This is a genomic window from Enterobacter cloacae complex sp. IR5450 (genome assembly GCF_049238665.1).
Lineage (GTDB): Bacteria > Pseudomonadota > Gammaproteobacteria > Enterobacterales > Enterobacteriaceae > Enterobacter > Enterobacter hormaechei_C.
The window spans coordinates 1-57671 of sequence record NZ_JBMKIC010000018.1; the positions used below are offsets into that span (position 1 = coordinate 1).

A 57671-nucleotide genomic window follows, 5' to 3' on the forward strand; every position below is an offset into this window, starting at 1 on the left:
GCGCAACCAGTAGATCACACTTCATCGTGCTTTTCATTTTTCTGGGGAACCCTCAGCCCTGTGGGAGAGGGTCGGGGTGAGGGCATCAGCCCGCACGGAGTCTTAAATCTCGACCTGCGTGCCCAGCTCAATCACGCGATTAGGCGGGATCTCAAATTGGTCAGGCGCACGCAGGGCGTTACGTTGCAGAATGAGATACAGCTTGCCGCGCAGGCGCAGATACCATGGGCGCTTGCCGATGATCAGCGACTCGTGGGACATAAAGAACGACGTCTCCATCATGCGGCAACTCAGGCCTTCCAGACCGCAGCGGTGGAACACCTCTTCCACGTTCGGCGTTTCGCGCCAGCCGTAGCTTGCCACCACGCGCCAGAAGGTTGGCGACAGCTGTTCAATCTGTACGCGACGCACGTTGTGAACGTACGGCGCATCTTCAGTACGCAGCGTCAGCAGGATCACGCGCTCGTGCAGCACTTTGTTGTGCTTGAGGTTATGCATCAGCGCAAACGGGATTACGTTCAGCGCGCGAGACATATACACCGCCGTGCCCGGCACGCGCACCGGTGGGGATTTCTCCAGCGAGGCGATCATGGCCTCCAGAGAGTTACCGTGCTCATGCATACGACGCAGCAGGCGGAAACGTTCGCTCTTCCACGTCGTCATCACAATAAACATCACCAGACCCAGCGTCAGCGGCAGCCAGCCACCGGAGACAATCTTGTCGAGATTCGCAGAGAACAGCGGCACGTCGATACAGAGGAAGCCAACCAGGATTAGCCCCACGAGGAACTTATTCCAGTGCCAGTTACGGTACGCCACGGTGGTGGAGAGAATAGAGGTCAACACCATCGTTCCGGTTACCGCGATACCGTACGCCGCCGCCAGATTACTGGAGTGCTCAAAGCTGACGATGACAATCACCACCGCGAAGTAGAGCAGCCAGTTGACGAACGGAATGTAGATCTGGCCAGACTCCATCTCTGAGGTATGGATAATGCGCATTGGGGAGAGATAACCCAACCGCACGGCCTGACGCGTCAGGGAGAATACGCCGGAAATGACAGCCTGAGAGGCAATGACCGTCGCCAGCGTCGCCAGGATCAGCATCGGAACCAGCGCCCAGTCCGGCGCCAGCAGGAAGAACGGGTTTTTAATCGCTTCAGGGTGTGCAAGCAGCAGCGCGCCCTGACCGAAGTAATTCAGCACCAGTGAAGGCAAGACCACGCTAAACCATGCGACGCGAATAGGGAGTTTCCCGAAGTGGCCCATATCCGCATACAGCGCTTCAACACCGGTAATGGAAAGTACCACCGCACCCAGCGCCACAAACGACACCACTTTATATTCCAGGAAGAAATGCACCGCCCACAATGGGTTCAGCGCGTGCAGGACATCCGGGTTGGCGATAATACTGCGTAAGCCCAGCGCCGCCAGGATCAGGAACCAGGCCAGCATAATAGGCGCGAACAGCTTACCCACCAGCCCGGTACCGTGTTTTTGTATAGCAAACAGTAACGTCAGCACGATAATAGCGAGTGGCACCACCCACGTATCAAGCTGTGGCGCGACAATCTCCAGCCCCTCTATGGCCGACATTACCGATATCGCCGGCGTAATCACGACTTCTCCATAGAAGAAGCTGCCGCCAATCAGGCCAATGATGACCAGCACGGAGGTCATTCTTGCAGACGTATTGCGCCCGGCAAGGGACATCAGGGTCAGAATACCGCCCTCGCCCGCGTTATCAGCCCGCATAACGAAAGAGAGATACTTAAGGGAGACCACCAGGATCAGCAGCCAGAAGATGAGCGAGAGGAAACCAAATACGGCGTCACGCTCTACACCAAAACCAAACTGACCGGACAGACATTCACGAAGCGTATAAAGCGGGCTGGTGCCGATATCACCGTAGACAACCCCGATCGCCGCAAGCGTTACTGCGGGTAATGATTGCTTATTATCAGTGCTCATAGACTAGTCTTTTCGTTTGAATAACAAATGTGTGCTTAGTCCCTTGGCCCACAAAAAGCGCACAGTATGCACGATTCAATGCAAAATCGTACCCCTAAATGCAGCCACATTAATGTAGCGCAAAGAAAATAGCGCCGCACTTCAGCCTATTACCAGGCCAGACCGAAACGTCTATACTCGCTTCAATTAGCCGCCACGACGGCGAAAGGATGCAAAACAATTATGGCTCACTCACATTTATTAGCAGAAAGAATTTCCCGCCTCAGCAGTGCGCTGGAAAAAGGCCTTTACGAGCGTAGCCACGCCATTCGTCTCTGTTTACTGGCGGCGCTGAGCGGGGAAAGCGTGTTTCTGCTGGGGCCGCCGGGCATTGCCAAAAGTCTGATCGCACGCCGCCTCAAATTCGCTTTCCAGAACGCGCGCGCATTCGAGTATTTGATGACGCGCTTCTCCACGCCGGAAGAAGTTTTCGGCCCACTCTCCATTCAGGCGCTAAAAGATGAGGGACGCTATGAACGTCTGACGGCGGGCTATCTCCCGGAAGCGGAAATCGTCTTTCTTGATGAGATCTGGAAAGCCGGCCCGGCCATTCTGAATACCCTGCTGACGGCAATTAACGAACGCCGATTCCGCAACGGCGCCAGCGAAGAGAAGATCCCCATGCGCCTGCTGGTGGCCGCGTCAAACGAATTGCCCGAAGCCGACAGCAGCCTGGAAGCGCTGTATGACCGTATGCTGATCCGCCTGTGGCTGGATAAAGTCCAGGATAAATCAAACTTCCGTTCTATGCTGGTAAGCCAGCAGGATGAAAACGAAAACCCGGTGGCAGCGTCATTGCAGGTCACGGACGAGGAATACCACCAGTGGCAGGAGGAGATCGGCAAGATAAAACTGCCCGATTCCGTTTTTGAGCTGATCTTCATGCTGCGCCAGCAGCTTGATTTACTGCCCTCCGCGCCGTACGTCTCCGATCGTCGCTGGAAAAAAGCCATTCGTCTGCTCCAGGCAAGCGCGCTGTTTAGCGGCCGCGATGCTGTCGCTCCCATCGATCTGATCCTGCTGAAAGACTGCCTGTGGCATGACGCAGAAGGGATGAATCTGATGCAGCAGCAGCTGGACGTTTTGATGACCGGACACGCGTGGGGTCAGCAATCCATGCTTAATCAACTGGGGGCGATTGCTCAACGTCGCCTTCAGCTCCAGCAGCAGCAAAGTGACAAAACCGCGCTGAAGGTGAACCGTCTTGGCGGGATGTTTGCCCGTAAACTGCACTACGAACTGCCAGCCGGGCTGACTGACGCCTCGCTAACGCTTCTTCTTCAGCAGCCGCTGAAGCTTCATGATATGCAGGTTGTGCATGTGACTATCGAACGCGTTGCGCTGGTTCAGTGGCTGGATAAGGGCGGTGAGATCCGCGGTAAACTCAACGGTATCGGCTTTGCACAGCCGTTGTCGATGGAAGTCGACAGCAGCCAGCACCTTGTGATCCGCGACGTCAGCCTTCAGGGATCGCGCCTGGCGCTGCCGGGCACGGCCTCCGACACTGTGCCGGAGGAGATCAAACAGCAGCTCGACGCGCTGGATAACGAATGGCATCAGCAGCACACCCGCTTCAGCGAGCAGCAGAAATGCCTCTTTATCCATAGCGACTGGTTAGGTCGCATTGAAGCCAGCTTGCAGGATGTCAGCGCGCAGATTAAACAGGCGCGTCAATGCTAACGCTGGACACGCTTAACGTCATGCTGGCGGTTAGCGAGGAAGGGTTGATCGAAGAGGTCGTCATTACCCTGCTCGCTTCACCGCAGCTGGCGGCCTTCTTTGAAAAATTCCCGAAGCTCCGAAAAGCAATGACGGACGATCTTCCCCGCTGGCGCGATAACCTGCGCCAGCGGTTTAAGGAGACGGAAGTCCCGCCGGAACTGACAGAGGAAGTGGCTGGTTACCAGCAGTGCCAGCGGCTTTCAACGCCGCAGTTTTTTGCCCAGCTACAGCAAACTCTGACGCTGCTTGATAACGTTCACTCCCCGTTTGCCAGCCAGGCCAGAGCGCTGGTCACGGACAACCCCAGCTTCACTTCCGCCCTGCATACGCTGTTTTTACAGCGCTGGCGACTGAGCCTTGTGGTCCAGGCCACGGCCCTCAATCAGCAGTTGCTGGACGAAGAGCGCGAACAGTTGCTCAGTGAGGTCCAGGAGCGAATGACCCTGAGCGGCCAGTTAGAACAGGTGCTGGTGGAGAATGAAAACGCCGCTGGTCGACTCTGGGATATGAGTGCCGGCCAGTTAAAGCGGGGCGATTATCAGCTGATCGTGAAGTACGGCGACTTTCTGGCGCAACAGCCGGAGCTGATGAAGCTCGCAGAACAGCTCGGCCGCTCCCGGGAGGCCCGGTCGGTCCCAAAGAAAGATGCGCCGATGGAGACCTTCCGAACGCTGGTACGCGAACCCTCCACCGTACCGGAGCAGGTGGACGGGCTACAGCAAAGCGATGACATCCTGCGCCTGCTGCCAACGGAACTCAGCACGCTGGGAATGACCGAACTGGAGTATGAGTTTTATCGTCGGCTGGTGGAAAAACAGCTCATTACCTATCGACTGCATGGCGAAGCCTGGCGCGAGAAGATCAGCCAGCGTCCGGTGGTGCACCAGGATTTTGATGAGCAACCGCGAGGCCCATTCATTGTTTGCGTCGATACGTCCGGATCGATGGGGGGCTTTAATGAACAGTGCGCAAAAGCGTTCTGCCTGGCCCTGATGCGCGTGGCGCTCGCCGATCGTCGTCGCTGCTACATCATGCTCTTTTCCAGCGAAGTGGTGGGGTATGAACTGACCAGCCCGCAGGGGCTGGAGCAGGCGATCCGCTTTTTAAGCCAGCGCTTTCGCGGCGGCACCGATCTGGCCAGCTGTTTTCGCAGTATCATTGAGCGCATGCAGGGCGGTGACTGGTACGACGCGGATGCGGTGGTGATTTCCGATTTTATTGCCCAGCGGCTGCCGGACGACGTCGTGAATAAAGTGAAGGAGATGCAGCGCGTGCACCAGCACCGTTTCCATGCCGTGGCGATGTCTGCACATGGAAAACCCGGCATCATGCGCATCTTCGATCATATCTGGCGCTTTGATACCGGGTTGCGTAGCCGCCTGCTCAGACGCTGGCGACGTTAATTAAAGAAGAGAACCGACGCTCTCACGTACCTGCTGCGGCCAGACCCCACACTGCACCTGACCGATATGGGACAGTTGCAACAGCAGCATGGTCAGACGAGACTGGCCAATACCACCGCCGATGGTCTGCGGCATTTCACCGCGCAGCAGCGCCTGGTGCCATTCCAGTTGCAGACGATCCTCATCACCGGTCACGGCCAGCTGACGCTTCAGTGCTTCAGCATCCACGCGGATCCCCATTGAAGAGAGTTCAAACGCATCTTCCAGAACCGGGTTCCAGACCAGAATATCGCCGTTCAGACCAGCATATTCGCTTTCGCCCACTGTGCTCCAGTCATCGTAATCCGGCGCACGGACGTCGTGACGTTTACCATCAGACAATTTTCCGCCAATGCCGATCAGGAATACCGCGCCAAGCTCTTTGGCAATCGCGCGTTCACGACCTTTGGCATCCAGATCCGGGAAACGGCTCAGCAATTCCTGACTGTGAACAAAGTGGATCGTTTCCGGCAGGAACGGTGCCAGACCAAATTCTTTGCTTACGGCCGCTTCGGTCGCTTTGATCCCGGCGTAGATCGCCTCAACGGTAGACTTCAGCGTGCCAACGTGGCGCTCGCCGTCACCCATTACGCGCTCCCAGTCCCACTGGTCAACGTAGACAGAGTGAATTGGGGAGAGACGGTCTTCATCGGGGCGAAGGGCTTTCATGTGCGTGTAAAGCCCTTCGCCCGCGCTGAAGTCGTGTTGTCCCAGGGTTTGACGCTTCCACTTCGCCAGGGAATGAACCACTTCGAACTGGGCGTCTGGCAGTGTTTTCACTTTTACCTGTACCGCTTTTTCGCAACCAGACAAGTTATCCTGCGTCCCGTCACCCACGCGGCTCAGAATCGGCGCCTGAACTTCAATAAGGCCAAGCTTCTCTTCCAGCTGGCGGGAAAAATGGGATTTAACGAAACTGATCTGGCGTTGTTTTGCGATGTAAGCGGTTTTCATTATTTATACTCCTGCGTCCTGTTGATACTGATTAAGCAACAGAACAGGCGCTTAATTCAATAACTCATCAACAAAAAGCCTCCTTCACTTTTGATTCGTTAAAATAAGACGCTAGAATAGAAGGAATCATTAATCTTCATAAGAAAAACCTATGGAAAATTATCAGATCGACAATCTGGACCGCGGCATTCTGGAAGCGCTCATGGCCAACGCACGCACCGCGTATGCCGAACTGGCGAAACAATTTGGCGTCAGCCCGGGGACCATTCACGTTCGCGTAGAGAAAATGAAGCAGGCCGGGATCATCACCGGCGCACGCATTGATGTCAGCCCGAAGCAACTCGGCTACGACGTCTGCTGCTTCATTGGCATTATTCTGAAAAGCGCCAAAGATTACCCCTCCGCGCTGGAGAAACTGAACGCGCTGGATGAAGTCACTGAGGCGTACTACACCACCGGGCACTACAGCATCTTTATAAAGGTCATGTGCCGATCCATTGACGCCCTCCAGCAGGTACTTATCAACAAGATCCAAACAATCGATGAAATTCAGTCCACTGAAACCCTGATCTCCCTGCAAAACCCGATCATGCGTACTATCCGCCCGTGATCGGGCAATTTCATTCCCACATTTTCCACAGGTAGATCCCAGCTCGTTCACAGCGTACAATGGCCGCCTCTTTATCTGAGCGAGCGATCAATGGCGGACATTACTCTTATCAGCGGCAGCACCCTGGGCGGTGCGGAATATGTAGCGGAACATCTGGCTGAGAAGCTGGAAGACGCGGGCTTTTCTACACAAACGCTGCACGGACCGCTGCTGGAAGATCTCCCGACTGACGGGGTCTGGCTGCTGATCACCTCCACGCACGGCGCGGGCGATCTGCCAGATAACCTGCAACCTTTATATGACGAACTGCTGGAACAACAGCCCGATCTGTCAAACGTCCGGTTTGGCGCTGTGGGGATAGGTAGCCGTGAATATGACACTTTCTGTGGCGCCATAGAGAAAGTAGAAGCTGCGGTGACCGCCTGCGGAGCAAAACAGCTGGGTGAAACGCTGAAGATCAACATCCTCGATCATGATATTCCCGAAGATCCAGCCGAGATCTGGCTCGCGGAATGGAAAAATTTACTCAAAAACGATTAAAGATCGTGCGAACAGATGTGGATAACTCTGGTTAAAAGCTCGTATTAAGCCGTAGTTATCCAAATAACAACGTTGGTTTAGTTTTTGACCTGTGTATAAAGTGGCGATCTGATCCCAGCTTATACGGTCCTGGATCACCGATCATTCACAGCAAACGATCCTTCCTAACTGCATGATCTTATTTATGGGATCGGACTTATCCACAGAGGTCTGCGATCCTAATAAGAGATCACAATAGAACAGATCTCTAAATAAAAAGATCTTCTTTTTAATAGCCCAGGATCCCAATGCTTTCTCGAAAGACTAAAGTTGAGTAGAATCCACGGCCCGGGCTTCAATCCATTTTCATACCGCTTTACGCGAGGCAGACCACCATGTTTTATCAGGATCCTTTTGACGTCATCATCATTGGCGGGGGTCACGCAGGCACTGAGGCCGCAATGGCCGCAGCGCGAATGGGTCAGCAGACCCTGCTTTTGACACACAATATCGACACGCTGGGACAAATGTCCTGTAATCCGGCGATTGGCGGCATTGGGAAAGGACACCTGGTAAAAGAAGTGGATGCACTTGGCGGCCTGATGGCGAAAGCGATCGATCATGCGGGTATTCAGTTTAGGATACTAAACGCGAGTAAAGGTCCGGCTGTTCGCGCCACCCGTGCACAGGCAGACCGTGTGCTTTACCGTCAGGCTGTGCGCACCGCGCTGGAAAACCAACCGAACCTGATGATCTTCCAGCAGGCGGTAGAAGATCTTATCGTGGAGAACGATCGTGTTGTTGGCGCCGTGACCCAAATGGGTCTCAAATTCCGCGCAAAAGCGGTGGTGCTGACGGTCGGGACATTCCTGGACGGTAAAATCCATATTGGTCTGGACAATTACAGCGGTGGTCGTGCTGGCGATCCGCCGTCAATTCCGTTATCTCGTCGTCTGCGTGAGCTGCCGCTGCGCGTAAGCCGCCTGAAAACCGGCACGCCGCCGCGTATTGATGCGCGCACCATTGATTTCAGCGTGCTGGCACAGCAGCACGGCGATAACCCGATGCCGGTGTTCTCGTTCATGGGCAATGCGGCGCAACATCCGCAGCAGGTGCCGTGCTACATCACGCACACCAATGAAAAAACCCATGACGTGATCCGCAATAATCTCGATCGCAGCCCAATGTATGCTGGTGTGATCGAAGGGATCGGCCCGCGTTATTGCCCGTCGATCGAAGACAAAGTGATGCGCTTTGCCGATCGTAATCAGCACCAGATCTTCCTCGAACCGGAAGGGCTGACCTCTAACGAAATTTACCCGAACGGCATCTCCACCAGCCTGCCGTTCGACGTGCAGATGCAGATTGTGCGTTCAATGCAGGGCATGGAAAACGCGAAGATCGTTCGTCCTGGCTACGCTATTGAGTACGATTTCTTCGATCCGCGTGACCTGAAGCCGACGCTGGAAAGCAAATTCATCCAGGGTCTGTTCTTCGCAGGCCAGATTAACGGCACCACCGGGTACGAAGAAGCTGCCGCGCAAGGGCTGCTGGCCGGTCTGAACGCCGCTCGCTTCTCTGCCGAGAAAGAGGGCTGGGCACCGGCGCGTTCTCAGGCTTACCTGGGCGTTCTGGTCGACGATCTCTGCACGCTGGGGACCAAAGAACCGTACCGCATGTTTACTTCTCGTGCGGAATATCGCCTGATGCTGCGCGAAGACAATGCCGATCTGCGTCTGACCGAGGTGGGCCGCGAGCTGGGTCTGGTGGATGACGAGCGCTGGGCGCGCTTCAACGAGAAGCTGGAACGCATTGAACAGGAACGTCAGCGCCTGAAAACCACCTGGGTGAATCCGCAGGCGGAAACTGCTGCTGAAGTGAATGCTCACTTAACAGCACCGCTGTCGCGCGAAGCCAGTGGGGAAGATCTGCTGCGCCGTCCTGAAGTCACCTACGAGAATCTGGTCAAACTGACGGCGTTCGCACCGGGCCTTGAAGACGCTGAAGCGGCCGAGCAGGTCGAAATTCAGGTGAAGTACGAAGGCTACATCGCGCGTCAGCAGGATGAGATCGAAAAACAGCAGCGCAACGAAAACACGCTGCTGCCGGAAATGCTGGACTACCGTCAGGTGACGGGCCTTTCCAACGAAGTGATCGCTAAGCTGAACGATCACAAACCTGTATCGATTGGCCAGGCCTCACGTATCTCTGGCGTCACACCTGCCGCGATTTCGATTCTGCTGGTGTGGCTGAAAAAGCAGGGCATGCTGCGCCGTAGCGCGTAATGTTCTGTAAATAGCCCGGTGGCGCTGCGCTTACCGGGCCTACTGAACCCGTAGGGCGGGTTAGCGAAGCGCCACCCGCCACTTAAGTTTCTCAACAGGTATCCACCGTGCTCAATAAACTCTCTCGTCTGCTGGAACAGGCAGGTATTTCGCTCACCGATCACCAGAAAAATCAGCTGGTGGCCTATGTCGATATGCTGAACAAATGGAATAAAGCGTACAACCTCACCTCCGTACGCGATCCCAACGAGATGCTGATTCGCCATATTCTCGATAGCATCGTCGTGGCGCCGTATCTGAACGGTGAACGTTTTATCGATGTGGGCACCGGTCCGGGCTTGCCGGGCGTTCCGTTGTCTATTGTTCGACCGGAGAGTCATTTCACGCTGCTGGACAGCCTGGGCAAGCGCGTACGCTTTTTACGCCAGGTTCAGCATGAGCTGAAGCTGGAAAACATTACGCCCGTACAGAGCAGGGTAGAGGAGTTCCCGGCAGAGCCACCGTTTGACGGTGTTATCAGCCGCGCGTTTGCCTCACTCAATGACATGGTGAGCTGGTGCAAACACCTGCCAGCGGAGAAGGGGCGTTTTTATGCGCTGAAAGGGCAACTTCCGGGGGACGAAATCGAGCAGCTTCCGGACGGTTTTGTTGTCGAATCCATTGAGAAACTCCAGATCCCTCAGCTCGAAGGTGAGCGTCATCTGGTGATAATTAAGCCAAACACTTTTTAAAAAATTAATAAAAAATGTGGAATTTGTGCTGTTCTGATCGTGTTAAAAAGCAGCACATTCAGTCTGATTTGGTCGTCGTTAATTTAACCTTGTTGTTACCATGGATTTTCTTATGGTTAACCTGACGTGATTCGTTCACTCAGAGGATAGTCAACCATGAAATTATCAGTCTGCTAAAAGTGGGTAAAAGCAACAAGAATGGAATGTTAAATATTTATTAAGAATGTCAATAAAAGGTTTTTGTTGTATACGGCTCTGTTTTAAAAATAGTTGCGGTTTTTTTGCTTTAATTTCATGCAGATGAAATTAATCGTTTTACGTCTTTGATAAATACCACTTTATCGCAAATGTGTATTTTGTGATCTCGTGCACGCTTTATCACCAACGTTTCCGCGCTGTTTGCAGTTTTGCCTGAAGGTCAACGCTTAGGTCAAAAGTTGAAAAATAGGACTGGGGAAAAATATTTAAACATTTATTCACCTTTTCGCTACTTAATGTTTGAAATCACGGGTACGCACCGTATAATTTGACCGCTTTTTGATGCTTGACTCTGAGCCTTAAAGGACGTTTTATACGACACGCGGCATACCTCGAAGGGAGCAGGAGTAAAAACGTGATGTCTGTGTCGCTCTTGAGTAGAAACGTTGCTCGTAAGCTTCTGTTCATTCAGTTTCTGGCTGTGATAGCAAGTGGACTGCTGTTTAGCCTCAAAGACCCCTTCTGGGGCATCTCCGCCGCGTGCGGAGGTTTGGCGGTGGTTCTGCCAAACGTGTTGTTTATGATTTTTGCCTGGCGTCATCAGGCGCATACACCTGCCAAAGGCCGCGTGGCCTGGTCCTTCGCTCTCGGCGAAGTGTGTAAGGTGTTGCTGACCTTTGCTCTACTGGTGATGGCGCTGGCGGTTTTGAAAGTGGTATTCATGCCGCTGATAGCAACGTGGGTTTTGGTGCTGGTGGTACAAGTTCTGGCTCCAGCTGTAATCAATAACAAAGGGTAAAAGGCATCATGGCTTCAGAAAATATGACGCCGCAGGATTACATAGGTCACCATCTGAATAACCTTCAGCTGGACCTGCGTACATTCTCGCTGGTGGATCCACATAACCCCCCGGCCACCTTCTGGACGATCAACATCGACTCCATGTTCTTCTCGGTGGTTTTGGGTCTTCTGTTCCTGGCCATGTTCCGTAGCGTTGCTAAAAAGGCGACCAGCGGTGTTCCAGGGAAATTCCAGACGTTCATCGAGATGATCATCGGCTTCGTCCATGGCAGCGTGAAAGACATGTACCATGGTAAGAGCAAACTGATTGCTCCGCTGGCCCTGACCGTGTTCGTTTGGGTCTTCCTGATGAACCTGATGGACCTCCTGCCTATCGATTTCTTACCTTGGATCGGTGAGCACGTACTCGGCCTGCCTGCACTGCGCGTGGTTCCGTCTGCCGACGTGAACATCACCCTGTCGATGGCGCTGGGCGTATTTATCCTCATTCTGTTCTACAGCATCAAAATGAAAGGCGTAAGCGGCTTTGTGAAAGAGCTTACCTTGCAGCCGTTCAACCACTGGGCGTTTATTCCGGTCAACCTGATTCTGGAAGGCGTTAGCCTGCTGTCCAAACCTGTTTCACTGGGTCTGCGACTGTTCGGCAACATGTATGCGGGTGAGCTGATTTTCATTCTGATCGCGGGTCTTCTGCCGTGGTGGTCACAGTGGATTCTGAATGTGCCATGGGCCATTTTCCACATCCTGATCATTACGCTGCAAGCCTTTATCTTCATGGTTCTGACGATCGTCTATCTGTCGATGGCGTCTGAAGAGCACTGATTTTTTACCAACACTACTACGTTTTAATTGAAACAAACTGGAGACTGTCATGGAAAACCTGAATATGGATCTGCTGTACATGGCTGCCGCTGTGATGATGGGTCTGGCGGCTATCGGTGCTGCGATCGGTATCGGCATCCTCGGGGGCAAATTCCTGGAAGGCGCAGCGCGTCAACCTGATCTGATTCCTCTGCTGCGTACTCAGTTCTTTATCGTTATGGGTCTGGTGGATGCAATCCCAATGATCGCTGTAGGTCTGGGTCTGTACGTGATGTTTGCTGTCGCGTAGTAGTTGTTTTAAAACCCCAAGCCACAGAAATTTAAGAGGTATTGTGCTGTGAACATGAACGCAACAATCCTCGGCCAGGCCATCGCGTTTATTCTCTTTGTCTGGTTCTGCATGAAGTATGTATGGCCGCCTTTAATGGCTGCCATCGAAAAACGTCAGAAAGAAATTGCTGACGGTCTGGCTTCCGCAGAACGCGCTAAGAAAGATTTGGACCTTGCACAGGCCAACGCGACAGACCAGCTGAAAAAAGCGAAAGCTGAAGCTCAGGTAATCATTGAACAGGCTAACAAACGCCGTTCTCAGATCCTGGACGAAGCCAAAGCTGAAGCAGAACAGGAACGTACTAAGATCGTGACACAGGCTCAGGCTGAAATTGAAGCTGAGCGTAAACGTGCTCGTGAAGAACTGCGTAAGCAGGTTGCGATTCTGGCTGTTGCTGGCGCCGAGAAGATCATCGAACGTTCCGTGGATGAAGCTGCTAACAGCGACATCGTGGACAAACTTGTCGCTGAACTGTAAGGAGGGAGGGGCTGATGTCTGAATTTGTTACGGTAGCTCGCCCCTACGCCAAAGCAGCTTTTGACTTTGCTGTCGAACACCAAAATGTCGATCGCTGGCAGAATATGCTGGCGTTTGCCGCTGAGGTGACGAAAAACGAACAAATGGCCGAGTTGCTTTCTGGTGCGTTAGCGCCTGAAACCCTCGCCGCGTCGTTTATCGCCGTGTGCGGAGAGCAACTGGATGCCAACGGCCAGAACCTGATTAAGGTGATGGCGGAAAATGGTCGTCTCCGTGTGCTCCCGGATGTTCTCGAGCAGTTTGAGCACTTACGTGCCCTTAGTGAAGCTACCGCTGAAGTTGAAGTAACTTCCGCGACTGAACTGGGTGACGAACAGCTTGCGAAAATCACCGCCGCGATGGAAAAACGTCTGTCACGCAAAGTTAAGCTGAATTGCAAAATCGATAAGTCTGTAATGGCAGGCGTAATCATCCGCTCGGGTGATATGGTCATTGATGGCAGCGTACGCGGCCGTCTTGAGCGCCTTGCAGACGTCTTGCAGTCTTAAGGGGACTGGAGCATGCAACTGAATTCCACCGAAATCAGCGAACTGATCAAGCAGCGCATTGCTCAGTTCAATGTTGTGAGTGAAGCTCACAACGAAGGTACTATTGTTTCTGTAAGTGACGGTGTTATCCGCATCCACGGCCTGGCCGATTGTATGCAGGGTGAGATGATTTCCCTGCCGGGTAACCGTTACGCTATCGCACTGAACCTGGAGCGCGACTCCGTAGGTGCCGTTGTGATGGGTCCATACGCTGACCTCGCCGAAGGCATGAAGGTTAAGTGTACTGGCCGTATTCTGGAAGTGCCGGTTGGCCGTGGCCTGCTGGGTCGCGTTGTTAACACCCTGGGTGCGCCAATCGACGGTAAAGGTCCGGTTGAGCACGATGGCTTCTCACCAATCGAAGTTATCGCACCAGGCGTTATTGACCGTCAGTCTGTTGATCAGCCAGTACAGACGGGTTATAAGTCCGTTGATGCCATGATCCCAATCGGTCGTGGTCAGCGTGAACTGATCATCGGTGACCGTCAGACCGGTAAAACCGCGATGGCAATCGACGCCATCATCAACCAGCGTGATTCCGGCATCAAATGTGTGTACGTGGCTATCGGCCAGAAAGCGTCCACCATTTCCAACGTGGTTCGTAAACTGGAAGAGCACGGCGCACTGTCTAACACCATCGTTGTGGTAGCAACCGCGTCTGAATCTGCTGCACTGCAATACCTGGCACCATACGCCGGTTGCGCAATGGGCGAATACTTCCGTGACCGCGGTGAAGATGCGCTGATCGTATACGATGACCTGTCTAAACAGGCTGTTGCTTATCGTCAGGTTTCCCTGCTGCTCCGTCGTCCACCAGGACGTGAAGCATTCCCGGGCGACGTATTCTACCTCCACTCTCGTCTGCTGGAGCGTGCTTCCCGCGTTAACGCGGAATACGTCGAGAACTTCACCAAAGGTGAAGTGAAGGGTAAAACAGGTTCTCTGACCGCCCTGCCGATCATTGAAACCCAAGCGGGTGACGTTTCTGCGTTCGTTCCGACCAACGTAATCTCCATTACCGATGGTCAGATCTTCCTGGAAACCAACCTGTTTAACTCCGGTATTCGTCCGGCGGTTAACCCGGGTATCTCCGTATCCCGTGTGGGTGGTGCCGCTCAGACCAAGATCATCAAGAAACTGTCCGGTGGTATCCGTACCGCGCTGGCACAGTATCGTGAACTGGCTGCGTTCTCTCAGTTCGCATCCGATCTGGACGAAGCAACCCGTAAACAGCTGAGCCACGGTCAGAAAGTGACCGAGCTGCTGAAGCAGAAACAGTACGCGCCAATGTCTGTTGCTCAGCAGGGCCTGGTACTGTTCGCGGCTGAACGCGGTTACCTCGAAGATGTGGAACTGGCGAAAATCGGTAGCTTCGAAGCCGCTCTGCTGGCTTACGTCGACCGTGATCACGCTCCGCTGATGCAAGAGATCAACCAGACCGGTGGCTATAACGACGAAATCGAAGGCAAGCTGAAAGCTATCCTCGATTCCTTCAAAGCAACCCAATCCTGGTAATCGTCCGGCGGCTTGTCTCAGGACAAGCCGTCTGGCATTGAGGAGAAGCTCATGGCCGGCGCAAAAGAGATACGTAGTAAGATCGCAAGCGTCCAGAACACGCAAAAGATCACTAAAGCGATGGAGATGGTCGCCGCTTCCAAAATGCGTAAATCGCAGGATCGCATGGCGGCCAGCCGTCCTTATGCAGAGACCATGCGCAAAGTGATTGGTCACCTTGCAAACGGTAATCTGGAATATAAGCACCCTTACCTGGAAGAACGCGACGTTAAGCGCGTGGGCTACCTGGTGGTGTCGACTGACCGTGGTCTGTGTGGCGGCTTGAACATTAACCTGTTCAAAAAACTGCTGGCGGATATGAAAGGCTGGTCCGATAAAGGCGTTCAGTGCGATCTGGCACTGATTGGCTCTAAAGGCGTCTCTTTCTTTAACTCCGTTGGTGGCAACATTGTCGCTCAGGTGACCGGTATGGGTGATAACCCGTCCCTGTCCGAACTGATCGGCCCGGTTAAAGTGATGTTGCAGGCCTACGATGAAGGCCGTCTGGACAGACTGTACGTTGTCAGCAACAAATTTATTAACACCATGTCTCAGGTGCCTACGCTCACTCAGATGCTGCCGTTACCGGCATCAGAAGATGACGAGCTGAAACAGAAAGCCTGGGATTACCTGTATGAACCCGATCCGAAACCGCTGCTGGATACCCTGCTGCGTCGTTACGTTGAATCTCAGGTTTATCAGGGCGTTGTAGAAAACCTGGCCAGCGAGCAGGCCGCACGAATGGTGGCGATGAAAGCCGCGACCGATAATGGCGGCAGCCTGATTAAAGAGCTGCAGTTGGTTTACAACAAAGCTCGTCAGGCCAGCATTACTCAGGAACTCACCGAGATCGTCTCGGGGGCCGCCGCGGTTTAACCAGGTTTACGAATTACGTAGAGGATTCAAGATGGCTACTGGAAAGATTGTCCAGGTAATCGGCGCCGTGGTGGACGTCGAGTTCCCTCAGGACGCCGTACCACGCGTGTACGACGCGCTTGAGGTACAGAATGGTAACGAGAGCCTGGTGCTGGAAGTTCAGCAGCAGCTCGGCGGCGGTATCGTGCGTACCATCGCCATGGGTTCTTCCGACGGTCTGCGTCGTGGTCTGGAAGTAAAAGACCTTGAGCACCCGATCGAAGTCCCGGTAGGTAAAGCAACACTGGGTCGTATCATGAACGTATTGGGTCAACCAATCGACATGAAAGGCGACATCGGTGAAGAAGAGCGTTGGGCTATCCACCGCGCGGCACCTTCCTACGAAGAGCTGTCCAGCTCTCAGGAACTGCTGGAAACCGGCATCAAAGTTATCGACCTGATGTGTCCGTTTGCGAAGGGCGGTAAAGTCGGTCTGTTCGGTGGTGCGGGTGTAGGTAAAACCGTAAACATGATGGAGCTGATCCGTAACATCGCGATCGAGCACTCCGGTTACTCCGTGTTTGCGGGCGTAGGTGAACGTACTCGTGAGGGTAACGACTTCTACCACGAAATGACCGACTCCAACGTTCTGGATAAAGTATCCCTGGTTTACGGCCAGATGAACGAGCCACCAGGAAACCGTCTGCGCGTTGCGCTGACTGGCCTGACGATGGCTGAGAAGTTCCGTGACGAAGGCCGTGACGTTCTGCTGTTCGTTGATAACATCTACCGTTACACCCTGGCCGGTACTGAAGTATCTGCACTGCTGGGTCGTATGCCTTCAGCGGTAGGTTATCAGCCTACGCTTGCGGAAGAGATGGGTGTTCTTCAGGAACGTATCACCTCTACCAAAACTGGTTCTATCACCTCCGTTCAGGCGGTATACGTACCTGCGGATGACTTGACTGACCCATCTCCAGCCACCACCTTTGCTCACTTAGATGCAACCGTGGTACTGAGCCGTCAGATCGCGTCTCTGGGTATCTACCCGGCCGTTGACCCGCTGGACTCCACCAGCCGTCAGCTGGATCCACTGGTTGTTGGCCAGGAGCACTACGACACCGCGCGTGGCGTACAGTCCCTGCTGCAACGTTATCAGGAACTGAAAGACATCATCGCCATCCTGGGTATGGATGAACTGTCTGAAGAAGACAAACTGGTGGTAGCACGTGCGCGTAAGATCCAGCGCTTCCTGTCCCAGCCGTTCTTCGTTGCGGAAGTATTCACCGGTTCTCCAGGTAAATACGTTTCCCTGAAAGACACCATCCGTGGCTTTAAAGGCATCATGGAAGGCGAATACGATCACCTGCCAGAGCAGGCGTTCTACATGGTTGGTTCCATCGAAGAAGCCGTGGAAAAAGCCAAAAAACTTTAACGCCTTAATCGGAGGGTGATATGGCAATGACTTACCACCTGGACGTCGTCAGCGCAGAGCAACAAATGTTCTCTGGTCTGGTCGAGAAAATCCAGGTAACGGGTAGTGAAGGTGAACTGGGTATTTTCCCGGGTCACGCACCGCTGCTCACCGCCATTAAGCCTGGTATGATCCGCATCGTTAAACAGTTCGGTCATGAAGAGTTTATCTATCTGTCCGGCGGCATTCTTGAAGTGCAGCCAGGCAGTGTGACCGTTCTGGCCGATACCGCTATTCGTGGCCAGGATCTCGACGAAGCGCGAGCCCTGGAATCGAAGCGTAAGGCTGAAGAGCACATTAACAGCTCTCATGGTGACGTGGATTACGCTCAGGCGTCTGCGGAGCTGGCCAAAGCGATCGCGAAACTGCGCGTTATCGAGTTGACCAAAAAAGCGATGTAACACCGGCTTGAAAAGCACAAAAGCCAGTCTGGATCCCAGGCTGGCTTTTTTTTTCGGCCTTAATTCATGATGAAAAAGATGTAGAATTTTAAGCATCAAACGTTTTTACTTCTCACACAAACTACCGTCAGGATGCGTATGTTAAACAGTGCGATGAGCGTGGTGATCCTTGCCGCAGGCAAAGGTACCCGCATGTATTCCGATCTGCCTAAGGTGCTCCACACGCTGGCAGGAAAGCCAATGGTTCAGCATGTTATTGATGCAGCGAATGAATTAGGCGCCAGCCAGGTGCATCTGGTTTATGGACATGGCGGCGATCTGCTGAAAAAAACGCTGCGTGACGACAATCTCAACTGGGTGCTTCAGGCAGAACAGCTGGGTACGGGTCATGCAATGCAGCAGGCTGCACCCTTCTTCGCTGATGATGAAGATATCCTGATGCTCTACGGCGACGTCCCGCTGATCTCCGTTGAAACCCTCACCCGCCTGCGTGAAGCCAAACCGCAGGGTGGCATCGGTTTGTTGACCGTCGTGCTGGACGATCCAACCGGCTATGGCCGCATTACGCGTGAAAACGGCAACGTGACGGGGATTGTTGAGCATAAAGATGCCACTGACGAACAGCGCCAGATTCAGGAGATCAACACCGGCATCCTGATTGCGAACGGTGCGGATATGAAGCGCTGGCTGTCCAGACTCAACAATAACAACGCGCAGGGTGAATACTACATCACCGACATCATTGCGATGGCTTACCAGGAAGGGCGTGAGATTGCTGCCGTTCATCCGGCGCGTATCAGCGAAACGGACGGGGTAAACAACCGTCTCCAGCTTTCCCGTCTTGAGCGTATTTACCAGTCCGAGCAGGCAGAAAAGCTGTTGCTCGCGGGCGTTATGCTGCGCGATCCGGCGCGTTTCGATCTGCGTGGCACGCTGACCCACGGGCGCGACGTTGAAATAGATACTAACGTTATCCTGGAAGGTAACGTCACGCTGGGCAACCGCGTCAAAATCGGCACCGGCTGTGTGATTAAAAACAGCGCGATCGGTGACGACTGCGAAATCAGCCCGTACAGCGTGGTGGAAGATGCCCATCTTGAGGCGGCCTGTACGATTGGCCCATTTGCGCGTCTGCGCCCGGGCGCTGAGCTGCTGGAAGGTGCTCACGTAGGTAACTTCGTGGAAATGAAAAAAGCGCGTCTGGGTAAGGGCTCTAAAGCGGGTCATCTGACCTATCTGGGCGATGCGGAAATTGGCGACAACGTAAACATTGGTGCAGGGACGATTACCTGTAACTATGACGGCGCCAATAAGTTTAAAACCATCATTGGTGATGACGTGTTTGTAGGCTCCGATACCCAGCTGGTGGCGCCTGTTACCGTGGGCAAAGGCGTGACCATTGCCGCCGGGACAACCGTTACGCGCGATGTGGCCGAGAACGAGCTGGTGTTAAGCCGCGTTCCGCAGGTCAGCAAGCAGGGCTGGAAACGCCCGGTGAAGCAGAAGTAACGGATTTATACCCCTCACCCTAACCCTCTCCCCACAGGGGAGAGGGGATTGTTCGGTGCGGTGTTTTTCTCCCTCGCCCCTTTGGGGAGAGGGCCGGGGTGAGGGGATAACATAATCCTCCCCCCACAAGCAGTACCCATAAAAATAACCCCACTCTCTACAAGGCTCGGGGCGCCCGGAAAGGGCAAATACAGGTCAGCGACAACGCATGGCATAACGCCATAATCAGGAAATATAACTATGTGTGGAATTGTTGGCGCAGTTGCGCAGCGTGATATTGCTGAAATCCTTCTCGAAGGTTTACGTCGTCTGGAATACCGTGGTTACGACTCAGCCGGGCTGGCTGTCGTTGATGCAGAAGGTCATATGACCCGTCTGCGCCGTCTCGGTAAAGTGCAGATGCTGGCCCAGGCTGCGGAAGAACATCCGCTGCACGGTGGCACCGGTATTGCGCATACCCGCTGGGCGACCCACGGTGAGCCATCTGAAGGCAACGCACACCCGCATGTGTCTGAACACATCGTGGTCGTGCATAACGGCATTATCGAAAACCACGAACCGCTGCGTGAAGAACTGAAAGCGCGCGGCTATACCTTCGTCTCTGAAACCGACACCGAAGTGATTGCTCACCTGGTGCACTGGGAGCTGGCAAAGGGCGGTACACTGCGTGATGCGGTGCTGCGCGCTATCCCTCAGCTACGTGGTGCTTACGGTACGGTGATCATGGATTCCCGCGACCCGTCCACGCTGCTGGCCGCGCGTTCCGGTAGTCCGATGGTGATTGGTCTGGGCATGGGTGAAAACTTTATCGCTTCCGACCAGCTGGCGCTGCTGCCGGTTACCCGTCGCTTTATCTTCCTGGAAGAGGGAGACATTGCCGAGGTGACACGTCGCAGCGTGACCGTATTCGACACAAAAGGCGAGCAGGTTAAGCGTCAGGAGATCGAATCAAACCTGCAATACGACGCGGGCGACAAAGGTGCTTACCGTCACTACATGCAGAAAGAGATCTACGAACAGCCAAACGCCATTAAAAACACCCTGACTGGTCGCATCAGCCATGGTGAAGTGGATCTGAGCGAGTTGGGCGCCAATGCCAACGAACTGCTGAGCAAAGTCGAGCACATTCAGATCGTGGCCTGCGGTACCTCTTACAACTCCGGTATGGTCTCGCGCTACTGGTTTGAATCCCTGGCGGGTGTGCCGTGTGATGTGGAAATCGCCTCTGAGTTCCGCTATCGCAAATCTGCGGTGCGTCGTAACAGCCTGATGATCACCCTTTCTCAGTCTGGCGAAACGGCCGATACCCTGGCGGCGCTGCGTCTGTCTAAAGAACTGGGTTACCTCGGCTCGCTGGCCATTTGTAACGTGCCGGGATCGTCCCTGGTACGTGAATCCGATCTGGCGCTGATGACCAAAGCGGGTACCGAAATCGGCGTGGCTTCCACCAAAGCGTTTACTACTCAGCTGACCGTTCTGCTGATGCTGGTGGCGAAACTGGCGCGTCTGAAAGGCCAGGATGCTTCCGTTGAACACGACATCGTGCATGGCCTTCAGGCGCTGCCGAGCCGTATTGAGCAGATGCTGTCTCAGGACAAACGCATTGAGGCGCTGGCTGAAGATTTCTCTGACAAACATCACTCCCTGTTCCTGGGGCGTGGCGATCAGTATCCGATTGCGCTGGAAGGCGCACTGAAGCTCAAAGAGATCTCTTATATTCACGCTGAAGCCTATGCGGCAGGCGAGCTGAAGCATGGCCCGCTGGCGCTGATCGATGCGGATATGCCAGTTATCGTGGTGGCACCTAACAACGAACTGCTGGAAAAACTGAAATCTAACATCGAAGAAGTGCGCGCCCGTGGTGGTGTTCTGTACGTCTTTGCGGATAAAGATGCCGGTTTCGCCAGCAGCGACAACATGCACATCATCGAGATGCCGCATGTGGAAGAGGTGATTGCGCCGATCTTCTACACCGTACCGCTGCAACTGCTGGCTTATCACGTCGCGCTGATCAAAGGCACCGACGTAGACCAGCCACGTAACCTGGCGAAGTCCGTCACCGTAGAATAATCTCCAGCCTACCCGAGGCTGCCAGTATTCTGGCAGCCTCATAGCCCTCCCCTCAGCGATTATTTCTTTTTATCGCAACCTGTTTCTTTTTTCATTTTTTCTTACATTTTTGCTCTATCTGCTCATTTCACCTATGTCTGCTTAAAAAAGAATCTGATTTAGCTATGACAAAGAAAAGATATTGATAAATTCTTAAAAAAATAGAGAAGAGATATCAATAGCATTTTTTAATTATGTTTTGTTCTTATTTTTAAGGGTTTTTTTATTTTTAATTTTTATTGTTCCATTTTAAAGATATTTCATGTGGGAAAACATATTTGTCATAGAGCAGGAATGAACTGTACTATCGCCACGCGTTAAAGGATGGTGTGTTTTATTTGAATGTATAAATGAGACGCATACAAATAATGTAAATTATGGAGAGTTTCATGAAATTAAACGTTATAGCCACTTCACTGGTTTTATCTTCCGTCCTGTTTTCAGGTGCGACATTAGCGGCTGACGGTACTGTTCATTTCCGTGGCGAGGTAATTGATTCTACTTGTACAGTCACGACTGATACCAGTAATCAGACTGTTAATATTGGTCGTGTATCGGTAAAAACCTTCGCGGGTATTGATTCCACCGCGTCTGTTAAAGATTTCCACATCCGTCTGGAAGGCTGCCCGGCAACCTATACTCAGGCGGCGGTACGCTTTGACGGGACGGAAGATAAAGATACCATCGGTAAAGGTTATCTTTCAATCGGTACGCCGGTGAACGAAGACGGTACGGACGGTGAGTTCACTGGCAGCGGCGACGCCATTGCGGCGACGGGCGTGGCGATAAAACTGTTCAACCTGAGCGATGATACCGCGATCCCTTTGTATAACAATTCTAAATACGTTGCCATTGCAGATGGTAAAGCGGATATGGGATTCAAGGCGAAATTCGTCCAGACTCTGGCAACAGTGACGCCGGGTACTGCGAATGCTGACTCTCAGTTTACTATTGAATACCTGAAATAATCAGCGGTTATGGATTCGGAGCCTGTTAAGAACTTATTTACAGGCTCCTTTATATATAAGGACATTGGATTATGCCAGGGCGTATAGTGAATGTATTATTAGCGTGTTGTCTTACGGGTATTTCTACAATGGCATCGGCAGGTGTGGTTATCGGTGGCACACGAGTGGTTTATTCGAGTGATAAATCCGACGCAACCATTACTGTCAAAAATAACGAAGCGGCTATCCCTTATCTTATTCAAACATGGGTTGACCCCTTCAGTAATACAGGAACCGCGAAAAAACCACCGTTTACCGTCATTCCACCGGTATCTCGTCTGGAGGCTGGGCAGGAAAAAATTCTGCGCATTATGAAAACCGAGGGCAATTTACCGCAGGATCGGGAGTCGGTGTTCTGGCTGAACATCAAAAATATTCCCCCGGCGAGCAATAAGCCGAACGCGATGGAAATCGCCATTAAGACACGTATCAAGCTGATCTGGCGTCCGGCCTCGTTGAACATTACCCCGGAGCGCGCCGCCACGCAGGTGAAGTGGCACAGAGAAAATCGGCAGCTGGTAGTTGAAAATCCCACGCCGCTAAATATCAACGTTATGAATGTGACAGTGGACGGCAAAGATGTGCCGCTCAATATCGTCCATCCCTTTGAAACCCTGCGTTTACCCTTACCGGAAGGCGTGAATGGCCATGCGCTGGTTTGGCGGTATGTGAATGATTTCGGTGCGATTAGTCAGGATTTAAAAGCAGCGCTTTAAGCAAAGGATGGTTTATTTATGGAGTGTTACCGTATTTTCATCGCGCTTGCTTCCGGGATGGTGCTTGGTTTATCCGGCGAGGTGGCCGCGAGGGATATGTTTAACCCTGCGCTGCTTGAAATCGATCATCCGGTGGACGTGGATATCCACCAGTTTAATCGCGCGAACAGTCTGCCTGCCGGGAACTATAAGGTAAGCATCTATGTAAACGGCGAATATGTTGACCGCCGGGAGGTGACCTTTGTCGAAGATACTGCCACCAGCAACCTGCATCCTTGCTTCTCAGACATCAAAACCGTGCTCGCTGAGCTTGGGGTCAAAGTGGCGGCTATCAAGGCCCTTAACGACATAGATGACAAAGCCTGTCTGGACCCCGCGCCGCTCGTTCCTGGCTCAACCTGGACGTTTGATACGGATAAACTCCAGCTTAACGTCACGTTGCCGCAAATCTATATTGATGTATCGGCGCGCGGCTATATCAATCCCTCACGCTGGGATGAGGGCATCAATGCGCTGATGGTGAACTACGATTTTTCCGGCTCCAGCACGGTGCATTCGAACGAGGATGATAACAACGATTTTTATTATCTGAACCTGCGCAACGGTGCCAACCTGGGGGCATGGCGTTTACGTAACTACAGTACGCTAAACGTGACCGATGGCGAGTCTTCGTATCATTCGATCAATACCTATTTACAGCGCGATATCGCCGCGTTACGCAGCCAAATTATGCTGGGGGATACATGGACCGCAAGCGACGTGTTTGACAGCACGCAACTGCGAGGGATGCGTCTCTACACGGATGATGACATGCTGCCTTCGAGCCTGACGGGGTTTGCGCCAGTGGTTCGCGGCGTGGCGAAAAGCAATGCGACCGTGATTGTGCGGCAAAACGGTTACATCATTTACCAGTCTGCCGTACCGCAGGGAGCGTTTGCGCTCAAGGATTTAAACACCACCAATTCGGGTGGCGATCTGGATGTTACCATCAAAGAAGAGGATGGCAGCGAGCAACATTTTACCCAGCCTTACGCCTCACTGGCGATCCTGAAGCGTGAAGACCAAACCGATGTCGATATCAGCGCGGGTGAACTGCGCGATCAAAACGATTTTCAGCCGACCGTTTTTCAGGCGCAGGTGTTACACGGTTTTCCTGCGGGTATTACCCTCTACGGGGGCGTGCAGGGAACCAGCGATTACACCTCCGCCGCGCTTGGCGTGGGGAAAGATATGGGTTCGCTGGGCGCCCTTTCGCTGGACGTAACGCATGCCCGCTCGCGGTTTGAGGACGATGACGAAAGCGGGCAATCTTACCGTTTTCTCTATTCCAAACGTTTTGATGAAACGAACACAACGTTTCGGCTGGTGGGCTACCGCTACTCCACAGAGGGCTACTACACCCTGAACGAATGGGCGTCCCGGCAGAATAACGAGAGCGACTTCTGGACGACAGGTAACCGCCGTAGCCGTCTGGAGGGAACATGGACGCAGACCTTTGGCGACGGGATGGGAAATATTTATCTTACCCTTAGCCGCCAGCAGTACTGGAAGATGGATGAAGTCGAGCGGCTGGTGCAGCTGGGCTACAGCAATAGCTGGCGCGCTATTTCCTGGAACGTCTCCTGGAACTACACCGATTCACTCACCTCGGCCCAAAATAGCACCGACACTGACGTCAGCGACAGTCAGGGCAGCGAACAGATTTTTATGCTCTCCCTCTCCATACCGTTGTCAGGCTGGCTGCATGACAGCTACGTCAACTATGGGTACACCCAAAACAACCACGGAAAAGGGATGCACCAGGTGGGGCTGAGCGGTAACGCGCTGGATGCGCACAACCTCTCCTGGAACGTTCAGCAGTCTTACGATGCGGATAACGAAGATTACAACAACAGCGCAGGGGTGGGCTATGACGGCACCTATGGTTCGGTAAACGCCAGTTACGACTATACCCAGGACAACCAGCGCCTCAACTATGGAATGAAGGGCGGGATTCTGGCCCACAGCGATGGCATAACTTTCTCTCAGGAACTGGGGGAAACCGTCGCGCTGGTTAAAGCCCCGGGAGCTTCCGGCCTGGCGCTGGAGAATGGTACGGGTAAGGCGACGGACTGGCGCGGCTATACGGTACAGACGCAGCTCAACGCCTACGATGAAAACAGAGTGGAGATCGACAGCGATTACTTTGCGAAGGCCAACGTCGAAATCGACAACAGTATCCTCAGCGTTATCCCGACGCGCGGCGCGGTGGTACGGGCGGAGTTTGTCACTCACGTGGGCTATCGCGTCCTGTTCAATGTGCGGCAGAAGAGTGGCAAACCGGTGCCGTTTGGCGCCATGGCCTCGGCTGATTTACCCCACGGCAGCGTAACCGGCATTGTGGGCGAAAATGGCGAGCTTTATCTGTCCGGCATGCCGGAAGAGGGGGCGTTTGTCCTGAAGTGGAGCGCAGATAACACGATGACCTGCCCGGTTAACTACCACTTTACCCCGCCAGAAGGCGTCGAACTGATACAAATATCGGCAGTATGCCAATAGGGAAATAAGATGAAATTCAGGACACCTCTGTTTTTAAGCGCGTTGATAATATTTATGACGCCAGTATGCAAAGCGTACACCACGGGCGACGGGATTTGTCACTCCGAAGGTGGCGCTTATATCTATAACCTTAATCTGAACGGGCAGTCGATCCCGGCGGATAAAAATAAAGCAGGTACAGAGATCAGGGATCTGGAAACGCTCAGTTCATCTGCGAGTTACAAAGCGCAATGCAACTGTCTTACGCATTACTCTACGGGCTTTCGCCAAATCTACTACACCGCACGATCGTCGTTAAGTGAAGATGTGGTAAAGAACGGGTATACCTATTTTACCCTTAATAACAACCTCAGCATCGCCACGTCGATACTTGTGCTCGGCAGAGATTATATACCGGTACCTTTCAGCGCAGAACCAAACGTAATGTCTCATAGCTCCTATTGTTATGCGCCTGGTGAGGAAGGGAGCGAACCAACACTCAATACCGGTTCAAAAATAAAAATATCATTCTTAATTAACAAGCCGTTTATTGGCCGGGTGAGTGTGCCAGGTACGATAGTCGCCGATCTTTATGGCGGGCTGGATGCGGCCTCCTCGACCTCCAGCACCGAAAAAATGGCAGAGATCAAAATCGCTGGCGATATCGTCGTGCCGCAAAACTGCGAGATAGCGCCCGGGCAGACGCTTGAGATAGATTTTGGCAAAATCCCGGCCCCGGAATTTTCCGCTACCAAAGGCACCGCCGTGACGAGTCACAAGGTAAAAAAGACGATTCAGGTACAGTGCACAGGCATGCTGGATGAGAATATTGTCTACTCCACTTTCCATGGAGACCCTGTCGACGCCGATGCCACGATGATGAAAGTCAACGGCAATGATGATGTAGGCATTGTGGTATACGACAAGTGGGATCGTCAGGTCAGCGTCAACGGCGGCAGGATGGACATGGATAGGGGAGAAAACAATAACGGCGCCGAAAACAATTCGCTTACCTTTTCCGCTGCGCCTGCAAGCGCAACGGGGGCGCAGCCAAAACCTGGAACGTTTGAAGCGTACGCAACGGTCACGCTGGAAATTGAACATTAATCACCCAACGGCTGTTTATGACAGCCGTTGTCATTTTTCCTCTTTTGCACCAGGCTTATCCCTTTCTATATGACAACTCTATGATGCTCCCCTGAACAAATAATCATTAATATCAGTGGCTTATTTTACACTCTCTCATTGTCATAAAACTGTCATATTTCGTACATTTATCTGTCACCTGTTTGTCCTATTTTGCTCATCGTAGCCACTTAAACAATGATTTACGAAATCCTTGCAGGAGACATTATGAAAGTTATGCGTACCACTGTCGCAACTGTTGTCGCCGCGACCTTATCGATGAGCGCTTTCTCTGCCTTCGCAGCAGCAAGCCTGACTGGCGCTGGTGCAACCTTCCCTGCGCCGGTGTATGCCAAATGGGCGGATACCTACCAGAAAGAGACCGGTAACAAGGTCAACTATCAGGGTATCGGCTCCTCCGGTGGCGTAAAACAAATTACCGCGAATACCGTTGATTTCGGCGCATCCGACGCTCCGCTGTCTGATGAGAAACTGAATCAGGAAGGCCTGTTCCAGTTCCCGACCGTGATTGGCGGCGTTGTGCTGGCTGTTAACATCCCTGGCCTGAAATCAGGCGAGCTGGTGCTGGACGGCAAAACCCTGGGTGACATCTACCTGGGCAAAATCAAAAAATGGGATGACGAAGCCATCACTAAGCTGAACCCGGGCGTTAAGCTGCCTTCGCAGAATATCGCGGTGGTTCGTCGTGCTGACGGCTCTGGCACCTCTTTCGTGTTCACCAGCTATCTGGCGAAAGTGAACGAAGAGTGGAAATCTAAAGTCGGTTCCGGCTCTACCGTTAACTGGCCAACCGGTCTGGGCGGTAAAGGCAACGACGGTATCGCAGCCTTCGTACAGCGTCTGCCTGGCTCTATCGGCTACGTAGAGTACGCCTACGCTAAGCAGAACAATCTGGCCTACACCAAACTGGTTTCTGCCGACGGCAAACCGGTTAGCCCGACCGAAGAGAACTTCGCCAACGCCGCCAAAGGCGCTGACTGGAGCAAATCCTTCGCTCAGGACCTGACTAACCAGAAAGGTGAAGACGCGTGGCCAATCACCTCTACCACCTTCATTCTGGTTCACAAAGAGCAGAAGAAACCAGAGCAGGGCGCAGAAGTGCTGAAGTTCTTCGACTGGGCATACAAAAACGGCGGCAAACAGGCTAATGACCTGGATTACGCCAGCCTGCCAGACAGCGTGGTTGAGCAGATTCGTGCTGCATGGAAAACCAACGTGAAAGACAGCAGCGGTAAAGCGCTGTACTAACAGGATATTTTTAACGAAGATGGCGGGTGGCGCGCAGCGATCCCGCCCTACGGTTTACTCTGTAGGCCCGGTAAGCGTCAGCGCCACCGGGCATATTCGTAAGACGTCTCATAAAGAAGAGTAATTTATGGCTGCAACCAAGCCTGCATTTAACCCTCCGGGTAAAAAAGGTGACATGATTTTCAGCGCGCTGGTGAAACTGGCTGCGCTGATTGTGCTATTGCTGCTGGGCGGCATTATCGTGTCCCTGATTTTCTCCTCCTGGCCGAGCATTCAAAAATTTGGTTTCGCCTTCCTGTGGACCAAAGAGTGGGATGCGCCGAACGATATTTACGGTGCGCTGGTGCCGATTTACGGCACGCTGGTGACCTCTTTTATCGCCCTGCTAATTGCGGTTCCGGTGAGCTTCGGTATTGCCTTGTTCCTGACGGAACTGGCGCCAGGCTGGCTGCGGCGTCCGCTGGGTATCGCCATTGAACTGCTGGCGGCCATCCCAAGTATCGTTTACGGCATGTGGGGCCTGTTTATTTTTGCTCCGCTGTTTGCAACGTACTTCCAGGAGCCGGTCGGTAACGTGCTTTCTGCCGTTCCGTTTGTGGGGGCGCTGTTCTCCGGCCCGGCATTCGGTATCGGCATTCTGGCGGCGGGTGTGATCCTCGCCATCATGATTATTCCGTACATTGCGGCGGTCATGCGCGATGTCTTCGAACAAACCCCGGTGATGATGAAAGAGTCCGCCTACGGCATCGGCTGCACCACCTGGGAAGTTATCTGGCGCATCGTCCTTCCGTTCACCAAAAATGGGGTGATTGGCGGCATTATGCTGGGCTTAGGTCGCGCGCTCGGTGAAACCATGGCGGTCACCTTTATCATCGGCAACACCTACCAGCTCGATAGCGCTTCGCTCTATATGCCGGGGAACAGTATTACTTCTGCGCTGGCGAACGAATTTGCCGAAGCGGAATCCGGGCTGCACGTCGCGGCGCTGATGGAACTGGGCCTGATCCTGTTTGTTATCACCTTTATTGTGCTGGCTATCTCCAAGCTGATGATTATGCGTCTGGCTAAAAACGAGGGGGCACGCTAATGGCAACTCTCGATATGCAAAATACCGCTCAGCTTGCGGAATCCCGTCGCAAAATGCAGTCAAAGCGCCGGATTAAAAACCGCATTGCGCTGACGCTTTCCATGGCCACGATGGCGTTCGGCCTGTTCTGGCTGATCTGGATCCTGATGTCAACCATCACCCGCGGCATCGATGGAATGTCCCTGGCGCTGTTCACGGAAATGACGCCGCCGCCGAACACGGCGGGCGGTGGTCTGGCAAACGCCCTGGCGGGTAGCGGCCTGCTGATCCTGTGGGCGACCGTTTTCGGTACACCGTTGGGCATCATGGCGGGTATCTATCTGGCGGAGTATGGGCGCAAGTCCTGGATCGCTGAAGTCATCCGCTTTATTAACGACATTCTGCTTTCTGCCCCGTCGATTGTCGTGGGTCTGTTTGTTTACACCATCGTGGTGGCGCAAATGGAACACTTCTCCGGCTGGGCGGGTGTGATTGCGCTGGCGCTGTTGCAGGTGCCTATCGTTATTCGTACTACTGAAAACATGCTGAAACTGGTGCCGGACAGCCTGCGTGAAGCGGCTTACGCGCTGGGCACGCCGAAATGGAAAATGATTTCGGCGATCACCCTGAAAGCGTCCGTCTCGGGGATCATGACCGGTATCCTGCTGGCTATCGCCCGTATCGCCGGTGAAACCGCACCGCTGCTGTTTACCGCCCTCTCCAACCAGTTCTGGAGCACGGACATGATGCAGCCGATCGCCAACCTGCCGGTGACGATCTTTAAATTTGCGATGAGCCCATTCGCGGAATGGCAGCAGCTGGCCTGGGCCGGGGTGCTGATCATCACCCTTTGCGTACTGTTGCTGAACATTCTGGCGCGCGTCATTTTCGCGAAGAAGAAACACGGTTAAATTTTTACGGCGCGGCAGCTCGCGGCGCCGAATGAGGAAATGAGTCAATGAGTATGGTTGATACTGCCCCGGGTAAGATTCAGGTTCGTGATTTGAACTTCTACTACGGCAAATTCCATGCCCTGAAGAATATCAATCTGGATATCGCGAAGAACCAGGTAACGGCATTCATCGGTCCGTCCGGCTGTGGTAAATCCACGCTGCTGCGCACCTTTAACAAAATGTATTCGCTCTATCCGGAGCAGCGCGCAGAAGGTGAAATTCTGCTGGACGGTGACAACATCCTGACCAATACCCAGGATATCGCCCTGCTGCGTGCGAAAGTGGGGATGGTATTCCAGAAACCCACGCCGTTCCCGATGTCGATCTATGACAACATCGCCTTTGGTGTGCGTCTGTTTGAGAAGCTCTCCCGTGCGGATATGGACGAGCGCGTGCAGTGGGCATTGACCAAGGCCGCATTATGGAACGAAACCAAAGATAAACTTCACCAGAGTGGGTACTCTCTCTCCGGTGGTCAGCAGCAGCGTCTGTGCATTGCGCGCGGTATCGCCATTCGCCCGGAAGTCTTGCTGCTGGATGAGCCGTGCTCAGCCCTGGACCCGATCTCAACCGGGCGTATCGAAGAGCTGATCACCGAGCTGAAGCAGGATTACACCGTGGTGATCGTGACCCACAACATGCAGCAGGCTGCACGTTGTTCTGACCACACGGCGTTTATGTACCTGGGCGAGTTGATTGAGTTCAGCGATACGGATGCGCTGTTCACCCGTCCGGCGAAGAAACAAACCGAAGATTATATTACTGGCCGCTACGGTTGATTTGCCTTAGTGCATGTGGAGAAACCATGGACAACCTCAATCTTAATAAACACATTTCCGGCCAGTTTAACGCAGAGCTGGAAAGCATTCGCACCCAGGTGATGACCATGGGCGGCATGGTCGAGCAGCAGCTTTCTGATGCGATCACGGCGATGCACAACCAGGACAGCGAGCTGGCGAAGCGCGTTATTGAAGGCGACCACAACGTCAATATGATGGAAGTCGCCATCGACGAAGCCTGCGTGCGCATCATTGCGAAGCGTCAGCCGACGGCGAGCGACCTGCGTCTGGTGATGGCGATCATCAAAACTATCGCCGAGCTGGAGCGTATTGGTGACGTGGCGGATAAAATCTGCCGCACCGCGCTGGAGAAATTCTCCCAGCAGCACCAGCCGCTGCTGGTGAGTCTGGAGTCTCTCGGTCGCCACACCGTGCAGATGCTGCACGACGTGCTGGACGCTTTCGCGCGCATGGATCTGGACGAAGCGGTCCGTATCTACCGTGAAGACAAGAAAGTTGACCAGGAATACGAAGGCATAGTGCGTCAGCTGATGACCTACATGATGGAAGATTCCCGTACCATTCCAAGCGTACTCACCGCGCTGTTCTGTGCGCGCTCAATCGAGCGTATTGGCGACCGCTGCCAGAACATTTGCGAATACATCTTCTACTTCGTGAAGGGGCAGGATTTCCGACACGTGGGCGGCGACGAGCTGGACAAGCTGCTGGCGGGTAAAGATCCGAAAGAGTGATTTTTACCCTCACCCTAACCCTCTCCCACAGGGAGAGGGGACCATTCGGTTTTCTCCCTCTCCCTGTGGGAGAGGGCCGGGGTGAGGGGAAAACTCAGCGAGTAATATCCCACCCGCGCGCCTTCCACAACGCTGGCAGTTGCGCCAGATCGGTAAAGGTCGTCACTTTTGGATGATCGATCGGCTTGTTGTGCGGATCGGCGCAGAAGTAAAACACCTCCATCCCCGCATCAATCCCTGACTGCGCGCCCGCAGACGAGTCATCCACCAGGATGCAGTTCTCCACGTTGACGTTCATCGCCTTCGCCGCGTGGAACATCAATGCCGGATCCGGCTTCCAGCGCTGGATATCGTAGCCACTGAACAGTTTTTCCGGGAAGTGGTGCAACATATTCAGCTTGCCGAGCGAGTGCTGCATTTTGCTGACCGGGCCGTTAGAGACCACGCAGATCGGCACCGTCATCGCATCCAGCAGCGTGTTAGCGCCAGCGATAACTTCCAGCTCGGCGTCGAAGAGGCGTGCGACCTCGGCGCGGTACACCGGTTCCAGATCCGCTTTCGCCAGATCCACCCCGTGCTCTTCGTTAATGATGTCGATGATCTCGTACAGCTTCACGCCCTTAAAGCGTTTAAACACCTCTTCGAGATCGAGCGTAATACCAAATTCCTGGAACATGGCGACATACGCGCGGGAACAAATGACCTCACTGTCGACCAGCGTACCGTCACAGTCGAAAAATACCGCTTCAATTCCGGACATGCCTTTCCCTTTTAACAAGTTTAACGTTTTCGTACGGCAGTTCACCGGGACGCAATCGTTGCCGTATAAGCAAAATCAATGAAAAAAGTATCCCGTAACCGCCACTATTGTCGCATTTTGGTATAGGATAGCGACGAATTTTCCCTCCTTGTTCGGAAATTGATGATGAGTCAACAACACACTACCCAGACGTCTGGTCAGGGGCTGCTTGAGCGCGTGTTCAAACTGCGCGAGCACGGCACAACGGCACGCACCGAAGTGATCGCCGGTTTTACTACCTTCCTGACGATGGTCTATATCGTTTTCGTTAACCCGCAAATTCTGGGCGTGGCTGGCATGGACACCAGCGCCGTCTTCGTGACCACCTGTCTGATCGCGGCGCTTGGCAGCATCCTGATGGGCGTTTTCGCTAATCTGCCCGTGGCGCTGGCCCCGGCAATGGGCCTGAATGCGTTCTTTGCGTTCGTGGTGGTTCAGGCGATGGGCCTGCCGTGGCAGGTCGGGATGGGCGCTATTTTCTGGGGCGCGGTCGGCCTGCTGCTGCTGACCATCTTCCGCGTGCGCTACTGGATGATTGCGAACATTCCCGTGAGCCTGCGCGTGGGTATCACCAGCGGTATCGGTCTGTTTATCGGCATGATGGGGCTGAAAAACGCTGGCGTTATCGTGGCGAACCCGGAAACGCTGGTGAGCATTGGTAACCTGACCTCTCACAGCGTGCTGCTGGGCGTGCTGGGCTTCTTTATCATCGCGATCCTGGCGTCGCGCAACATCCATGCTGCGGTGCTGGTCTCTATCATTGTGACCACGCTGCTGGGCTGGATGCTGGGTGACGTACATTACAACGGTATCGTCTCTGCGCCACCAAGCGTCTCTACCGTGATTGGCCACGTTGATCTGGCGGGCTCGCTGAACCTGGGTCTGGCCGGGGTGATTTTCTCCTTCATGCTGGTCAACCTGTTTGACTCCTCCGGTACGCTGATTGGCGTGACCGACAAAGCGGGTCTGGCGGATGAAAAAGGCAAATTCCCGCGCATGAAGCAGGCGCTGTATGTGGATAGCATCTCGTCCGTCGCTGGCTCTTTCATCGGCACCTCGTCTGTTACCGCTTACATTGAATCCTCTTCCGGTGTGTCCGTGGGCGGTCGTACTGGCCTGACGGCGGTAGTTGTGGGTCTGCTGTTCCTGCTAGTGATCTTCCTCTCTCCGCTGGCGGGGATGGTGCCACCATACGCGGCAGCTGGCGCGCTGATTTACGTCGGCGTGCTGATGACCTCAAGCCTGGCGCGCGTGAAGTGGGAAGATTTGACGGAAGCCGTTCCGGCGTTTATTACCGCGGTGATGATGCCGTTCAGCTTCTCGATCACCGAAGGTATCGCGCTGGGCTTTATCTCTTACTGCGTGATGAAGATCGGTACCGGCCGCTTCCGCGAACTCAGCCCGTGCGTGATTATTGTTGCGCTGCTGTTTGTGTTGAAGATTGTGTTTATTGATTCACACTAAGATGCTGGTGGTGTCAGGTGGCGCTTCGCTTACCTGACCTACGGGCAAAGTTCCCTCTCCCTGTGGGAGAGGGGTAGGGTGAAGGCTTACGCCTTCACCCGCTTAATATAATCCCCAAACGCGGTCAGCTGGCCAGAGAGATGGTCACGCGTACTCTGATCCACCACTTCACCCGTCTGCGGGTCGACCTTGTTCTGAATCACGCCGCCCATAAATTCCGGCTTGTTCATCACCATCGCATCCAGGAACACCAGGATCTGACGCAGGTGATACTGGCAGCGCGCGCCGCCAATGGCACCCATTGAGCTGGTCTGGATCAGCACAGGTTTACCAGACAGCGGCTGCTCCGGTAAACGGGACAGCCAGTCAATGGCGTTCTTCAGACCACCCGGCACCGAGTAGTTATACTCAGGCGTCACAATCACCACGCCGTCAGCCTGACGGATCTGCTCGGCTATCGCTTCCACGCTTTGCGGGAACCCTTCTTCCTGCTGAACGTCAGCATCATAAAGCGGGATGTCGCCAATGGACGGCAGGGCACTGATCTCCATTCCCGCAGGCGCCAGCTGCGGCAGCGTACGGGCAACCATCCCGTTAAAAGAACCTTTGCGCAGGCTTCCCAGTAACGTAACAACTTTCAACGTATCAGACATGATTACTCCTGTTTCATCATGATGACCCTGGACGGATCAGCTATGGGTGTATGCTTTTTCTGCCGGTAAACTGGTTAATCGCATCAGGCGCGCGGCGGGCTCGTTGGCGCGCTCAGGGACATCCGGAAGACTACGCCAACCGCGAATACTGTCAAATTCCCAGATTTTCAGCCGTTCGATGGCGGGGCTCACCGCAACGGACCAGATCAGTACGTCCTCAGCGTCGCTGAACGCCTCTACCAGCGAGGCTTTTGTCGCGCGCAGGCGTCCGGAGCCGGGGAGCAGCTGCAACAGGCTGGCGTCGTCTGACGCCGCGCCGTTCAGTTTGCGGATGCTCTGGCGAAGGGTGATGAGCTGCGCTCTGGCTTCAACAGGGTCGTTCTGGTTACGTATCCACAGCTTTTCATTGCTGGAGAGCGGGTATTCATCGAGCGCGTTAGCACCATGGAAGCTACGCGTGACGCGTTGCAGCTCCATATCCAGGCCACAATCACCTTCAGTCGTCAGCGCGACGCCAACAATGTTGCCGGTGTACGCAATGGAAAAATGGGGGAGTGCCGGGTCCGCAAAAACCGGGCGACCTTCTGGCTGGGTGAGTATGTCCGGTAGTTCGCTAGTGCCGTAGAGCATAAAAAGCAGTTCTGCGAGGAGCGCTCTGGAAGCTAAAAACCGCGTCCTGCGGTGTTCAGGTAGTTTGAGCGCCTCACTGTGACAGGTTGAAGAAAGTCTGGCCGATACGAGATGCCCTTCCGTTAATGTTCCTCGTGCAAAGTGCGTAGCCATTTTTCGCTCCTTGATAATGGTCGTAGTCGGTTAAACGGTTACATGATTATCGCTTAACTTAGCTTCTGTTTTAATCAGTAAATGGAAATAAGAGAAGCCTGAGCACCGAACTTTACATTATCTTAGGCAAAAACCTGATCTGGTGCGGTATACAGCGCTTTAATCGTCTCACGCAGCCAGAGGATTTTCGGATTATGGCTGTTCCGTTTATGCCAGATCAGCGTGAAGGGTACGGTGAGCTTTTCTGCCTGCGCCTCATCGATGGGAATGGGCAGACAGACCAGATTACGCTGGTGGAGTTGATTGTAGTGATGGCAGTAGTGCGGCGCAGTGGCTATGTAGTTGTGATCCGGCTGGGCCGCCATAAACATCGACTGTTCAAAACCGGGCAAACTCATGGCGATGTTACGCTCCCGGCCCATCTCCCTTAGCACCTCGTCGAGCGCCCAGGTGTCACTGCGTTCCCAGAAGATGCTGATATGCGGGTAGCGCAGAAACGTCTCCAGATCCCACGCTTCCTGGAGCGCGGGATGATCCTCGCGCAAATACACGCACGGACGGTCACTGAACAGGATTTCGTAGTCGATAAACCACGGCATCAGCTTTAGCAGTTCGCGCGAGCGAGGGTGCGTTTCACGCCCGGTGAAGCCCAGATCCACTTCTCCGCGCGTAATGGCGTCCAGCGAATCGTAATCCCATTGCCGCAGTTTCACCGTCGCCTGTGGGTAGCGCTCGTTCACCTGCTCCAGCAGGGTATTAAAGCGGATCAGCATCAGCGGTGTTTCGGCGGCGAGCACAAACTTAAGCCCGCCTGGAGAGCTATGGTGGAATTTATCGAGGATCTGGTTGCCAATCTGCATCCAGTCGGCCAAATCCTGTTCCAGACTCACCGTCAGCGGCGTGGGCAGTAGCCCTAAAGGCGTTTTCACAAACAGCGGATCGTCGAACCAGTCGCGCAGCTTCGCCAGCGATTTACTCACCGCGGACGGCGTCACGTTCATCCGCTTCGCGGCTTTGGTGACGCTGCGCTCCTGCAACAAAAGTTGCAGGCAAAGTAAAAGATTAAGATCGAGACTGCTGATGGGCTTCTTCATAGTGCGCCGCGGGCTGGATGACCATAAGTAAGGTAATGCAGAGTATGCTACAGCCAATCAGAACCCCGATCAGCATATTCAGCGCGTTAAGGCCGATCACCGCCGCCAGCCAAATCCATAGCGAAGAACCGCAGACCTGCGCAATGCCCAGCACCGAGCTGGCCACGCCTGCCCGCAGCGAGAAGGGGCCAAGCGCCTGACTCATCGCCACACCAAAGCCGACGGAGAATCCGGCGCAGATCAGAGTAATGCCCACCAGCATTACAGCGTGTGAGGTGGCGGTCGCCAGGATCACGCCTGCGGCGAGAAACAGCGTCTGTGAGGTGAGCATCAGCGTGCGCTGGCGGAAGATGTTGAGCGCAAAGGGTGTTGAGAATGAAACCGCCATGCTCACCATCGCGGTTAGCGCCATCACCGTCGAATACTCACCGCGATCGAAGCCCATCGTCTCCATCAGCAACACCGGGGAAACGTTTACATAGGTGAGGATCACCGCCACGCTAAGCGTGGTGATTGCCAGCCGACTCAGGAAAAAGCGATTCACCAGCTTTTCAGCCGGATGGAGGGTTGCGGTGTGATATGGCTGTTGCGAACCGGGATGGGTCTCTTTCAGCACCGTCACGGACAGGATAAAGACGATGGCGCCCATGGCTGCCATGGTCCAGAAAAGACTCTGCCACGGAAATTTAAGCATAATCAGGTAGCCTACAACCGGTGCCAGCACCGGGATGATGCAGGTAATGCCGTTAAGCATCGACAGCACCTTGGCGCGGCGCTGGGCGCTCAAGGTATCGCGCAGAATGGCAAAGGCCACCACGTAACAGCCGCCTGCGCCAATGCCCTGGATAAAACGTCCTGACAGGAACATTGTGCTTTCCTGAGCCACTGAACAGAGTACTGATGCCAGCGCAAAGATAACTGCACCCGTAATCGCGACGGGCTGGCGGCCTGCTTTATCCGCGATTTTCCCGGCAAATACCATCGACGACGCCATTCCCGCGAGGTAGGCCGAAAACGCGATGTGCAGTTGCGCCTCGCTGGCACCCAGATCGCGGGCAATATGCGGTAGCCCCACCAGATACATATCAATGCCGGACGGATAAAGCAGAACTAATGCGAAACTACAAAACAGAAAACGCGCCATAAACCCCCCATAGATGCAGGCATGCAGGATAGGGGGTGAAAGGGGATTAGGCGAGTTGCCATTTGGACAATGGTGATTTCCCTGGAGGAAATCACCCTGTATTAACGTGAATTACTTACCAATACAGAAGCTCGAGAAAATCCGTCCAAGCAGATCGTCCGACGTAAACTCCCCGGTGATCTCGCTCAGATTCTGTTGCGCCAGACGCAGCTCTTCCGCCAGCAGTTCACCGGCCCACGCGCCGATCAGCTGGGCTTTACCCTGCTCAAGGTGGCGAGCCGCCTCTTCCAGCGCCTGCAAGTGACGACGACGCGCCAGGAAGCCACCCTCCATGCTGGTGTCGAACCCCATGCTCTGTTTGAGATGGCTTCGCAGGGCTTCCACGCCTTCACCGGTACGGGCCGACAGGCGAATAAGTGAGTGACCATTCACATCGCTGATGCCCAGCGTTTCGCCGGTAACGTCGGCCTTGTTGCGCACCACGGTGATCGGCAGTTTAGCCGGGAGACGGGCGATAAAGTCTGGCCAGATTTCAGCCGGGTCAACGGCGTCGGTTGTGGTGCCGTCCACCATAAACAGCACGCGGTCGGCCTGCTCGATCTCCTGCCAGGCGCGTTCGATACCGATACGCTCGACTTCATCGCTCGCATCGCGCAGGCCAGCGGTGTCGATGATGTGCAGCGGCATGCCGTCGATGTGGATATGCTCGCGCAGCACGTCGCGGGTGGTGCCGGCTATGTCGGTGACGATCGCCGCTTCACGGCCCGCCAGGGCGTTCAGCAGGCTCGATTTCCCGGCGTTGGGGCGTCCGGCAATGACCACCTTCATGCCTTCACGCAGCAGGCTGCCCTGGCGCGCTTCGGCGCGGACGGCATCGAGATCGTTCATCACCTGGTTGAGCTGAGCTTCAATTTTACCGTCTGAGAGGAAGTCGATCTCCTCGTCCGGGAAGTCGATAGCCGCTTCGACATAGATTCGCAGGTGAGTAAGTGCTTCCACAAGGTGATTCACGCGTGCGGAAAACGCGCCCTGCAACGAGTTCAGCGCGGAGCGGGCCGCCTGTTCGGAGCTGGCGTCGATCAGATCAGCAATCGCCTCGGCCTGCGCCAGGTCGAGCTTATCGTTGAGGAAAGCACGCTCGGAGAACTCACCCGGCTTCGCAATGCGCAGGCCAGGCAGGGTCAGAATACGTTTTAACAGCAGGTCGAGGATCACCGGGCCGCCGTGGCCCTGAAGTTCCAGCACATCTTCGCCGGTAAAGGAGTTTGGGCCGGGGAACCACAGCGCGATGCCCTGGTCCAGCGGTGTGCCGTCGGCATCCTTAAACGGCAGATAATCAGCGTAGCGCGGCTTTGGCAGTTTACCCAGCACCGCTTCGGCCACCTCACGCGCCTTCAGGCCGGAGATACGCAGAATGCCTACACCACCGCGTCCCGGTGGGGTTGCCTGGGCGACGATAGTGTCGTTATGGCTCATGGTTGCTCTCGTTCAATACAAATAAAAAAGGCGGTCAATCGACCGCCCTTATTTTAGCGTTAAGTTACCGAATCAGGACTTTTTCTTTTCGCGGCTATGCAGGCCACGTTTTTCCAGACCACGGTAAATCAGCTGCTGCTGGATGATGGTCACCAGGTTGCTGACGATATAGTACAGCACCAGACCTGACGGGAACCACAGGAAGAACACGGTGAAGATGACCGGCATAAAGGTCATGATCTTCTGCTGCATCGGGTCGGTCACGGTGGTCGGAGACATCTTCTGAATGAAGAACATCGTCACGCCCATCAGGATCGGCAGGATGTAGTACGGGTCCTGTGCGGACAGGTCATGGATCCACAGGGCGAACGGCGCGTGGCGCAGCTCAACGGAACCCATCAGCATGTAGTACAGCGCAAGGAAGATTGGCATCTGAATCAGCAGCGGGAAGCAACCACCCAGTGGGTTCACTTTCTCTGCTTTATACAGGGCCATCATCTCCTGGCTCTGACGCTGTTTGTCATCGCCCAGACGCTCACGCATAGCCTGAATCTTCGGCTGTAGCATACGCATCTTCGCCATGGAGGTGTACTGCGCTTTAGTCAGCGGGTACATGATGCCACGAACGATAAAGGTGATAACGATGATGGAGAAGCCCCAGTTACCCAGGAAGCTGTGGATGAACTTCAGCAGCTTAAACAGCGGCTGAGAGATGAACCACAACCAACCGTAATCCACGGTCAGATCCAGGTGCGGCGCAACGGCAGCCATTTTGTCCTGGATTTCCGGGCCGACCCACAGGGTGCTTGCCAGTTTACCGGTTTGACCCGGCTGCACCAGAACCGGCTGAGATTTGTAGCCGATGGCTGCAATACCGTTGCCGAGGTTCGCGGTGTAGAAGTTGTTCGTACCGTCGTTATTCGGTACCCACGCCGTCGCGAAATACTGTTGCAGCATTGCGACCCAACCGCCTTTAGAGCTGACGTTCAGGTTTTCGTTATCGGCAATGGTGTCGAATTTGTATTTCTCGTACTTGGTATCTGGCGTGGAGTAAGCCGCGCCACGGAAGGTATGCAGCGCAAAGTTGCTGCTTCCGGTATCACGGTGAGACGGCAGATTGATGGACTGCTTCAGCTGACCAAAGGTAGAGATTTCCAGCGGTTTCGCACCGGCGTTCTGTACGCTGTAGCCCACGTTCACCGCATACTCACCGCGTTTCAGGGTGAAGGTTTTGGTGAAGGTGTTGCCTGCCGCGTCGGTGTAGGTCATCGGGATAACCAGTTCGTTCTGACCATCAGCCAGTACAAACGTGTCATTCTCGACGTTATACAGTGGACGCGCACCGTTAGCCGGATTATCCGGGCCATCACGACCGGTCAGGCCGCTCTGCGCCTGGTAGATAAATTCAGGCGTGGTTTCCAGTAACTGGAACGGTTCGGTAGACTTCAGTTCTTTCGGGTAGGTCAACAGCAGCGCCTGCTCAACATCACCACCACGGGTGTTGATAGTCAGCTCAAGCACATCGGTCTTAACCGTAATCTGTTTCCCCTGGCCACTGGCCGGTACGCCCTGGTCGGCGGCGCTACCCGCTGCGGTGGTCGTGGTCTGCGTGGTCTGCTGCTGGGGTTGAGGATTTTTATCCTGCTCCCATGCCTGCCAGATCATGAAAGACACGAACAACAAAGCGATGATAAGAAGATTGCGTTGCGAATCCATCGTTAGTGTTCTCTGGTATCAAAAGGTCCTGGAGGGACGGGGTCGTCTCCACCTGGGTGTAAAGGGTGGCATTTTAATACGCGTTTCACCGTCAACCAACTGCCTTTTATCACTCCAAACCTGCGCAATGCCTCAATTCCGTAGCTTGAGCATGTTGGCGTGAAACGGCAGTGTGGCCCGAGTAGCGGACTAATCAGGCGTTGATAGACCCGAATGAGGGCTATCAGGACCCGCGAGCCAGGCGACAGTGGCGGCGCCATAATTTTTCCAACGCTTCCGAGAGAGCACGGTTATCGAGGTCGGCAACCCCTTTTTTCGCCACCACCACGAAATCCATTGAAGGCAGTTCGTGTTGACGTAAACGGAAACTTTCACGCGTCAGACGTTTAATCCGGTTGCGTTCATGCGCACGCTTAACGTTTTTCTTGGCGACTGTGAGACCGATGCGGGGATGCCCCAGCGAATTTTGGCGGCCGAGGATGGTGATTTGCGGCGTGCCAGCCCGTTGTGGCTGCTGGAAGACGAAAGTGAAATGAGTGGGAGTTAACAAACGTAACTCCCTGGGAAATGCGAGCTTAACCACTCAGGGGTTAGCTTTATTACTTGGAAACGGTCAGACGAGCGCGGCCTTTAGCACGACGACGTGCCAGAACCTGACGACCATTTTTAGTAGCCATACGAGCACGGAAGCCGTGAGAACGGTTGCGCTTCAGTACAGACGGTTGAAAAGTGCGTTTCATGGCGATTTCTACCTAAACTTGAATAAATTCACTGACTTTTGCGTATACCCGAACGAGATTCGAACGACTAACGCCTCAGCGTGGGTGATTAAAGAGGCCGGATTGTAATAATTGTACACTCCGGAGTCAATTCTCTTTCCTTATTTCCCGCGTATTTCCGCACGATTTCGCGTGGAAAATGAGCAACGGACGACGCAGGAAGATGAGCATCACGCGCCGGGTCGAGGATTATACGGGCTCGCCAACAAAGCGCAAGGATCGTCCCGGATCTTCGTTAGATCATTTAAGCCAAAAATTGTCTGTGCTCATTAAATTTTCCAATATGCGGCCTAAATCGCGAGGCACTCGCGTCAGGATCGTTTACACTTACCCGATTCCGGATCTTCCTGTGGATAAATCGGGAAGAATCTGTGAGAAACAGAAGATCTCTGGCTCAGTTTAGGCTATGATCCGCGGTCCCGATCGGGATCCAGCGATCCTGGTCGGGCATAAACACAACATCGTTCAGGCTGTATCAACGATAGCGTGTATAACCGCAGATAGCGGTTCGCACATCACCCTGATGGGGTCATGTCGATGTGCGCCAACAATCATGAATATTCAATAGTTTTCTTTTATTGTTCGAGTGGAGTCCGCCGTGTCACTTTCGCTTTGGCAGCAGTGTCTTGCCCGATTGCAGGATGAGTTACCAGCCACAGAATTCAGTATGTGGATCCGCCCGTTGCAGGCGGAACTGAGCGATAACACGCTGGCTTTGTATGCGCCAAACCGTTTCGTGCTCGATTGGGTAAGGGATAAATACCTTAATAACATCAATGGACTGCTGAATGATTTCTGCGGGTCAGATGCCCCACAGCTGCGTTTTGAAGTGGGCACAAAGCCGGTCACCCAAACCGTTCGTGAAGTTGTCAATGTGGCAGCCCCTGCACAGGCGGCGCCCGCTCCAGCGCCTCGCGTTGCACCGGCTCGTCAGGGCTGGGATAACGTTCCAGCCCCCGCTGAGCCTACCTACCGCTCTAACGTTAACGTGAAACACACGTTCGATAACTTCGTTGAAGGTAAGTCGAACCAGCTGGCGCGCGCGGCGGCTCGCCAGGTTGCCGATAACCCCGGTGGCGCTTACAACCCGCTGTTCCTGTATGGCGGCACGGGTCTCGGTAAAACGCACCTGTTGCATGCGGTGGGCAACGGCATTATGGCGCGTAAGCCCAATGCCAAAGTAGTGTATATGCACTCCGAACGCTTCGTTCAGGACATGGTAAAAGCCCTGCAAAACAATGCGATCGAAGAGTTTAAACGCTACTACCGTTCCGTTGATGCGCTGCTGATCGATGACATTCAGTTCTTTGCCAATAAAGAACGATCGCAGGAAGAGTTTTTCCATACCTTTAACGCCCTGCTGGAAGGTAATCAGCAGATCATTCTGACCTCGGATCGTTATCCAAAAGAGATCAACGGCGTTGAAGATCGTCTCAAATCCCGCTTCGGCTGGGGCCTGACCGTGGCGATCGAGCCGCCGGAACTGGAAACCCGCGTCGCGATCCTGATGAAAAAAGCCGACGAGAACGACATTCGCCTGCCGGGTGAAGTGGCGTTCTTTATTGCCAAGCGCTTGCGTTCCAACGTGCGTGAGCTGGAAGGGGCGCTGAACCGCGTTATCGCTAACGCCAACTTCACTGGTCGTGCGATCACCATCGATTTTGTGCGTGAAGCGCTGCGCGATTTATTGGCTTTGCAGGAAAAACTGGTCACTATCGACAATATTCAGAAGACGGTGGCTGAGTACTACAAGATCAAAGTGGCAGATTTACTGTCTAAACGTCGTTCCCGCTCGGTGGCGCGTCCGCGTCAGATGGCGATGGCGCTGGCAAAAGAGCTCACCAACCACAGCCTGCCGGAAATCGGTGATGCGTTTGGTGGCCGTGACCATACGACCGTGCTGCACGCTTGTCGCAAGATCGAGCAGCTACGCGAAGAAAGCCACGACATAAAAGAAGATTTTTCCAATTTAATCAGAACATTATCATCGTGACGCTATGAAATTTACCGTTGAACGTGAACATTTATTAAAACCGCTGCAACAGGTGAGTGGCCCATTAGGCGGCCGCCCTACGCTGCCTATTCTTGGAAACCTGCTGCTTCAGGTCGCGGACGGTACGCTGTCGCTGACCGGCACAGATCTGGAAATGGAAATGATCGCGCGCGTTACGCTGACTCAGCCGCACGACGCGGGCGCGACCACGGTTCCGGCACGTAAATTCTTTGATATTTGCCGTGGGCTGCCGGAAGGCGCTGAAATCGCCGTGCAGCTGGAGGGCGACCGCATGCTGGTGCGCTCTGGCCGCAGCCGTTTCTCCCTCTCCACGCTGCCCGCTGCGGACTTCCCGAACCTGGATGACTGGCAGAGCGAAGTTGAATTTACCCTGCCGCAGGCGACGATGAAGCGTCTGATTGAAGCCACGCAGTTCTCCATGGCGCATCAGGACGTTCGTTACTACTTAAACGGCATGCTGTTCGAAACCGAAGGTGAAGAGCTGCGTACCGTGGCGACCGACGGTCACCGTCTGGCGGTCTGTTCCATGCCGATTGGCGATTCACTGCCAAACCATTCGGTGATCGTACCGCGTAAAGGCGTAATTGAACTGATGCGCATGCTCGACGGCGGCGATACCCCACTGCGCGTGCAGATTGGCAGCAACAATATTCGTGCCCACGTGGGCGATTTTGTCTTCACATCGAAGCTGGTAGACGGTCGTTTCCCGGATTATCGCCGCGTATTGCCGAAGAATCCGGACAAAACGCTGGAGGCGGGTTGCGACATCCTCAAGCAGGCGTTTGCGCGTGCCGCTATTCTCTCGAACGAGAAATTCCGCGGCGTACGTCTGTACGTGAGTGAAAACCAGATCAAAATCACCGCCAACAACCCGGAGCAGGAAGAGGCAGAAGAGATTCTGGACGTCACCTACGCCGGGGCTGAGATGGAAATCGGCTTCAACGTCAGCTACGTGCTGGATGTGCTGAATGCACTGAAATGCGAGAACGTTCGCATCCTGCTGACTGACTCCGTTTCGAGCGTACAGATTGAAGATGCCGCATCACAGTCGGCTGCTTATGTTGTTATGCCAATGAGACTGTAATGTCGCTCACCCGTCTGTTGATCCGCGACTTTCGCAATATCGAAAGCGCGGATCTCGCTTTATCCCCTGGCTTTAACTTCCTGGTTGGCGCGAACGGCAGCGGCAAAACCAGCGTGCTGGAAGCCATCTATACGCTCGGCCACGGCCGGGCGTTTCGCAGTTTGCAGATTGGTCGCGTGATTCGCCACGAGCAGGATTCTTTTGTTCTGCACGGGCGTTTGCAGGGAGAGGAGCGAGAGACCGCCATCGGCCTGACCAAAGATAAGCAGGGTGACAGCAAGGTGCGCATCGACGGCACCGATGGCCACAAGGTGGCGGAGCTGGCGCTGCTGATGCCGATGCAGCTGATTACGCCCGAGGGGTTTACTTTACTCAACGGCGGCCCCAAATACAGAAGAGCGTTCCTCGACTGGGGATGCTTTCACAATGAAGCCGGTTTCTTTAACGCCTGGAGCAACCTGAAGCGTCTGCTTAAACAGCGTAACGCCGCATTGCGCCAGGTCACGCGCTACGCTCAGCTGCGTCCGTGGGACATGGAACTCATCCCTCTAGCGGAACAAATCAGCCGCTGGCGTGCCGAATACAGCGCAGGTATCGCCGAAGACATGGCCGACACCTGCAAACAGTTTTTACCCGAGTTCTCTCTCACCTTCTCTTTCCAGCGTGGCTGGGAGAAAGAGACGGACTATGCCGAGGTGTTAGAGAGAAGCTTCGAGCGCGATCGCATGTTGACCTACACCGCGCACGGCCCGCACAAGGCGGATTTCCGCATTCGTGCCGACGGTGCGCCGGTGGAAGACACGCTGTCGCGCGGGCAGCTGAAGCTCCTGATGTGTGCGCTGCGCCTGGCGCAGGGGGAGTTCCTCACCCGCGAAAGTGGGCGACGCTGCCTGTACCTGATAGATGATTTTGCCTCGGAACTTGACGACGCGCGGCGCGGGCTGCTTGCCAGCCGCCTGAAAGCCACGCAGTCGCAGGTTTTCGTCAGCGCCATTAGCGCTGAACACGTTATGGACATGTCGGACGAAAATTCGAAGATGTTTACCGTGGAAAAGGGTAAAATAACGGATTAACCCAAGTTGAAATGAGCGAGAAACGTTGATGTCGAATTCTTATGACTCCTCCAGTATCAAAGTCCTGAAAGGGCTGGATGCGGTGCGTAAGCGCCCGGGTATGTATATCGGCGACACGGATGACGGCACCGGTCTGCACCACATGGTATTCGAGGTGGTAGATAACGCTATCGACGAAGCGCTCGCGGGTCACTGTAAAGACATCGTGGTCACGATCCATGCGGACAACTCCGTGTCCGTTACCGATGACGGTCGTGGCATCCCAACCGGTATTCACCCGGAAGAGGGCGTCTCCGCGGCGGAAGTCATCATGACCGTTCTGCACGCAGGCGGTAAGTTCGATGATAACTCCTATAAAGTTTCCGGCGGTCTGCACGGCGTAGGCGTATCCGTAGTTAACGCCCTGTCGCAGAAGCTGGAGCTGGTTATCCAGCGCGAAGGCAAAATTCACCGTCAGATCTACCAGCACGGCGTGCCTGAAGCGCCGCTGGCCGTCACGGGCGATACCGAGAAAACCGGTACCATGGTGCGTTTCTGGCCGAGCCTTGAAACCTTCACCAACGTCACCGAATTCGAGTACGACATTCTGGCGAAACGCCTGCGTGAACTGTCGTTCCTGAACTCCGGCGTGTCGATTCGTCTGCGCGACAAACGCGACAACAAAGAAGACCACTTCCATTACGAAGGTGGTATCAAGGCGTTCGTTGAGTATCTGAACAAGAACAAAACGCCAATTCACCCGAATATCTTCTACTTCTCTACTGAAAAAGACGGTATCGGCGTGGAAGTGGCCTTGCAGTGGAACGACGGTTTCCAGGAAAACATTTACTGCTTCACCAACAACATTCCACAGCGCGACGGCGGTACGCACCTTGCGGGCTTCCGCGCGGCGATGACCCGTACCCTGAACGCTTACATGGACAAAGAAGGCTACAGTAAAAAAGCGAAAGTCAGCGCCACCGGTGACGATGCCCGTGAAGGCCTGATTGCCGTGGTCTCCGTGAAGGTGCCGGATCCGAAGTTCTCCTCACAGACCAAAGACAAGCTGGTCTCTTCTGAGGTGAAATCGGCGGTTGAACAGCAGATGAACGAACTGCTGAGCGAATACCTGCTGGAAAACCCGTCCGACGCGAAAATCGTGGTGGGTAAAATTATCGATGCGGCGCGTGCCCGTGAAGCGGCGCGTAAAGCGCGTGAAATGACCCGTCGTAAAGGCGCGCTGGACCTGGCAGGCCTGCCGGGCAAACTGGCTGACTGTCAGGAACGCGACCCGGCGCTGTCTGAACTGTACCTTGTGGAAGGGGACTCTGCGGGCGGTTCTGCAAAGCAGGGCCGTAACCGCAAGAACCAGGCGATTCTGCCGCTGAAGGGTAAAATCCTCAACGTTGAGAAAGCGCGCTTCGACAAGATGCTCTCTTCTCAGGAAGTGGCGACGCTCATCACCGCGCTCGGCTGCGGCATTGGTCGCGACGAGTACAACCCGGACAAACTGCGTTATCACAGCATCATCATCATGACCGATGCGGACGTCGACGGCTCGCACATCCGTACGCTGCTGTTGACCTTCTTCTATCGTCAGATGCCGGAAATCGTTGAGCGCGGCCACGTCTACATTGCGCAGCCACCGCTGTACAAGGTGAAAAAAGGCAAGCAGGAACAGTACATTAAAGATGACGACGCGATGGATCAGTACCAAATCGCGATCGCCCTTGATGGTGCGACCCTGCACGCAAACTCCAGCGCGCCAGCGCTGGCCGGTGAGCCGCTGGAGCGTCTGGTCTCCGAGTTCAACGCCACGCAGAAAATGATTGGCCGTATGGAGCGTCGCTATCCGAAAGCGCTGCTGAAAGAGCTGATTTACCAGCCGACCCTGACCGAAGCCGATCTGAGCAACGAGCAGACCGTCACCCGCTGGGTGAACACCCTGGTGAGCGAGCTGAACGAGAAAGAGCAGCACGGCAGCCAGTGGAAGTTCGACGTTCAGCAGAACGCTGAGCAGCAGTTCGAGCCGATCGTCCGCGTGCGTACCCACGGCGTCGATACCGACTACCCGCTGGAGCACGAGTTTGTTACCGGTCCGGAATACCGCCGTATCTGCACCCTGGGCGAGAAGCTGCGCGGTCTGATCGAAGACGATGCGTTCATCGAACGTGGCGAGCGCCGTCAGCCGGTGGCAAGCTTCGAGCAGGCGCTGGAATGGCTGGTGAAAGAGTCCCGTCGTGGCCTCTCTATTCAGCGTTATAAAGGCCTGGGCGAAATGAACCCGGATCAGCTGTGGGAAACCACCATGGATCCGGAAAGCCGTCGCATGCTGCGCGTCACCGTTAAAGACGCAATCGCAGCGGATCAGCTGTTCACGACCCTGATGGGCGATGCGGTTGAACCACGTCGCGCCTTCATCGAAGAGAACGCCCTGAAGGCGGCGAATATCGATATTTAATCGTCGCTTTACGACAACATAACTGGCCGCGCTTTAGCGCGGCTTTTTTATGGACGCAGGAAACTCCAGCGACATCACTGCCGGTAAACGTTTGACCAGCATATCTATGGCAATTCTTACCCTTAGCGGCAGGTGTGGCGTCTGCTGCCAGACGGCATGAACGTCGAAGCGTACATCCGGGGCCTGCTTAAAGAGCGGGACAAGATTTCCCTGATGAATTTCTTTGATGACCATCCAGCAGGGTAACCATGCAATACCGTGGCCGGCCAGCGCCGCGTCGCAGATCGCCTGCAAATCATCCATATTGAGGGATGAGCGGGGAATAAACGTGCGCGACGTGCCATCGTAATCCATCAGCTGCCAGGGTAAGACTCTGCCCGCACGCGTGTAGTTAATGGCCGTATACTGGCGTAAATCATCAACGCTTTGCGGCTGGCCATTCTTAATCAGATAATCCGGCGCGGCACACAGAACCATTCGGTGCACTCCCAGCCTTCTGGCGACCAGCACGGCGCTGTCAGCCAGGGTGCCATTGCGCACCGCCATATCAAACCCTTCTTCCACAAGATCCACGATGCGGTCGCTAAAGGACATTTCAAGCTCAAGCCCGGGATGCTCCTGCGCCAGCTCTATTAGCAGCGGGGCGATACACTGGCGACCAAACAGCACCGGCATGGCAACACGCAGCCGACCGCTGACCTGATGTTTTCCGGTTTCAAGCTGCGATTCAGCGCCACGGATCTCTTCCAGCGCGCGCAGGCAGCGTTCATAAAAAAGCGCGCCGTTATCGGTCAGCCTCTGGCTGCGGGTGGTCCGATGAAACAGACGAACCCCCAGCCTCTCTTCAAGACGAGCAATGCTTTTTCCTACCGCCGAGCGCGACAAATGCAGACGGACGGCGGCCTGGGCAAAACTTCCTGCCTCAACGGAGGCAACGAAAACGGGAATATCTTTCAGCGTATCGGTCATGGATGAATTGTATCAATTTGGTCATCAATGATGGGAAAACTTATCGCCACTGGTGACGCTGAGTCAACGGTAGACTGTCAGAACTGAAAATCATCTGATGACAGGAGAAAAAAATGACAGCAACAATGCAACGCTGGTCAATGGATGCCCTTGGTCGTGAAAGCCTCAGGCTCGTTCAGGAGCCTGTTCCACAGCCAGGCTCGGGGGAGGTTCGCGTACGGGTAAATGCCGTTGCGCTCAACTACCGGGATAAAATGGTGATTGAAGGCACGATGCCGATTCCGCTTTCCTTCCCGTTTACCCCAGCATCTGACATGGCAGGCGTGGTGGACAGCATCGGTGAAGGCGTTACGCGTTTCAAACCCGGCGCACGCGTCATCTCAACCTTCTTCCCGGAATGGATCGACGGCAAGCCGCAGGCAGACGCGCGCGATTTGCCCTATAAAACGTCCGGTGGATACTTCCAGGGCATGCTGGCCGAATATGTGATTGTGAGTGAAAACGCGCTGGTGGCGTCCCCGGAAAGCCTGGATGACGCTGAGGCCAGTACGCTTCCTTGCGCGGGGCTTACCGCATGGTTCGCGCTGGTGGAGCGCGGTCATTTACGCGCCGGGCAATCGGTGCTGGTACAAGGGACGGGCGGTGTGGCGCTATTCGCTTTGCAGATAGCAAAAGCGCACGGCGCAGAGGTGTTTGTCTCCTCGGGAAGTGATGAAAAACTGGCGCGGGCCAAAAAGCTGGGGGCCAGCCAGGGCATCAACCGACTGAAAGGCGACTGGGCTGAAAATACGCTGGCACTGACGCAGGATCGCGGCATCGACCATATTATCGAAACCGTGGGTGGGGAGAACCTGAGACATTCCCTGCGCGCCGTTGCCGTTCATGGGCGGATATCGGTCATTGGCGTGCTGGCCGGGACAGAAATTTCTCTGCCTGCAAGCGAGCTGTTGCTGAAATCCCCCGTCATTCAGGGGATTGGGGTTGGACACCGCCGGGCGCTGGAAGATTTTGTCCGTGCTGTTGGTGTCACGGAGTTAAAACCGGTGATTGAGCATCGCTACCGCTTTGACGAGCTGGAACAGGCGCTTGAGCATCTGGATCGCGGTGCGTTTGGCAAAATCGTTCTCACCCGCGAGTGAGTTCCCGTTCCCGGGATAAACGTAAAAGGGGCTTTTTGTTGCGCAAGGTAGCTCTATTTTTGTGTGCTTAATCGCGTTAGCATGAGGTAGCACTCATTTATCCCGGGGACCCCATGGCCATCAAACTCATTGCAATCGATATGGACGGCACGCTGCTGCTGCCAGACCACACTATCTCTCCTGCCGTTAAAAATGCGATCGCCGCCGCACGCGAAAAAGGCGTGAACGTGGTGCTCACCACCGGACGCCCGTATGCCGGGGTGCACAGTTACCTGAAAGAGCTGCACATGAACCAGCCTGGTGATTACTGCATCACCTATAACGGCGCGCTGGTGCAAAAGGCAGCCGATGGCAGCACGGTGGCGCAAACGGCACTGAGCTATGATGACTACCGGTTCCTGGAAAAACTCTCCCGCGACGTGGGCTCTCACTTCCACGCGCTAGATCGCAATACGCTTTACACCGCCAACCGCGATATCAGCTACTACACGGTGCACGAGTCCTACGTTGCAACCATTCCACTGGTGTTCTGTGAAGCGGAGAAAATGGATCCGGCGACACAGTTCCTGAAAGTGATGATGATTGATGAACCTGCGGTTCTCGACAAAGCCATTTCACGCATTCCGGCTGAGGTAAAAGAGAAATACACCGTACTGAAAAGTGCGCCGTACTTCCTCGAAATCCTCGATAAACGCGTCAATAAAGGCACGGGCGTCAAATCGCTTGCCGATGCGCTGGGCATCAAGCCTGAGGAGATCATGGCGCTGGGCGACCAGGAAAACGATATTGCGATGATCGAATATGCAGGCATGGGCGTGGCGATGGATAACGCCATCCCGTCGGTAAAAGAAGTGGCGAACTTCGTGACCAAATCTAACCTGGAAGACGGCGTTGCCTGGGCGATCGAGAAATTTGTCCTCTCCTAGCAGCTGTCTGTAATCATCAGCCTCGGTTATCTACCGGGGCTTTTTTTGGCCCTGAATTTATCGGATTGTTCTTTTTGTGATCTGGATTGTAGTACAACATTGACTGATTGTACTACATTGTCACCACGGCAAAGACGAAAGGCCTCACGTTTGTACTGCAAAAGTGAGGCGAAATTCAGCGGTCGCGGTAAAGTAGTGATGGACTTACAGAGCACAAGGACTCTCCATGACACTCAATAAAACCGATCGCATTGTCATCACGCTGGGCACTCAGATTGTGGGTGGCAAATACGTTCCCGGTTCGCCGCTGCCAGCAGAGGCGGAACTGTGCGAGGAGTTTGAAACCTCGCGCAACATCATCCGGGAAGTGTTCCGCTCGCTGATGGCGAAGCGGCTGATTGAAATGAAGCGCTATCGCGGCGCGTTTGTGGCGCCGCGTAACCAGTGGAACTACCTCGATACCGATGTTCTGCAATGGGTACTGGAAAACGACTACGACCCACGGCTTATCGGCGCGATGAGCGAAGTCCGAAATCTGGTGGAACCGGCCATTGCCCGCTGGGCGGCTGAGCGCGCAACGTCAGGTGACCTGGCACAGATTGAGTCGGCTTTAAACGACATGATCGCCAATAACCAGAATCGGGAGGCGTTCAACGAGGCGGACATTCGCTACCACGAGGCGGTATTGCAGTCGGTGCATAACCCGGTGTTACAGCAGCTTAGCGTGGCGATCAGCTCGCTACAGCGAGCAGTATTTGAACGTACCTGGATGGGTGATGAGGCCAACATGCCGAAAACGCTTCAGGAACATAAAGCGCTGTTCGATGCGATACGGCATCAGGACGGCGATGCGGCAGAGCAGGCGGCGCTGACCATGATCGCCAGCTCGACACGAAGGTTGAAGGAAATCACATGACATCACGCTACATCGCAATTGACTGGGGATCGACCAATCTGCGCGCCTGGCTCTACCAGGGTGAGCAGTGCCTGGAAAGCAGGCAATCAGAAGCAGGTGTGACGCGCCTGAACGGTAAATCCCCAGCAGCGGTGTTAGCAGAGGTGACACAAAACTGGCGCGACGGTACTACGCCAGTGGTGATGGCCGGAATGGTCGGCAGTAACGTAGGCTGGAAGGTTGCGCCTTATCTGTCGGTTCCGGTGCATTTCACTGCCGTTGGCGAGCAGTTAACGTCCGTTGGCGACAATGTCTGGATTATCCCCGGTTTATGCGTCTCTCGCGACGATAACCATAACGTGATGCGCGGTGAAGAGACGCAACTGCTCGGGGCGCGCACGCTTTCTCCTTCTTCTGTCTACGTCATGCCCGGGACGCACTGCAAATGGGTCCAGGCGGATGCTGAGCAAATTCATGACTTTCGCACCGTAATGACCGGCGAATTGCACCACTTGCTGCTTAAGCACTCGCTGGTGGGGGCCGGTTTGCCGGAGCAGACCCCTTCGCCGGAAGCGTTTGCCGCCGGGCTGGAGCGCGGGATCGCATCCCCTGCCGTTTTGCCGCAACTTTTTGAGGTTCGCGCCTCGCACGTGCTGGGAAATCTTCCGCGCGAACAGGTCAGCGAATTTCTGTCCGGCCTGCTGATTGGCGCAGAGGTCGCCACCCTGAGCGACGCGTTCGCCGGGCAGCAGGCCATCACGCTCGTCGCGGGTTCATCGCTGACGTCTCGTTACCGCCAGGCGTTCCACGCTATCGGACGGGATGTTGCTGCGGTGGAAGGCGACACGGCATTTCAGGCAGGCATAAGGAGCATCGCTCATGCAGTGGCAAACTGAACTTCCCCTGATCGCGATTTTGCGCGGTATCACGCCCGGTGAGGCCTTAGCGCACGTTGGCGCGGTGATCGACGCCGGGTTCGACGCGGTGGAAATCCCGCTCAACTCCCCGGAGTGGGAAAAAAGCATTCCGGCAATTGTGAAGGCGTTTGGTGATAAGGCGCTGATTGGCGCTGGTACCGTATTACAGCCGGAGCAGGTGGATGAACTGGCGAAGATGGGCTGCAAGCTTATCGTCACACCGAATATCAACCCCGAGGTGATCCGCCGGGCGGTGGAGTACGGCATGACCGTTTGCCCGGGTTGCGCCACGGCTACAGAAGCCTTTGCCGCCCTCGATGCAGGCGCACAGTCTCTCAAAATTTTCCCGTCGTCGGCCTTTGGTCCGGATTACATCAAAGCGCTGAAAGCGGTCTTACCCGCCAGCGTGCCGGTCTTTGCCGTGGGCGGCGTCACGCCGGAAAACCTGGTGCAGTGGATAAAAGCGGGCTGTGTGGGCGCCGGGCTGGGCAGCGATCTCTATCGTGCCGGACAGCCCGTTGAGCGTACCGCACAGCAGGCGGCAGCATTTGTGAAAGCGTATCGAGAGGCAGTGCAATGAAAATAACCAAACTCACCACGTACCGTTTACCCCCGCGTTGGATGTTCCTGAAAATCGAAACCGACGAAGGCGTGGTTGGCTGGGGCGAGCCGGTGATTGAAGGCCGTGCGCGCACCGTTGAAGCCGCGGTGCACGAGCTGGGCGAATACCTGATTGGCCAGGATCCGGCGCGCATCAACGACCTGTGGCAGGTCATGTACCGGGCGGGATTTTACCGTGGCGGTCCGATCCTGATGAGCGCCATCGCCGGTATTGATCAGGCGCTGTGGGATATCAAAGGCAAAGTGCTGAATGCCCCGGTCTGGCAATTAATGGGCGGCCTGGTGCGCGACAAAATCAAAGCCTACAGCTGGGTGGGCGGTGACCGCCCTGCGGAAGTGATCGACGGTATCCGGCAACTGCGCAACATCGGTTTTGACACCTTCAAACTCAACGGCTGCGAAGAGATGGGCGTTATCGACAACTCGCGCGCGGTAGACCGGGCGGTGAATACCGTGGCGCAAATCCGCGAGGCTTTCGGCAACGAGATTGAGTTTGGCCTGGATTTCCACGGCCGCGTTAGCGCGCCAATGGCCAAAGTGCTGATTAAAGAGCTGGAGCCGTATCGCCCGCTGTTTATCGAAGAGCCGGTGCTGGCCGAGCAGGCGGAATACTATCCAAAACTGGCTGAACAGACCCATATTCCTATCGCCGCGGGTGAGCGTATGTTCTCGCGCTTCGAGTTCAAACGCGTGCTGGAAGCGGGCGGCATTGCGATCCTGCAACCGGACCTCTCCCACGCGGGTGGCATCACCGAATGCTACAAAATTGCCGGAATGGCAGAAGCCTACGATGTGGCGCTGGCCCCGCACTGTCCGCTTGGGCCAATTGCGCTGGCGGCCTGCCTGCACGTCGACTTCGTCTCGCGCAATGCGGTGTTCCAGGAACAAAGCATGGGCATTCACTATAACAAGGGCGCGGAGCTGCTCGACTTTGTGAAAAACAAGGAAGACTTCAGCATGGAAGGCGGTTTCTTTAAACCGTTAACGAAGCCGGGCCTTGGCGTGGAGATCGACGAAGCCAAAGTCATTGAGCTGAGTAAATGTGCGCCGGACTGGCGTAACCCACTGTGGCGTCATGAAGACGGTTCCGTAGCCGAGTGGTAAATGCGCGTCATACTTCGCGCTGGTGATGCGTTGGCTGCGTTTTCTTACCCCGGTCACATACTTTTGTATGCTCCCGGGGATGCGAAAACTTGCCGCCTTCCCCCAGCACGAATTATTTAGCGCATTCCGTTTACGTTTTTAATTAAAAAAACCAAATACACCCTCTGTAAATTACAGGGCATGGTGAGCGGCTTCGCTATGCCCAAAATCTGGAGACAGATTGCGATGGATATTCCAGTTACTGCTGCAAAAACCGGGCGTCGTCGTTACCTGACGCTGATCATGATCTTTATTACCGTGGTCATCTGTTATGTCGACCGCGCCAACCTTGCCGTGGCATCGGCTCATATTCAGGAAGAGTTTGGCATCACCAAAGCGGAAATGGGCTACGTCTTCTCGGCGTTTGCCTGGCTGTATACGCTCTGCCAGATCCCGGGTGGCTGGTTCCTTGACCGCGTGGGGTCGCGTCTGACCTACTTTATCGCTATTTTTGGCTGGTCCGTGGCGACTCTGTTCCAGGGCTTCGCCACCGGGCTGATGTCACTGATTGGCCTGCGCGCCATCACCGGGGTGTTTGAAGCGCCCGCGTTTCCGACCAACAACCGCATGGTGACCAGCTGGTTCCCGGAACACGAACGCGCTTCCGCTGTTGGTTTTTACACCTCCGGGCAGTTTGTTGGCCTGGCATTTCTGACGCCGCTGTTAATCTGGATCCAGGAGCTACTGAGCTGGCACTGGGTGTTCATCGTCACCGGCGGGATCGGCATTATCTGGTCGTTAATCTGGTTTAAGGTCTATCAGCCGCCGCGCCTGACCAAAAGCATCACCAAAGCCGAACTGGACTACATCCGCGACGGCGGTGGCCTGGTGGACGGCGATGCGCCCGTGAAAAAAGAGGCGCGCCAGCCGCTGACCAGAGCGGACTGGAAGCTGGTCTTCCACCGTAAGCTGGTGGGCGTATATCTGGGCCAGTTCGCGGTGACTTCCACGCTGTGGTTCTTCCTCACCTGGTTCCCGAACTATCTGACCCAGGAAAAAGGGATTACCGCGCTGAAGGCGGGCTTTATGACCACCGTACCCTTCCTTGCGGCGTTTTTCGGCGTCCTGCTCTCGGGCTGGCTGGCGGACAAACTGGTGAAAAAAGGCTTCTCACTGGGCGTTGCGCGTAAAACGCCGATTATCTGCGGCCTGCTGATCTCTACCTGCATCATGGGAGCGAACTACACCAACGATCCGGTGTGGATCATGACCTTGATGGCGTTAGCGTTCTTCGGGAACGGTTTTGCCTCCATCACCTGGTCGCTGGTGTCGTCGCTGGCGCCGATGCGTCTGATTGGTCTGACCGGCGGCGTGTTTAACTTCGTTGGCGGCCTGGGCGGGATCACCGTGCCGCTGGTCATCGGTTACCTGGCGCAGGACTACGGCTTTGGTCCGGCGCTGGTGTATATCTCTGCCGTGGCGCTGATCGGGGCGCTCTCCTACATCCTGCTGGTCGGCGACGTGAAACGAGTAGGCTAATCCCTTCGGATGTTTTACCCTGATGCGATAACCGCGCATCAGGGTATTTTCATGAAACAAATCACCTTCGCTTCCCGCAACCACCAGCTCACCAACATCAACACCTGGACGCCAGACAGCCAGTGGCTTGTCTATGATGTCCGCCCGTCCGGCGCGTCGTTTACCGGTGAAACCATTGAGCGGGTCAATGTTAGTACGGGCGAGGTTGAGGCGATCTACCGTGCGACTGACGGCGCGCATGTTGGCGTGGTAACCGTTCATCCGGCGCAGGACAAATATGTTTTTATCCACGGCCCGAAAAACCCGGATGCAGACTGGCAGTATGATTTTCACCATCGTCAGGGGGTGATTGTGCACAATGGTCAGGTGAGCAATCTTGATGCGATGGATATCACCGCGCCTTACACGGCAGGTGCGCTGCGTGGCGGCACCCACGTTCACGTTTTTAGCCCGAACGGGCAGTTCGTCAGCTTTACCTATAACGACCATGTGCTGCACGCGCGCGATCCGCAGCTGGATTTGCGTAACGTCGGGGTGGCGGCGCCTTGTGGTCCGGTAAACCCACAGGGGAACCATCCGCGGGAATATGCCGGAACCTTCTGGAGCGTACTGGTAAGCCGGACAACGCCGAACCCGAAACCGGGCAGCGATGAGATCAACCGCGCCTATGAAGAGGGCTGGGTGGGCAACGACAGGCTGGCGTTTATCGGCGATACGGTGTCTGCGAAAGGCGAGAAAGTGCCCGAACTGTTTATTGTCGATCTTCCCAAAGACGAGCAGGGCTGGAAACGAGCGGGCGATGCGCCGTTGCAGGGAACGCCGGATACAATGCCCGCGCCGCCTGCGGGCGCCATGCAACGCCGCCTTACCTTCACCCATCAGAAGGCGTATCCGGGGCTGGTGAACGTGCCGCGCCACTGGGTGCGCAGCAATCCACAGGGGACGCAGGTCGCGTTTTTAATGCGGGACGATAACGGCGTTGTGCAGCTGTGGCTTATCTCCCCTGAGGGCGGCGAGCCGCGCCAGCTGACCCACACTGAGCGTGATATTCAGTCGGCTTTTAACTGGCATCCTTCTGGCCGCGCACTTGGGTTTGTGCTCGAAAGCCGCATTGCCTGCTGCGATGCGCAGACCGGTGAGGTGACGTTTTTGACCTCCGATCATGGCAATCCGCCGTCTGCTGACGCTGTGGTGTTTTCCCCGGACGGACGATTTATTACATGGATGGAAGAGAAGGACGGTTTCCGCCAGCTGTGGCTAACGGAAACCGCACAGAATTAGCGTGGAGGCATCGCTGCGGGCGGGATGACGGAGTTGGTTGCCAGCGTCTCCTGCTCGCTTTTCTCAACGCGCGAACGCACTGAGCTGTCGGTGCGGAACATATCCCACGGCAGCAAAAGCGTATCGGCAACCGCCGTAAACGGCATATCAAGAATCGCCAGAGATTTGGTACCCCAGTTTGTCTCATCATCAGAGATCATTGCGGCA

Annotated in this window: 53 protein-coding genes and 1 pseudogene (1 of these 54 running past the window's edge); 39 read left to right on the forward strand and 15 right to left on the reverse strand. The window is 54.8% G+C overall.

Going from position 1 to position 57671, the window contains the following annotated elements:
* Window positions 1-102: 102 nt before the first annotated feature.
* A complete protein-coding gene (kup, locus tag ACOTYB_RS14555; RefSeq protein ID WP_003862390.1) occupies window positions 103-1971 on the reverse strand; it encodes a low affinity potassium transporter Kup in 1869 nt (622 codons plus the stop codon).
* Window positions 1972-2193: 222 nt separating this feature from the next.
* Between kup and ravA the strand changes: the two genes are divergently transcribed.
* A complete protein-coding gene (gene ravA / locus ACOTYB_RS14560) occupies window positions 2194-3690 on the forward strand; it encodes an ATPase RavA (protein ID WP_220153454.1) in 1497 nt (498 codons plus the stop codon).
* The gene (viaA, locus tag ACOTYB_RS14565) at window positions 3684-5135 is read left to right on the forward strand and encodes an ATPase RavA stimulator ViaA (RefSeq protein ID WP_220153455.1); all 1452 of its coding nucleotides are present in this window, start codon (window positions 3684-3686) and stop codon (window positions 5133-5135) included. Before ravA ends, viaA begins: the two co-directional genes overlap by 7 nt.
* Here the strand turns inward: viaA and asnA are convergent, their stop codons facing one another.
* Window positions 5136-6128 (reverse strand): aspartate--ammonia ligase, encoded by a 993-nt coding sequence (asnA, locus tag ACOTYB_RS14570; protein ID WP_003862385.1) that lies wholly within the window; start codon window positions 6126-6128, stop codon window positions 5136-5138.
* A gap of 151 nt (window positions 6129-6279) precedes the next feature.
* Here asnA and asnC point away from each other — a divergent pair, with 151 nt between their 5' ends.
* The 24 genes from asnC (at window position 6280) to phoU (ending at window position 31575) form a co-directional block, all read left to right on the forward strand.
* Window positions 6280-6738: a transcriptional regulator AsnC gene (gene asnC, locus ACOTYB_RS14575; RefSeq protein WP_003862383.1), complete on the forward strand. Its 459-nt coding sequence runs from the start codon at window positions 6280-6282 to the stop codon at window positions 6736-6738.
* Between the two features lie 90 nt (window positions 6739-6828).
* Window positions 6829-7278, forward strand: a complete 450-nt coding sequence (gene mioC, locus ACOTYB_RS14580) for an FMN-binding protein MioC (RefSeq protein WP_003862381.1) — start codon at window positions 6829-6831, stop codon at window positions 7276-7278.
* Between the two features lie 374 nt (window positions 7279-7652).
* Window positions 7653-9542: a tRNA uridine-5-carboxymethylaminomethyl(34) synthesis enzyme MnmG gene (gene mnmG / locus ACOTYB_RS14585; RefSeq protein WP_003862379.1), complete on the forward strand. Its 1890-nt coding sequence runs from the start codon at window positions 7653-7655 to the stop codon at window positions 9540-9542.
* 107 nt (window positions 9543-9649) lie between these two features.
* Window positions 9650-10273 (forward strand): 16S rRNA (guanine(527)-N(7))-methyltransferase RsmG, encoded by a 624-nt coding sequence (gene rsmG / locus ACOTYB_RS14590; RefSeq protein ID WP_003862377.1) that lies wholly within the window; start codon window positions 9650-9652, stop codon window positions 10271-10273.
* Window positions 10274-10889: 616 nt separating this feature from the next.
* Window positions 10890-11270: a F0F1 ATP synthase subunit I gene (gene atpI / locus ACOTYB_RS14595; RefSeq protein WP_003862375.1), complete on the forward strand. Its 381-nt coding sequence runs from the start codon at window positions 10890-10892 to the stop codon at window positions 11268-11270.
* An 8-nt stretch (window positions 11271-11278) separates the two neighbouring features.
* Entirely contained in the window at window positions 11279-12094 is an 816-nt protein-coding gene (atpB, locus tag ACOTYB_RS14600) for a F0F1 ATP synthase subunit A (protein ID WP_003862373.1), read from the forward strand.
* Window positions 12095-12143: 49 nt separating this feature from the next.
* A complete protein-coding gene (gene atpE, locus ACOTYB_RS14605; protein WP_000429386.1) occupies window positions 12144-12383 on the forward strand; it encodes a F0F1 ATP synthase subunit C in 240 nt (79 codons plus the stop codon).
* A gap of 48 nt (window positions 12384-12431) precedes the next feature.
* Window positions 12432-12902, forward strand: coding sequence for a F0F1 ATP synthase subunit B (gene atpF, locus ACOTYB_RS14610; protein WP_003862370.1), 471 nt, complete (start codon window positions 12432-12434; stop codon window positions 12900-12902).
* Between the two features lie 14 nt (window positions 12903-12916).
* On the forward strand, window positions 12917-13450 hold the full coding sequence (gene atpH / locus ACOTYB_RS14615) for a F0F1 ATP synthase subunit delta (RefSeq protein ID WP_220153456.1): 534 nt from the start codon (window positions 12917-12919) through the stop codon (window positions 13448-13450).
* Window positions 13451-13462: 12 nt separating this feature from the next.
* Entirely contained in the window at window positions 13463-15004 is a 1542-nt protein-coding gene (gene atpA, locus ACOTYB_RS14620) for a F0F1 ATP synthase subunit alpha (protein WP_003862367.1), read from the forward strand.
* 51 nt (window positions 15005-15055) lie between these two features.
* A complete protein-coding gene (gene atpG, locus ACOTYB_RS14625) occupies window positions 15056-15919 on the forward strand; it encodes a F0F1 ATP synthase subunit gamma (RefSeq protein WP_003862364.1) in 864 nt (287 codons plus the stop codon).
* Window positions 15920-15950: 31 nt separating this feature from the next.
* Window positions 15951-17333 (forward strand): F0F1 ATP synthase subunit beta, encoded by a 1383-nt coding sequence (gene atpD / locus ACOTYB_RS14630; protein WP_003862362.1) that lies wholly within the window; start codon window positions 15951-15953, stop codon window positions 17331-17333.
* A 20-nt stretch (window positions 17334-17353) separates the two neighbouring features.
* Window positions 17354-17773: a F0F1 ATP synthase subunit epsilon gene (locus ACOTYB_RS14635; protein ID WP_003862360.1), complete on the forward strand. Its 420-nt coding sequence runs from the start codon at window positions 17354-17356 to the stop codon at window positions 17771-17773.
* A gap of 138 nt (window positions 17774-17911) precedes the next feature.
* A complete protein-coding gene (gene glmU, locus ACOTYB_RS14640; protein WP_023315069.1) occupies window positions 17912-19282 on the forward strand; it encodes a bifunctional UDP-N-acetylglucosamine diphosphorylase/glucosamine-1-phosphate N-acetyltransferase GlmU in 1371 nt (456 codons plus the stop codon).
* Window positions 19283-19522: 240 nt separating this feature from the next.
* The gene (gene glmS, locus ACOTYB_RS14645; RefSeq protein ID WP_023315070.1) at window positions 19523-21352 is read left to right on the forward strand and encodes a glutamine--fructose-6-phosphate transaminase (isomerizing); all 1830 of its coding nucleotides are present in this window, start codon (window positions 19523-19525) and stop codon (window positions 21350-21352) included.
* Between the two features lie 428 nt (window positions 21353-21780).
* A complete protein-coding gene (locus ACOTYB_RS14650) occupies window positions 21781-22359 on the forward strand; it encodes a chaperone-usher fimbrial major subunit (RefSeq protein ID WP_003861165.1) in 579 nt (192 codons plus the stop codon).
* A gap of 71 nt (window positions 22360-22430) precedes the next feature.
* Window positions 22431-23114 carry a fimbrial chaperone gene (locus ACOTYB_RS14655; protein WP_022652100.1) on the forward strand — a complete coding sequence of 228 codons (684 nt, stop codon included), beginning with the start codon at window positions 22431-22433 and terminating at the stop codon, window positions 23112-23114.
* 18 nt (window positions 23115-23132) lie between these two features.
* Window positions 23133-25652, forward strand: coding sequence for a fimbria/pilus outer membrane usher protein (locus tag ACOTYB_RS14660; protein WP_421765831.1), 2520 nt, complete (start codon window positions 23133-23135; stop codon window positions 25650-25652).
* Window positions 25653-25661: 9 nt separating this feature from the next.
* Window positions 25662-26738, forward strand: coding sequence for a fimbrial protein StgD (gene stgD / locus ACOTYB_RS14665; protein WP_022652103.1), 1077 nt, complete (start codon window positions 25662-25664; stop codon window positions 26736-26738).
* A 246-nt stretch (window positions 26739-26984) separates the two neighbouring features.
* On the forward strand, window positions 26985-28025 hold the full coding sequence (pstS, locus tag ACOTYB_RS14670; RefSeq protein ID WP_022652104.1) for a phosphate ABC transporter substrate-binding protein PstS: 1041 nt from the start codon (window positions 26985-26987) through the stop codon (window positions 28023-28025).
* Window positions 28026-28152: 127 nt separating this feature from the next.
* Window positions 28153-29112: a phosphate ABC transporter permease PstC gene (gene pstC, locus ACOTYB_RS14675; RefSeq protein ID WP_003861158.1), complete on the forward strand. Its 960-nt coding sequence runs from the start codon at window positions 28153-28155 to the stop codon at window positions 29110-29112.
* Window positions 29112-30002 (forward strand): phosphate ABC transporter permease PstA, encoded by an 891-nt coding sequence (pstA, locus tag ACOTYB_RS14680; protein WP_003861156.1) that lies wholly within the window; start codon window positions 29112-29114, stop codon window positions 30000-30002. The genes pstC and pstA overlap by 1 nt, the downstream gene beginning before the upstream one ends.
* Window positions 30003-30049: 47 nt before the next feature.
* Window positions 30050-30823 carry a phosphate ABC transporter ATP-binding protein PstB gene (gene pstB / locus ACOTYB_RS14685; RefSeq protein ID WP_003861154.1) on the forward strand — a complete coding sequence of 258 codons (774 nt, stop codon included), beginning with the start codon at window positions 30050-30052 and terminating at the stop codon, window positions 30821-30823.
* A gap of 26 nt (window positions 30824-30849) precedes the next feature.
* A complete protein-coding gene (phoU, locus tag ACOTYB_RS14690; RefSeq protein ID WP_003861153.1) occupies window positions 30850-31575 on the forward strand; it encodes a phosphate signaling complex protein PhoU in 726 nt (241 codons plus the stop codon).
* A 94-nt stretch (window positions 31576-31669) separates the two neighbouring features.
* On the opposite strand, the gene yieH is transcribed toward phoU, so the two are convergent.
* Window positions 31670-32335, reverse strand: a complete 666-nt coding sequence (gene yieH / locus ACOTYB_RS14695) for a 6-phosphogluconate phosphatase (protein WP_003861151.1) — start codon at window positions 32333-32335, stop codon at window positions 31670-31672.
* Window positions 32336-32500: 165 nt separating this feature from the next.
* Between yieH and adeP the strand changes: the two genes are divergently transcribed.
* Window positions 32501-33838 carry an adenine permease AdeP gene (adeP, locus tag ACOTYB_RS14700; RefSeq protein WP_003861149.1) on the forward strand — a complete coding sequence of 446 codons (1338 nt, stop codon included), beginning with the start codon at window positions 32501-32503 and terminating at the stop codon, window positions 33836-33838.
* A gap of 86 nt (window positions 33839-33924) precedes the next feature.
* Here adeP and ACOTYB_RS14705 read toward each other — a convergent pair whose 3' ends face one another.
* The 10 genes and pseudogenes from ACOTYB_RS14705 to ACOTYB_RS14750 all read right to left on the reverse strand — a co-directional run.
* The gene (locus ACOTYB_RS14705; RefSeq protein WP_003861147.1) at window positions 33925-34491 is read right to left on the reverse strand and encodes an NADPH-dependent FMN reductase; all 567 of its coding nucleotides are present in this window, start codon (window positions 34489-34491) and stop codon (window positions 33925-33927) included.
* Window positions 34492-34527: 36 nt separating this feature from the next.
* Window positions 34528-35274, reverse strand: a complete 747-nt coding sequence (locus tag ACOTYB_RS14710; RefSeq protein WP_409248942.1) for a 4'-phosphopantetheinyl transferase family protein — start codon at window positions 35272-35274, stop codon at window positions 34528-34530.
* 122 nt (window positions 35275-35396) lie between these two features.
* Window positions 35397-36368: an HTH-type transcriptional regulator YidZ gene (gene yidZ / locus ACOTYB_RS14715; RefSeq protein WP_022652106.1), complete on the reverse strand. Its 972-nt coding sequence runs from the start codon at window positions 36366-36368 to the stop codon at window positions 35397-35399.
* Window positions 36337-37512 carry an MFS transporter gene (locus tag ACOTYB_RS14720; protein ID WP_003861141.1) on the reverse strand — a complete coding sequence of 392 codons (1176 nt, stop codon included), beginning with the start codon at window positions 37510-37512 and terminating at the stop codon, window positions 36337-36339. Before ACOTYB_RS14720 ends, yidZ begins: the two co-directional genes overlap by 32 nt.
* Before the next feature lie 111 nt (window positions 37513-37623).
* Window positions 37624-38988: a tRNA uridine-5-carboxymethylaminomethyl(34) synthesis GTPase MnmE gene (gene mnmE / locus ACOTYB_RS14725; protein ID WP_015570136.1), complete on the reverse strand. Its 1365-nt coding sequence runs from the start codon at window positions 38986-38988 to the stop codon at window positions 37624-37626.
* Window positions 38989-39060: 72 nt separating this feature from the next.
* Window positions 39061-40704, reverse strand: a complete 1644-nt coding sequence (yidC, locus tag ACOTYB_RS14730) for a membrane protein insertase YidC (RefSeq protein WP_003861138.1) — start codon at window positions 40702-40704, stop codon at window positions 39061-39063.
* Window positions 40705-40706: 2 nt separating this feature from the next.
* Window positions 40707-40964: a membrane protein insertion efficiency factor YidD gene (yidD, locus tag ACOTYB_RS14735; protein ID WP_001307474.1), complete on the reverse strand. Its 258-nt coding sequence runs from the start codon at window positions 40962-40964 to the stop codon at window positions 40707-40709.
* Complete coding sequence (gene rnpA, locus ACOTYB_RS14740; protein WP_003861126.1) at window positions 40928-41287, reverse strand: ribonuclease P protein component; 360 nt, start codon at window positions 41285-41287, stop codon at window positions 40928-40930. Before rnpA ends, yidD begins: the two co-directional genes overlap by 37 nt.
* 16 nt (window positions 41288-41303) lie before the next feature.
* Window positions 41304-41444 (reverse strand): 50S ribosomal protein L34, encoded by a 141-nt coding sequence (rpmH, locus tag ACOTYB_RS14745; protein ID WP_000831330.1) that lies wholly within the window; start codon window positions 41442-41444, stop codon window positions 41304-41306.
* Window positions 41445-41672: 228 nt separating this feature from the next.
* A pseudogene (locus tag ACOTYB_RS14750) lies at window positions 41673-41723 on the reverse strand (hypothetical protein); the annotation flags it as partial.
* Between the two features lie 358 nt (window positions 41724-42081).
* Between ACOTYB_RS14750 and dnaA the strand changes: the two are divergent.
* The 4 genes from dnaA to gyrB are packed head-to-tail and all read left to right on the forward strand — an operon-like array spanning window position 42082 to window position 48094.
* Window positions 42082-43476, forward strand: coding sequence for a chromosomal replication initiator protein DnaA (dnaA, locus tag ACOTYB_RS14755; protein ID WP_003861124.1), 1395 nt, complete (start codon window positions 42082-42084; stop codon window positions 43474-43476).
* 4 nt (window positions 43477-43480) lie between these two features.
* Window positions 43481-44581 (forward strand): DNA polymerase III subunit beta, encoded by a 1101-nt coding sequence (gene dnaN / locus ACOTYB_RS14760; protein WP_003861122.1) that lies wholly within the window; start codon window positions 43481-43483, stop codon window positions 44579-44581.
* Window positions 44581-45654 carry a DNA replication/repair protein RecF gene (gene recF, locus ACOTYB_RS14765; protein ID WP_003861121.1) on the forward strand — a complete coding sequence of 358 codons (1074 nt, stop codon included), beginning with the start codon at window positions 44581-44583 and terminating at the stop codon, window positions 45652-45654. Before dnaN ends, recF begins: the two co-directional genes overlap by 1 nt.
* Window positions 45655-45682: 28 nt before the next feature.
* Window positions 45683-48094 carry a DNA topoisomerase (ATP-hydrolyzing) subunit B gene (gene gyrB / locus ACOTYB_RS14770; RefSeq protein WP_003861119.1) on the forward strand — a complete coding sequence of 804 codons (2412 nt, stop codon included), beginning with the start codon at window positions 45683-45685 and terminating at the stop codon, window positions 48092-48094.
* 33 nt (window positions 48095-48127) lie between these two features.
* Here the strand turns inward: gyrB and ACOTYB_RS14775 are convergent, their stop codons facing one another.
* Window positions 48128-49063 (reverse strand): LysR family transcriptional regulator, encoded by a 936-nt coding sequence (locus ACOTYB_RS14775; protein WP_003861115.1) that lies wholly within the window; start codon window positions 49061-49063, stop codon window positions 48128-48130.
* A gap of 113 nt (window positions 49064-49176) precedes the next feature.
* Between ACOTYB_RS14775 and ACOTYB_RS14780 the strand changes: the two genes are divergently transcribed.
* The 8 genes from ACOTYB_RS14780 (at window position 49177) to ACOTYB_RS14815 (ending at window position 57464) form a co-directional block, all read left to right on the forward strand.
* Window positions 49177-50202: a zinc-dependent alcohol dehydrogenase family protein gene (locus ACOTYB_RS14780; protein ID WP_220153459.1), complete on the forward strand. Its 1026-nt coding sequence runs from the start codon at window positions 49177-49179 to the stop codon at window positions 50200-50202.
* 113 nt (window positions 50203-50315) lie between these two features.
* Complete coding sequence (yidA, locus tag ACOTYB_RS14785) at window positions 50316-51128, forward strand: sugar-phosphatase (protein WP_023295661.1); 813 nt, start codon at window positions 50316-50318, stop codon at window positions 51126-51128.
* Between the two features lie 226 nt (window positions 51129-51354).
* On the forward strand, window positions 51355-52044 hold the full coding sequence (dgoR, locus tag ACOTYB_RS14790; protein WP_003861109.1) for a D-galactonate utilization transcriptional regulator DgoR: 690 nt from the start codon (window positions 51355-51357) through the stop codon (window positions 52042-52044).
* The gene (locus ACOTYB_RS14795; RefSeq protein ID WP_003861107.1) at window positions 52041-52919 is read left to right on the forward strand and encodes a 2-dehydro-3-deoxygalactonokinase; all 879 of its coding nucleotides are present in this window, start codon (window positions 52041-52043) and stop codon (window positions 52917-52919) included. The genes dgoR and ACOTYB_RS14795 overlap by 4 nt, the downstream gene beginning before the upstream one ends.
* The gene (locus tag ACOTYB_RS14800) at window positions 52903-53520 is read left to right on the forward strand and encodes a 2-dehydro-3-deoxy-6-phosphogalactonate aldolase (RefSeq protein ID WP_003861105.1); all 618 of its coding nucleotides are present in this window, start codon (window positions 52903-52905) and stop codon (window positions 53518-53520) included. The genes ACOTYB_RS14795 and ACOTYB_RS14800 overlap by 17 nt, the downstream gene beginning before the upstream one ends.
* Window positions 53517-54665 carry a galactonate dehydratase gene (gene dgoD / locus ACOTYB_RS14805; protein ID WP_032608143.1) on the forward strand — a complete coding sequence of 383 codons (1149 nt, stop codon included), beginning with the start codon at window positions 53517-53519 and terminating at the stop codon, window positions 54663-54665. Before ACOTYB_RS14800 ends, dgoD begins: the two co-directional genes overlap by 4 nt.
* A gap of 180 nt (window positions 54666-54845) precedes the next feature.
* Complete coding sequence (locus tag ACOTYB_RS14810) at window positions 54846-56183, forward strand: MFS transporter (RefSeq protein WP_164724104.1); 1338 nt, start codon at window positions 54846-54848, stop codon at window positions 56181-56183.
* A gap of 51 nt (window positions 56184-56234) precedes the next feature.
* Window positions 56235-57464, forward strand: a complete 1230-nt coding sequence (locus ACOTYB_RS14815) for a DUF3748 domain-containing protein (protein ID WP_220153460.1) — start codon at window positions 56235-56237, stop codon at window positions 57462-57464.
* Here the strand turns inward: ACOTYB_RS14815 and ACOTYB_RS14820 are convergent.
* A protein-coding gene (locus tag ACOTYB_RS14820) for a YceK/YidQ family lipoprotein (protein WP_003861096.1) crosses the window boundary here: on the reverse strand, window positions 57461-57671 show its 3' portion. 122 nt of this gene lie beyond the right edge of the window; 211 of the gene's 333 nt are visible here — the last part of the coding sequence; its start codon lies off the right edge, out of view; the stop codon is at window positions 57461-57463. The two genes, ACOTYB_RS14815 and ACOTYB_RS14820, sit on opposite strands and share 4 nt — an antisense overlap.

What these genes read in the sequence shown, in the direction of transcription:
- kup (WP_003862390.1), bottom strand. Translation starts at nt 1,971, where the DNA reads ATGAGCACTGATAATAAGCAATCATTACCCGCAGTAACGCTTGCGGCG.
- ravA (WP_220153454.1), top strand. Translation starts at nt 2,194, where the DNA reads ATGGCTCACTCACATTTATTAGCAGAAAGAATTTCCCGCCTCAGCAGT.
- viaA (WP_220153455.1), top strand. Translation starts at nt 3,684, where the DNA reads ATGCTAACGCTGGACACGCTTAACGTCATGCTGGCGGTTAGCGAGGAA.
- asnA (WP_003862385.1), bottom strand. Translation starts at nt 6,128, where the DNA reads ATGAAAACCGCTTACATCGCAAAACAACGCCAGATCAGTTTCGTTAAA.
- asnC (WP_003862383.1), top strand. Translation starts at nt 6,280, where the DNA reads ATGGAAAATTATCAGATCGACAATCTGGACCGCGGCATTCTGGAAGCG.
- mioC (WP_003862381.1), top strand. Translation starts at nt 6,829, where the DNA reads ATGGCGGACATTACTCTTATCAGCGGCAGCACCCTGGGCGGTGCGGAA.
- mnmG (WP_003862379.1), top strand. Translation starts at nt 7,653, where the DNA reads ATGTTTTATCAGGATCCTTTTGACGTCATCATCATTGGCGGGGGTCAC.
- atpI (WP_003862375.1), top strand. Translation starts at nt 10,890, where the DNA reads ATGTCTGTGTCGCTCTTGAGTAGAAACGTTGCTCGTAAGCTTCTGTTC.
- atpB (WP_003862373.1), top strand. Translation starts at nt 11,279, where the DNA reads ATGGCTTCAGAAAATATGACGCCGCAGGATTACATAGGTCACCATCTG.
- atpE (WP_000429386.1), top strand. Translation starts at nt 12,144, where the DNA reads ATGGAAAACCTGAATATGGATCTGCTGTACATGGCTGCCGCTGTGATG.
- atpH (WP_220153456.1), top strand. Translation starts at nt 12,917, where the DNA reads ATGTCTGAATTTGTTACGGTAGCTCGCCCCTACGCCAAAGCAGCTTTT.
- atpA (WP_003862367.1), top strand. Translation starts at nt 13,463, where the DNA reads ATGCAACTGAATTCCACCGAAATCAGCGAACTGATCAAGCAGCGCATT.
- atpG (WP_003862364.1), top strand. Translation starts at nt 15,056, where the DNA reads ATGGCCGGCGCAAAAGAGATACGTAGTAAGATCGCAAGCGTCCAGAAC.
- atpD (WP_003862362.1), top strand. Translation starts at nt 15,951, where the DNA reads ATGGCTACTGGAAAGATTGTCCAGGTAATCGGCGCCGTGGTGGACGTC.
- ACOTYB_RS14635 (WP_003862360.1), top strand. Translation starts at nt 17,354, where the DNA reads ATGGCAATGACTTACCACCTGGACGTCGTCAGCGCAGAGCAACAAATG.
- glmU (WP_023315069.1), top strand. Translation starts at nt 17,912, where the DNA reads ATGTTAAACAGTGCGATGAGCGTGGTGATCCTTGCCGCAGGCAAAGGT.
- glmS (WP_023315070.1), top strand. Translation starts at nt 19,523, where the DNA reads ATGTGTGGAATTGTTGGCGCAGTTGCGCAGCGTGATATTGCTGAAATC.
- ACOTYB_RS14650 (WP_003861165.1), top strand. Translation starts at nt 21,781, where the DNA reads ATGAAATTAAACGTTATAGCCACTTCACTGGTTTTATCTTCCGTCCTG.
- ACOTYB_RS14655 (WP_022652100.1), top strand. Translation starts at nt 22,431, where the DNA reads ATGCCAGGGCGTATAGTGAATGTATTATTAGCGTGTTGTCTTACGGGT.
- ACOTYB_RS14660 (WP_421765831.1), top strand. Translation starts at nt 23,133, where the DNA reads ATGGAGTGTTACCGTATTTTCATCGCGCTTGCTTCCGGGATGGTGCTT.
- stgD (WP_022652103.1), top strand. Translation starts at nt 25,662, where the DNA reads ATGAAATTCAGGACACCTCTGTTTTTAAGCGCGTTGATAATATTTATG.
- pstS (WP_022652104.1), top strand. Translation starts at nt 26,985, where the DNA reads ATGAAAGTTATGCGTACCACTGTCGCAACTGTTGTCGCCGCGACCTTA.
- pstC (WP_003861158.1), top strand. Translation starts at nt 28,153, where the DNA reads ATGGCTGCAACCAAGCCTGCATTTAACCCTCCGGGTAAAAAAGGTGAC.
- pstA (WP_003861156.1), top strand. Translation starts at nt 29,112, where the DNA reads ATGGCAACTCTCGATATGCAAAATACCGCTCAGCTTGCGGAATCCCGT.
- pstB (WP_003861154.1), top strand. Translation starts at nt 30,050, where the DNA reads ATGAGTATGGTTGATACTGCCCCGGGTAAGATTCAGGTTCGTGATTTG.
- phoU (WP_003861153.1), top strand. Translation starts at nt 30,850, where the DNA reads ATGGACAACCTCAATCTTAATAAACACATTTCCGGCCAGTTTAACGCA.
- yieH (WP_003861151.1), bottom strand. Translation starts at nt 32,335, where the DNA reads ATGTCCGGAATTGAAGCGGTATTTTTCGACTGTGACGGTACGCTGGTC.
- adeP (WP_003861149.1), top strand. Translation starts at nt 32,501, where the DNA reads ATGAGTCAACAACACACTACCCAGACGTCTGGTCAGGGGCTGCTTGAG.
- ACOTYB_RS14705 (WP_003861147.1), bottom strand. Translation starts at nt 34,491, where the DNA reads ATGTCTGATACGTTGAAAGTTGTTACGTTACTGGGAAGCCTGCGCAAA.
- ACOTYB_RS14710 (WP_409248942.1), bottom strand. Translation starts at nt 35,274, where the DNA reads ATGGCTACGCACTTTGCACGAGGAACATTAACGGAAGGGCATCTCGTA.
- yidZ (WP_022652106.1), bottom strand. Translation starts at nt 36,368, where the DNA reads ATGAAGAAGCCCATCAGCAGTCTCGATCTTAATCTTTTACTTTGCCTG.
- ACOTYB_RS14720 (WP_003861141.1), bottom strand. Translation starts at nt 37,512, where the DNA reads ATGGCGCGTTTTCTGTTTTGTAGTTTCGCATTAGTTCTGCTTTATCCG.
- mnmE (WP_015570136.1), bottom strand. Translation starts at nt 38,988, where the DNA reads ATGAGCCATAACGACACTATCGTCGCCCAGGCAACCCCACCGGGACGC.
- yidC (WP_003861138.1), bottom strand. Translation starts at nt 40,704, where the DNA reads ATGGATTCGCAACGCAATCTTCTTATCATCGCTTTGTTGTTCGTGTCT.
- yidD (WP_001307474.1), bottom strand. Translation starts at nt 40,964, where the DNA reads ATGGCGCCGCCACTGTCGCCTGGCTCGCGGGTCCTGATAGCCCTCATT.
- rpmH (WP_000831330.1), bottom strand. Translation starts at nt 41,444, where the DNA reads ATGAAACGCACTTTTCAACCGTCTGTACTGAAGCGCAACCGTTCTCAC.
- dnaN (WP_003861122.1), top strand. Translation starts at nt 43,481, where the DNA reads ATGAAATTTACCGTTGAACGTGAACATTTATTAAAACCGCTGCAACAG.
- recF (WP_003861121.1), top strand. Translation starts at nt 44,581, where the DNA reads ATGTCGCTCACCCGTCTGTTGATCCGCGACTTTCGCAATATCGAAAGC.
- gyrB (WP_003861119.1), top strand. Translation starts at nt 45,683, where the DNA reads ATGTCGAATTCTTATGACTCCTCCAGTATCAAAGTCCTGAAAGGGCTG.
- ACOTYB_RS14775 (WP_003861115.1), bottom strand. Translation starts at nt 49,063, where the DNA reads ATGACCGATACGCTGAAAGATATTCCCGTTTTCGTTGCCTCCGTTGAG.
- ACOTYB_RS14780 (WP_220153459.1), top strand. Translation starts at nt 49,177, where the DNA reads ATGACAGCAACAATGCAACGCTGGTCAATGGATGCCCTTGGTCGTGAA.
- yidA (WP_023295661.1), top strand. Translation starts at nt 50,316, where the DNA reads ATGGCCATCAAACTCATTGCAATCGATATGGACGGCACGCTGCTGCTG.
- dgoR (WP_003861109.1), top strand. Translation starts at nt 51,355, where the DNA reads ATGACACTCAATAAAACCGATCGCATTGTCATCACGCTGGGCACTCAG.
- ACOTYB_RS14795 (WP_003861107.1), top strand. Translation starts at nt 52,041, where the DNA reads ATGACATCACGCTACATCGCAATTGACTGGGGATCGACCAATCTGCGC.
- ACOTYB_RS14800 (WP_003861105.1), top strand. Translation starts at nt 52,903, where the DNA reads ATGCAGTGGCAAACTGAACTTCCCCTGATCGCGATTTTGCGCGGTATC.
- dgoD (WP_032608143.1), top strand. Translation starts at nt 53,517, where the DNA reads ATGAAAATAACCAAACTCACCACGTACCGTTTACCCCCGCGTTGGATG.
- ACOTYB_RS14810 (WP_164724104.1), top strand. Translation starts at nt 54,846, where the DNA reads ATGGTGAGCGGCTTCGCTATGCCCAAAATCTGGAGACAGATTGCGATG.
- ACOTYB_RS14815 (WP_220153460.1), top strand. Translation starts at nt 56,235, where the DNA reads ATGAAACAAATCACCTTCGCTTCCCGCAACCACCAGCTCACCAACATC.